The 54,823-nt window shown below is 71.7% G+C and carries 55 protein-coding genes, 3 pseudogenes and 1 riboswitch (1 of these 59 cut by a window edge); of the genes and pseudogenes, 30 read left to right on the top strand and 28 right to left on the bottom strand.

Annotated features, from left to right (window positions below; translation table 11 throughout):
- Window positions 1-45, top strand: the final stretch of a protein-coding gene (locus tag ACFV57_RS13515) for a condensation domain-containing protein (RefSeq protein ID WP_385229968.1). It extends 2,910 nt beyond the left edge of the window; 45 of the gene's 2,955 nt are visible here — the last part of the coding sequence; the start codon falls outside the window, past its left edge; it ends in the stop codon at window positions 43-45.
- A 133-nt stretch (window positions 46-178) separates the two neighbouring features.
- Here the strand turns inward: ACFV57_RS13515 and ACFV57_RS13510 are convergent, their stop codons facing one another.
- The 6 genes from ACFV57_RS13510 to ACFV57_RS13485 form a co-directional block, all read right to left on the bottom strand.
- Entirely contained in the window at window positions 179-1,015 is an 837-nt protein-coding gene (locus ACFV57_RS13510) for an urease accessory protein UreD (RefSeq protein ID WP_385229965.1), read from the bottom strand.
- Window positions 1,012-1,713, bottom strand: coding sequence for an urease accessory protein UreG (gene ureG / locus ACFV57_RS13505; protein WP_385229963.1), 702 nt, complete (start codon window positions 1,711-1,713; stop codon window positions 1,012-1,014). The genes ACFV57_RS13510 and ureG overlap by 4 nt, the downstream gene beginning before the upstream one ends.
- 113 nt (window positions 1,714-1,826) lie before the next feature.
- Entirely contained in the window at window positions 1,827-2,501 is a 675-nt protein-coding gene (locus tag ACFV57_RS13500) for an urease accessory protein UreF (RefSeq protein ID WP_385229960.1), read from the bottom strand.
- A gap of 68 nt (window positions 2,502-2,569) precedes the next feature.
- A complete protein-coding gene (locus tag ACFV57_RS13495) occupies window positions 2,570-4,291 on the bottom strand; it encodes an urease subunit alpha (RefSeq protein WP_385229957.1) in 1,722 nt (573 codons plus the stop codon).
- Window positions 4,284-4,595 (bottom strand): urease subunit beta, encoded by a 312-nt coding sequence (locus ACFV57_RS13490; RefSeq protein ID WP_385229954.1) that lies wholly within the window; start codon window positions 4,593-4,595, stop codon window positions 4,284-4,286. The genes ACFV57_RS13495 and ACFV57_RS13490 overlap by 8 nt, the downstream gene beginning before the upstream one ends.
- Window positions 4,596-4,612: 17 nt before the next feature.
- The gene (locus ACFV57_RS13485; RefSeq protein ID WP_150242020.1) at window positions 4,613-4,915 is read right to left on the bottom strand and encodes an urease subunit gamma; all 303 of its coding nucleotides are present in this window, start codon (window positions 4,913-4,915) and stop codon (window positions 4,613-4,615) included.
- 446 nt (window positions 4,916-5,361) lie between these two features.
- Between ACFV57_RS13485 and ACFV57_RS13480 the strand changes: the two genes are divergently transcribed.
- Window positions 5,362-6,381: a M28 family metallopeptidase gene (locus tag ACFV57_RS13480; RefSeq protein WP_385229950.1), complete on the top strand. Its 1,020-nt coding sequence runs from the start codon at window positions 5,362-5,364 to the stop codon at window positions 6,379-6,381.
- 66 nt (window positions 6,382-6,447) lie between these two features.
- Here ACFV57_RS13480 and ACFV57_RS13475 read toward each other — a convergent pair whose 3' ends face one another.
- Both ACFV57_RS13475 and ACFV57_RS13470 read right to left on the bottom strand, forming a co-directional pair.
- Window positions 6,448-6,801: a type II toxin-antitoxin system Phd/YefM family antitoxin gene (locus tag ACFV57_RS13475; protein WP_385229947.1), complete on the bottom strand. Its 354-nt coding sequence runs from the start codon at window positions 6,799-6,801 to the stop codon at window positions 6,448-6,450.
- 4 nt (window positions 6,802-6,805) lie between these two features.
- Window positions 6,806-6,970, bottom strand: coding sequence for a hypothetical protein (locus ACFV57_RS13470; protein ID WP_385229944.1), 165 nt, complete (start codon window positions 6,968-6,970; stop codon window positions 6,806-6,808).
- 221 nt (window positions 6,971-7,191) lie between these two features.
- Between ACFV57_RS13470 and ACFV57_RS13465 the strand changes: the two genes are divergently transcribed.
- From ACFV57_RS13465 to ACFV57_RS13445, 5 genes are all read left to right on the top strand, one after another.
- A complete protein-coding gene (locus tag ACFV57_RS13465) occupies window positions 7,192-7,827 on the top strand; it encodes an ATP-dependent Clp protease proteolytic subunit (protein WP_385229940.1) in 636 nt (211 codons plus the stop codon).
- A 7-nt stretch (window positions 7,828-7,834) separates the two neighbouring features.
- Window positions 7,835-8,140 (top strand): hypothetical protein, encoded by a 306-nt coding sequence (locus ACFV57_RS13460; RefSeq protein WP_385229937.1) that lies wholly within the window; start codon window positions 7,835-7,837, stop codon window positions 8,138-8,140.
- A gap of 571 nt (window positions 8,141-8,711) precedes the next feature.
- A riboswitch (cyclic di-AMP (ydaO/yuaA leader) is annotated at window positions 8,712-8,876 on the top strand.
- A 3-nt stretch (window positions 8,877-8,879) separates the two neighbouring features.
- Entirely contained in the window at window positions 8,880-9,353 is a 474-nt protein-coding gene (locus ACFV57_RS13455) for a C40 family peptidase (protein ID WP_385229934.1), read from the top strand.
- 251 nt (window positions 9,354-9,604) lie between these two features.
- Window positions 9,605-10,102 (top strand): DUF6328 family protein, encoded by a 498-nt coding sequence (locus ACFV57_RS13450; RefSeq protein WP_385229931.1) that lies wholly within the window; start codon window positions 9,605-9,607, stop codon window positions 10,100-10,102.
- Between the two features lie 205 nt (window positions 10,103-10,307).
- Window positions 10,308-10,919, top strand: a complete 612-nt coding sequence (locus tag ACFV57_RS13445; RefSeq protein WP_385229928.1) for a hypothetical protein — start codon at window positions 10,308-10,310, stop codon at window positions 10,917-10,919.
- A 60-nt stretch (window positions 10,920-10,979) separates the two neighbouring features.
- Here ACFV57_RS13445 and ACFV57_RS13440 read toward each other — a convergent pair whose 3' ends face one another.
- Window positions 10,980-11,408, bottom strand: a complete 429-nt coding sequence (locus tag ACFV57_RS13440; protein ID WP_385229926.1) for an ATP-binding protein — start codon at window positions 11,406-11,408, stop codon at window positions 10,980-10,982.
- 317 nt (window positions 11,409-11,725) lie between these two features.
- Between ACFV57_RS13440 and ACFV57_RS13435 the strand changes: the two genes are divergently transcribed.
- Both ACFV57_RS13435 and ACFV57_RS13430 read left to right on the top strand, forming a co-directional pair.
- Entirely contained in the window at window positions 11,726-12,628 is a 903-nt protein-coding gene (locus ACFV57_RS13435; RefSeq protein WP_385229924.1) for a helix-turn-helix domain-containing protein, read from the top strand.
- Between the two features lie 9 nt (window positions 12,629-12,637).
- Window positions 12,638-12,892 carry a DUF397 domain-containing protein gene (locus ACFV57_RS13430; protein WP_385229922.1) on the top strand — a complete coding sequence of 85 codons (255 nt, stop codon included), beginning with the start codon at window positions 12,638-12,640 and terminating at the stop codon, window positions 12,890-12,892.
- A 33-nt stretch (window positions 12,893-12,925) separates the two neighbouring features.
- Here the strand turns inward: ACFV57_RS13430 and ACFV57_RS13425 are convergent, their stop codons facing one another.
- A complete protein-coding gene (locus ACFV57_RS13425) occupies window positions 12,926-14,179 on the bottom strand; it encodes an 8-amino-7-oxononanoate synthase (RefSeq protein ID WP_385229920.1) in 1,254 nt (417 codons plus the stop codon).
- A 146-nt stretch (window positions 14,180-14,325) separates the two neighbouring features.
- Here ACFV57_RS13425 and bioB point away from each other — a divergent pair, with 146 nt between their 5' ends.
- From bioB to ACFV57_RS13400, 5 genes are all read left to right on the top strand, one after another.
- Window positions 14,326-15,585 carry a biotin synthase BioB gene (bioB, locus tag ACFV57_RS13420; protein ID WP_385229917.1) on the top strand — a complete coding sequence of 420 codons (1,260 nt, stop codon included), beginning with the start codon at window positions 14,326-14,328 and terminating at the stop codon, window positions 15,583-15,585.
- Window positions 15,578-16,888, top strand: coding sequence for an adenosylmethionine--8-amino-7-oxononanoate transaminase (locus ACFV57_RS13415; protein WP_385229914.1), 1,311 nt, complete (start codon window positions 15,578-15,580; stop codon window positions 16,886-16,888). The genes bioB and ACFV57_RS13415 overlap by 8 nt, the downstream gene beginning before the upstream one ends.
- Before the next feature lie 104 nt (window positions 16,889-16,992).
- Window positions 16,993-17,679 carry a dethiobiotin synthase gene (bioD, locus tag ACFV57_RS13410; RefSeq protein ID WP_385229911.1) on the top strand — a complete coding sequence of 229 codons (687 nt, stop codon included), beginning with the start codon at window positions 16,993-16,995 and terminating at the stop codon, window positions 17,677-17,679.
- A 93-nt stretch (window positions 17,680-17,772) separates the two neighbouring features.
- Window positions 17,773-18,423: a class I SAM-dependent methyltransferase gene (locus tag ACFV57_RS13405; protein WP_385229908.1), complete on the top strand. Its 651-nt coding sequence runs from the start codon at window positions 17,773-17,775 to the stop codon at window positions 18,421-18,423.
- Window positions 18,424-18,719: 296 nt separating this feature from the next.
- The gene (locus tag ACFV57_RS13400) at window positions 18,720-19,889 is read left to right on the top strand and encodes an acyltransferase family protein (RefSeq protein ID WP_385229905.1); all 1,170 of its coding nucleotides are present in this window, start codon (window positions 18,720-18,722) and stop codon (window positions 19,887-19,889) included.
- 47 nt (window positions 19,890-19,936) lie between these two features.
- Here ACFV57_RS13400 and ACFV57_RS13395 read toward each other — a convergent pair whose 3' ends face one another.
- Both ACFV57_RS13395 and ACFV57_RS13390 read right to left on the bottom strand, forming a co-directional pair.
- Complete coding sequence (locus ACFV57_RS13395) at window positions 19,937-20,626, bottom strand: VC0807 family protein (RefSeq protein ID WP_385229903.1); 690 nt, start codon at window positions 20,624-20,626, stop codon at window positions 19,937-19,939.
- 55 nt (window positions 20,627-20,681) lie between these two features.
- A complete protein-coding gene (locus ACFV57_RS13390) occupies window positions 20,682-21,314 on the bottom strand; it encodes a TetR/AcrR family transcriptional regulator (RefSeq protein ID WP_385229900.1) in 633 nt (210 codons plus the stop codon).
- Window positions 21,315-21,536: 222 nt separating this feature from the next.
- Between ACFV57_RS13390 and ACFV57_RS13385 the strand changes: the two genes are divergently transcribed.
- The 9 genes from ACFV57_RS13385 (at window position 21,537) to ACFV57_RS13345 (ending at window position 31,662) form a co-directional block, all read left to right on the top strand.
- Window positions 21,537-22,334: a MerR family transcriptional regulator gene (locus ACFV57_RS13385; RefSeq protein WP_385229897.1), complete on the top strand. Its 798-nt coding sequence runs from the start codon at window positions 21,537-21,539 to the stop codon at window positions 22,332-22,334.
- Entirely contained in the window at window positions 22,331-23,317 is a 987-nt protein-coding gene (locus tag ACFV57_RS13380) for a hypothetical protein (protein ID WP_385229894.1), read from the top strand. The genes ACFV57_RS13385 and ACFV57_RS13380 overlap by 4 nt, the downstream gene beginning before the upstream one ends.
- A 1-nt stretch (window position 23,318) precedes the next feature.
- The gene (locus tag ACFV57_RS13375) at window positions 23,319-24,083 is read left to right on the top strand and encodes an ABC transporter ATP-binding protein (RefSeq protein WP_385229891.1); all 765 of its coding nucleotides are present in this window, start codon (window positions 23,319-23,321) and stop codon (window positions 24,081-24,083) included.
- 6 nt (window positions 24,084-24,089) lie between these two features.
- The gene (locus ACFV57_RS13370; protein ID WP_385229888.1) at window positions 24,090-26,666 is read left to right on the top strand and encodes an ABC transporter permease; all 2,577 of its coding nucleotides are present in this window, start codon (window positions 24,090-24,092) and stop codon (window positions 26,664-26,666) included.
- A 134-nt stretch (window positions 26,667-26,800) separates the two neighbouring features.
- Entirely contained in the window at window positions 26,801-27,691 is an 891-nt protein-coding gene (locus tag ACFV57_RS13365; protein ID WP_385229885.1) for an LLM class F420-dependent oxidoreductase, read from the top strand.
- 167 nt (window positions 27,692-27,858) lie between these two features.
- Window positions 27,859-28,287: a GNAT family N-acetyltransferase gene (locus ACFV57_RS13360; RefSeq protein ID WP_385229882.1), complete on the top strand. Its 429-nt coding sequence runs from the start codon at window positions 27,859-27,861 to the stop codon at window positions 28,285-28,287.
- A gap of 192 nt (window positions 28,288-28,479) precedes the next feature.
- On the top strand, window positions 28,480-29,820 hold the full coding sequence (locus ACFV57_RS13355) for a hemolysin family protein (protein WP_385229879.1): 1,341 nt from the start codon (window positions 28,480-28,482) through the stop codon (window positions 29,818-29,820).
- Window positions 29,817-30,869, top strand: coding sequence for a hemolysin family protein (locus ACFV57_RS13350; RefSeq protein ID WP_385229876.1), 1,053 nt, complete (start codon window positions 29,817-29,819; stop codon window positions 30,867-30,869). The genes ACFV57_RS13355 and ACFV57_RS13350 overlap by 4 nt, the downstream gene beginning before the upstream one ends.
- Window positions 30,870-30,882: 13 nt before the next feature.
- The gene (locus tag ACFV57_RS13345) at window positions 30,883-31,662 is read left to right on the top strand and encodes an SGNH/GDSL hydrolase family protein (RefSeq protein ID WP_385229873.1); all 780 of its coding nucleotides are present in this window, start codon (window positions 30,883-30,885) and stop codon (window positions 31,660-31,662) included.
- A gap of 18 nt (window positions 31,663-31,680) precedes the next feature.
- On the opposite strand, the gene ACFV57_RS13340 is transcribed toward ACFV57_RS13345, so the two are convergent.
- Both ACFV57_RS13340 and ACFV57_RS13335 read right to left on the bottom strand, forming a co-directional pair.
- Complete coding sequence (locus ACFV57_RS13340; protein WP_385229870.1) at window positions 31,681-32,553, bottom strand: polysaccharide deacetylase family protein; 873 nt, start codon at window positions 32,551-32,553, stop codon at window positions 31,681-31,683.
- Window positions 32,554-32,702: 149 nt separating this feature from the next.
- Window positions 32,703-33,074, bottom strand: coding sequence for a MerR family transcriptional regulator (locus ACFV57_RS13335; protein WP_385229867.1), 372 nt, complete (start codon window positions 33,072-33,074; stop codon window positions 32,703-32,705).
- Window positions 33,075-33,192: 118 nt separating this feature from the next.
- On the opposite strand from ACFV57_RS13335, the gene ACFV57_RS13330 reads away from it, so the two are divergent.
- Complete coding sequence (locus tag ACFV57_RS13330; protein WP_385229864.1) at window positions 33,193-34,263, top strand: alkene reductase; 1,071 nt, start codon at window positions 33,193-33,195, stop codon at window positions 34,261-34,263.
- A gap of 109 nt (window positions 34,264-34,372) precedes the next feature.
- On the opposite strand, the gene ACFV57_RS13325 is transcribed toward ACFV57_RS13330, so the two are convergent.
- The 4 genes and pseudogenes from ACFV57_RS13325 to ACFV57_RS13310 form a co-directional block, all read right to left on the bottom strand.
- A complete protein-coding gene (locus ACFV57_RS13325) occupies window positions 34,373-34,834 on the bottom strand; it encodes an ATP-binding protein (RefSeq protein WP_385229861.1) in 462 nt (153 codons plus the stop codon).
- A gap of 121 nt (window positions 34,835-34,955) precedes the next feature.
- Complete coding sequence (locus ACFV57_RS13320) at window positions 34,956-35,411, bottom strand: DUF3662 domain-containing protein (protein WP_385229857.1); 456 nt, start codon at window positions 35,409-35,411, stop codon at window positions 34,956-34,958.
- Between the two features lie 270 nt (window positions 35,412-35,681).
- Window positions 35,682-38,288 (bottom strand): annotated as a pseudogene (locus ACFV57_RS13315) (PA14 domain-containing protein); the annotation flags it as partial.
- A 352-nt stretch (window positions 38,289-38,640) separates the two neighbouring features.
- Window positions 38,641-38,970, bottom strand: coding sequence for a hypothetical protein (locus ACFV57_RS13310; RefSeq protein WP_385229854.1), 330 nt, complete (start codon window positions 38,968-38,970; stop codon window positions 38,641-38,643).
- 969 nt (window positions 38,971-39,939) lie between these two features.
- Between ACFV57_RS13310 and ACFV57_RS13305 the strand changes: the two genes are divergently transcribed.
- From ACFV57_RS13305 to ACFV57_RS13295, 3 genes are all read left to right on the top strand, one after another.
- Window positions 39,940-41,394: a family 2B encapsulin nanocompartment shell protein gene (locus ACFV57_RS13305; protein ID WP_385229851.1), complete on the top strand. Its 1,455-nt coding sequence runs from the start codon at window positions 39,940-39,942 to the stop codon at window positions 41,392-41,394.
- Between the two features lie 17 nt (window positions 41,395-41,411).
- Complete coding sequence (locus tag ACFV57_RS13300) at window positions 41,412-42,473, top strand: family 2 encapsulin nanocompartment cargo protein terpene cyclase (protein ID WP_385229848.1); 1,062 nt, start codon at window positions 41,412-41,414, stop codon at window positions 42,471-42,473.
- Between the two features lie 69 nt (window positions 42,474-42,542).
- Window positions 42,543-43,382, top strand: coding sequence for a geranyl diphosphate 2-C-methyltransferase (locus ACFV57_RS13295; protein ID WP_385230031.1), 840 nt, complete (start codon window positions 42,543-42,545; stop codon window positions 43,380-43,382).
- 100 nt (window positions 43,383-43,482) lie between these two features.
- Here ACFV57_RS13295 and ACFV57_RS13290 read toward each other — a convergent pair whose 3' ends face one another.
- From ACFV57_RS13290 to ACFV57_RS13280, 3 genes are all read right to left on the bottom strand, one after another.
- Window positions 43,483-44,262 carry a phosphotransferase gene (locus ACFV57_RS13290; protein WP_385229845.1) on the bottom strand — a complete coding sequence of 260 codons (780 nt, stop codon included), beginning with the start codon at window positions 44,260-44,262 and terminating at the stop codon, window positions 43,483-43,485.
- A gap of 248 nt (window positions 44,263-44,510) precedes the next feature.
- Window positions 44,511-44,774, bottom strand: coding sequence for a hypothetical protein (locus tag ACFV57_RS13285; RefSeq protein ID WP_385229842.1), 264 nt, complete (start codon window positions 44,772-44,774; stop codon window positions 44,511-44,513).
- Complete coding sequence (locus ACFV57_RS13280; protein ID WP_385229839.1) at window positions 44,771-45,118, bottom strand: hypothetical protein; 348 nt, start codon at window positions 45,116-45,118, stop codon at window positions 44,771-44,773. The genes ACFV57_RS13285 and ACFV57_RS13280 overlap by 4 nt, the downstream gene beginning before the upstream one ends.
- Before the next feature lie 547 nt (window positions 45,119-45,665).
- Between ACFV57_RS13280 and purB the strand changes: the two genes are divergently transcribed.
- On the top strand, window positions 45,666-47,099 hold the full coding sequence (gene purB, locus ACFV57_RS13275; RefSeq protein ID WP_385229836.1) for an adenylosuccinate lyase: 1,434 nt from the start codon (window positions 45,666-45,668) through the stop codon (window positions 47,097-47,099).
- A gap of 12 nt (window positions 47,100-47,111) precedes the next feature.
- Window positions 47,112-47,207: pseudogene (locus tag ACFV57_RS13270) on the top strand (mismatch-specific DNA-glycosylase); the annotation flags it as partial.
- Here ACFV57_RS13270 and ACFV57_RS13265 read toward each other — a convergent pair.
- Together ACFV57_RS13265 and ACFV57_RS13260 are read right to left on the bottom strand one after the other, a co-directional pair.
- Window positions 47,203-48,546 (bottom strand): integrase, encoded by a 1,344-nt coding sequence (locus tag ACFV57_RS13265; protein ID WP_385229833.1) that lies wholly within the window; start codon window positions 48,544-48,546, stop codon window positions 47,203-47,205. The pseudogene ACFV57_RS13270 and the gene ACFV57_RS13265 sit on opposite strands and share 5 nt — an antisense overlap.
- 254 nt (window positions 48,547-48,800) lie before the next feature.
- Window positions 48,801-49,025, bottom strand: a complete 225-nt coding sequence (locus ACFV57_RS13260; RefSeq protein ID WP_385229830.1) for a hypothetical protein — start codon at window positions 49,023-49,025, stop codon at window positions 48,801-48,803.
- A gap of 335 nt (window positions 49,026-49,360) precedes the next feature.
- Between ACFV57_RS13260 and ACFV57_RS13255 the strand changes: the two are divergent.
- Window positions 49,361-49,573, top strand: a pseudogene (locus ACFV57_RS13255) (IS5/IS1182 family transposase); the annotation flags it as partial.
- A 172-nt stretch (window positions 49,574-49,745) separates the two neighbouring features.
- On the opposite strand, the gene ACFV57_RS13250 reads toward ACFV57_RS13255, so the two are convergent.
- The 5 genes from ACFV57_RS13250 to ACFV57_RS13230 form a co-directional block, all read right to left on the bottom strand.
- A complete protein-coding gene (locus tag ACFV57_RS13250) occupies window positions 49,746-50,786 on the bottom strand; it encodes a GNAT family N-acetyltransferase (RefSeq protein WP_385229827.1) in 1,041 nt (346 codons plus the stop codon).
- Complete coding sequence (locus tag ACFV57_RS13245) at window positions 50,783-52,081, bottom strand: hypothetical protein (RefSeq protein WP_385229824.1); 1,299 nt, start codon at window positions 52,079-52,081, stop codon at window positions 50,783-50,785. Before ACFV57_RS13245 ends, ACFV57_RS13250 begins: the two co-directional genes overlap by 4 nt.
- Before the next feature lie 167 nt (window positions 52,082-52,248).
- Complete coding sequence (locus ACFV57_RS13240) at window positions 52,249-52,998, bottom strand: hypothetical protein (protein WP_385230028.1); 750 nt, start codon at window positions 52,996-52,998, stop codon at window positions 52,249-52,251.
- Between the two features lie 74 nt (window positions 52,999-53,072).
- Window positions 53,073-54,041, bottom strand: coding sequence for an acetyl-CoA carboxylase biotin carboxylase subunit family protein (locus ACFV57_RS13235; protein ID WP_385229821.1), 969 nt, complete (start codon window positions 54,039-54,041; stop codon window positions 53,073-53,075).
- A gap of 206 nt (window positions 54,042-54,247) precedes the next feature.
- Window positions 54,248-54,670 (bottom strand): hypothetical protein, encoded by a 423-nt coding sequence (locus ACFV57_RS13230; protein ID WP_385229818.1) that lies wholly within the window; start codon window positions 54,668-54,670, stop codon window positions 54,248-54,250.
- Window positions 54,671-54,823: the final 153 nt, after the last annotated feature.

Here is a 54,823-nt window from a genome sequence, read left to right as displayed (position 1 = left end):
GGCGAGGACTGGCGGTCGGTGCTCGCCGCGATGCTGGAGGACTGACGGGCTTTTCCCGCTTTTTACAGATTCCCGTCACCACGACGGCACCGATTCCGCTCGCTGCCCGTCTTGCTGTACGCGGCGCCGCTCTCTCCCCCAGGAGCGGCGCCGCGCCGGTTCCGGGAGCGCCGGCCGCTCACTCGGGGGCCCCGCCCGCGTCCAGGAGGCGCCGCACCCGTAGTGCGTCCGCCGCGACGGCGGTGGTCAGCGCGGCAGGGCCGGCGAGTGGGCTGCGGACGCCCTGCCCCTCCCCCGGTTCCGTCCCGAGGAGCCGGACTTCGGCGGGGCGGCCGTCGAACGCCGGGTCCACGACGAGGAGCTGGCCGGTGGCGCGGTTGCCGCCGAGGACCGCGGCGGTGTCCCAGCCGGGGGTGCCGGGCCCGTACGCCGTCTCCTGGTCGAGGAGCGTGCGCCCGGCACGGTGGACCGTGAGGCGGCTGTGCAGCCGTCCGGGCCGTTCGCCGCTGCGCCCCAGCACCTGTTCCTCGCGCAGCACGAGGCGTGCGGTGGGCGCGAGATGGACCGTCGTCGTCATGCGCAGGTCACTGCCCTCGGCGGAGATGAGCGGCTCGGGCAGCCACTCCAGCCGGGCCCCCTCGCCGACGGTCAGTTCGACGTCGTACGTGGCGTGGCCTGCGGTGCGCCCCGGCAGCGCGACGGTGGCAGCGGCCGCCGTGACGCACAGGCCGGCGCCGTCCTCGGCGGTGGCCTCGATGCGCAGCCGGTCCCCGCCCAGCGGCGCGCTCATGGCGCCGACGACGCACACCCGGGCCTGTGTCCCGTGCGAACGGACGCGGCGCAGGGCGAGCGGGCCCTCGCCGTCCAGTACGGGCAGGCCGGTGGCGCCGCCGGCGGTGGCGCGCGCGGTGATGCGGGCCGTGGCACGCAGACCGTGCGCCACCGGGGCGGGGCCGAGAACCCGTACCGGCTCGGGGGCCCGGAGCCGGGCCCCCTCGGGAGGCGCGAGGGTCATGCGGGGCCCGCGGTCCAGTCGGTGAGGCGCTCGCGGACCCAGTCGGAGACCGGCCGGACGCCGTTCTCGGCCTTGAGGCAGGTGAAGACGACGGGCAGGTCGCCGCGCTGGGCCTTGGCGTCGCGGGCCATGCCCTCCAGGTCGACGCCGACGTAGGGGGCGAGGTCGGTCTTGTTGATCACGAGGAGGTCGGCGGTGGTGACGCCGGGGCCGCCCTTGCGGGGGATGTCGTCGCCGCCCGCCACGTCGATGACGAAGATCTGGGCGTCGACCAGGCCCTTGGAGAACGTCGCGGTCAGGTTGTCGCCGCCGGACTCGACCAGCACCAGGTCGAGCGGGCCGACGGCGTCCTCCAGATCCTCGACGGCTTCGAGGTTGGCGGAGATGTCGTCGCGGATGGCGGTGTGCGGGCAGGCGCCGGTCTCCACGGCCGTGATGCGCTCGGCGGGCAGCACCGCCTCGCGCAGCAGGAACTCGGCGTCCTCGCGGGTGTAGATGTCGTTGGTCACCACCGCGAGGGACAGCTCGTCGCGCAGCGCGCGGCACAGCGCGGCCACCGTGGCGGTCTTGCCGGTGCCGACCGGCCCGCCCAGGCCGATGCGCAGCGCGCGCCGGGTGCCGTCCGGGCGCTGCGGGGCGGCGGCGCTGTAGGTGTGCCGGTGCGGGAAGCGTTCGTCGAGGTCGTGGTCGAGATGCATGTCAGCTCCGTATCGGGTGCGGGTGCGGGGAGTCAGGGCGCGCGCGGGCGGAGGAGGCCGGGCGGGAATTCCGGCCGCGGCCCGCGTCCGGGGTCCGGGGCGGGGGCAGGCCGTCACGAGGCGAACAGCCGCACCGGCCACGCCGCGTGCTGCTCGGCGGTAATGTCCAGCAGCGGCGCAGACGCCGCCGGCAGCGCGCCGGTCCCCTCCTTAAGGGCCCGGCCCGCCGCGTCGGCGGCCTGCTCGGCGATCCGGTCGAGCGGCGCCGCCAGACGGGCCAGCACCGCGGTCGCGTCGAAGGGGTCCAGGCTCAGCAGCCGTACGGCGGCGGTGGCCGGGCCGCTTAGGTTCTCGTACGCGGCGGCGTAGGCGGCGTCCAGCGGCGCGAGCCCGGCCGAGCGGGCCGCCAGGCCCAGCACCACGGGCTGGTGGGCGCCGCGCGGCCGGGCCGCGGCCAGCGCGTCCAGCTCCGCCGAGGGCCAGGTGGCGCGGGCCGCGCGCATCATCTGCCGCCCCAGCCTGCGCGCCGTGTGCCGCAGCGCGGGCACCGGCGTGCGGGCGTCGGCCGCCTCGTCCAGCTCCAGTGGATCGCACCCGGCGGCCGCCGCCGCGGCCAGGGCGGCCGCGACCAGGCCCGCGGTGTGCAGCCGTCCCCGGCAGAACGCCTCCAGACTCACCGCGTCCGTGATCCGCCCGGCGGTGACGGCCGCCTCCGCGCCGCCGGAGTGGGCGTGCCCACCCGCCGGGAACCGGCCGTCCGCCAGGACGAGAAGCGCCGCCCGGCTCATCGCCGCACCCCCTCCCCGCGCCCGTCGCGCGGGTCCGTACCGTTGCGTGCCACCGTGTCGCCCCGCACTCAGAAGAGGAAGTAGCGCTGGGCCATGGGCAGTTCGGCGGCCGGCGCGGGCTCGACCACGTCGCCGTCGATGGTGACGGTAAACGTGTCGGGATCGACGTGGACGTCCGGCAGCGCGTCGTTGTTGCGCATGTCCGCCTTGGTCACGCCGCGGGTGCTGCGGATGGCCTGGAAGGACTTGTCCAGCCCGAGCCGCCCGGGGAGCCCGTCCGCGACGGCCTGTTCGGAGACGAAGTTGACGGAGTTGCTGCCGGGCGCCTTGCCGATGGCGCCGAACATCGGGCGGGGCAGCACCGGCTGCGGGGTGGGGATCGAGGCGTTGGCGTCGCCCATCTGCGCGTACGCGATCTGTCCGCCCTTGATGACGAGCAGCGGCTTGACGCCGAAGAACGCCGGGTCCCACAGCACCAGGTCGGCCAGCTTGCCCTCCTCGACCGAGCCCACCTCGTGGTCGATGCCCTGGGCGACGGCCGGGTTGACGGTGTACTTGGCGACGTAGCGGCGGGCGCGGGCGTTGTCCGCGAGCCGGTCGCCGGGCAGGGCGCCGCGCCGCTTCTTCATCACGTGCGCGGTCTGCCAGGTACGCAGCACGACCTCGCCGATGCGCCCCATGGCCTGGGCGTCGGACGACATGATCGAGATGGCGCCGAGGTCGTGCAGGATGTCCTCGGCCGCGATGGTGGAGGGCCGGATACGGGACTCGGCGAACGCGAGGTCCTCCGGCACGGCGGGGTTGAGATGGTGGCAGACCATCAGCATGTCGAGGTGCTCCTCGACGGTGTTGACGGTGTGCGGCCGCGTCGGGTTGGTCGAGGCGGGCAGCACGTTCGGCTCGGAGACCATGGCGATCATGTCGGGCGCGTGCCCGCCGCCGGCGCCCTCCACGTGGTACGCGTGGATACCGCGGCCCCCGATGGCGGCCAGGGTGTCCTGGAGGAAGCCCGCCTCGTTCAGGGTGTCGGTGTGGATGGCCAGTTGCGCGCCGCTCTCCTCGCAGACGCGCAGACAGGCGTCGAGCACGGCGGGGGTGGCCCCCCAGTCCTCGTGGATCTTGAAGCCCAGGACGCCCGCGCGCAGCTGGTCGCGCATCGACGCGGCGGACATGGTGTTGCCCTTGCCCAGCAGACCGACGTTGACGGGCAGCCCGTCCATCGACTCGAACATCCGGGCCACGTGCCAGGCGCCGGGCGTGATGGTGGTGGCCTTGCTCCCCTCGGCCGGGCCGGTGCCGCCGCCGACCAGGGTGGTCACACCGGAGGCGAGGGCCTCGTCCGCCTGCTGGGGGCAGATGAAGTGCACATGGGTGTCGATCGCCCCCGCGGTGAGGATCTTGCCGTTGCCGGCGATGACCTCGGTCTCCGGGCCGATCACCAGGTCGGGGTGTACGCCGTCCATGGTGTCGGGGTTGCCGGCCTTGCCGAGCGCGGTGATCCGGCCGTCGCGGATGCCGACGTCCGCCTTGACGACGCCCCAGTGGTCCAGCACCACCGCACCCGTGATGACGGTGTCGGGCGCGCCCTCGGCGCGGGTGGCGCGGGACTGGCCCATCGATTCGCGGATCACCTTGCCGCCGCCGAAGACCGCCTCGTCACCGGCCCGGCCGGGGCCGCCCGAGCGGTCCTCGGTGATCTCGACGAGGAGATCGGTGTCGGCGAGCCGTACGCGGTCGCCCGCGGTCGGGCCGTACAGGTCGGCGTAGGCGGCACGGGTCAGGTCAGCCATCGAGGGAGCCTCCGGTCTCGCCGCGCAGGCCCGCGACGATCCGCTTGCCCGCCACGGGGACGAGTTCGACCTCGGTGGGAATGCCGGGCTCGAAGCGCACGGCCGAGCCGGCGGGGACGTTCAGACGCTTGCCGTGCGCGGCCGCACGGTCGAAGTCGAGGCCGGGGTTGGCCTCGGCGAAGTGGTAGTGGGAGCCGACCTGGACGGGACGGTCGGCGGCGTTCAGGACGGTCAGCCGGGTGACGGGGAGTCCGGGGTTCAGCCGTACCGGCTCGTCGGCGTACAGGATCTGGCCGGGAATCATGGTCGCCGCTCCCGCGCTCAGTTGATGGGCTCGTGGACGGTGACCAGCTTGGTGCCGTCCGGGAAGGTGGCCTCCACCTGCACGTCGTGGATCATCTCGGGCACGCCCTCCATCACCTCGTCACGGGTGAGGACCTTGCGCCCGGTCGACATCAGCTCGGCGACCGTACGGCCGTCCCGCGCGCCTTCGAGGATGTGCGAGGTCAGCAGCGCGACGGCCTCCGGGTGGTTCAGCCGTACCCCGCGGGCGCGCCGCTTTTCGGCCACGTCGGCCGCCACATGAATCATCAGGCGTTCCTGCTCATGCGGGGTCAGTTGCATATGTCCACCTCACAGTCTGCGCTGGGCACGAAAGCCCAGGTCACGGGTGGCGATACACCCGCAAAAGCAGATGTATCACACAGTAATTAAAGATGGAGCAAACTGCTCTCCAGCTCCGCTCCATCAATCACCCGTCGGCCGCAGGCTAGTTCGGCGCGATTTCGGCGGCGTTAACTCGGCGGGCCGGTCGTGGAACTTCACCGGTTGGGCCGCACCACCGCACCCGAGAGCGCTCCGCACCGCTTCCGCCCGGTGTGTCCCCTGTCCGGACACCGGAGTCCGGTATCCGCTCTTGACGCGGTACGAAACGCCCGTAATCCTCATGCGCACGTCAAGCGCCAATCCCCCAACCGCACCACCGATCCCACGAGCACCACCCCACAGGCACCACCCCCACGGCGCCACCCCACGGCGCACTCCCCCCACACCAGCATCGGAGCCCCACCGTGAACCGTGCGAGTCGCACGCCGCGTACCCCCCACGCCTCCCGCTCGTCCCGCCCGCCCCGCTCCGCCCGAATACGCCGTGCGGGCCTGACCGCCGGCGCGTGCACCGCCCTGGCCGCCGCCCTCCTGGGACCCGTCGCCGGAGCGCAGGCCACCGCCCCCGCCACCGCCACGGCGTCCACCGCCGCGCCGGACATCCCCGTCGCCGCCGTCAAGGCCCACCTCGACCGGCTGCAGTCCATCGCGGACGCCAACGGCGGCAACCGCGCCCACGGCACGGCCGGGTACCGGGCCTCCGTCGACTACATCAAGGGCAAACTGGACGCGGCCGGATTCACCACCACCGTCCAGGAGTTCACCCGTAACGGCACCACGGGCTACAACCTCCTCGCCGACTGGCCCGGCGGCGGCACGGACCGGACCGTGATGACCGGCGCCCACCTCGACTCGGTCACCGAAGGCCCCGGCATCAACGACAACGGCTCGGCCTCCGCGGCCATCCTGGAGGTCGCGCTCGCGGTCGCCGAGGCCCGTCTCGAACCCTCCCACCACCTGCGGTTCGCCTGGTGGGGCTCCGAGGAGAACGGACTGGCCGGCTCCCGGCACTACGTGAAGCAGCTGTCCGCCGACGAGCGCGGGAAGATCGACGCGTATCTGAACTTCGACATGATCGGCTCGCCGAACCCGGGCTACTTCGTCTACGACGACGACGCGCGCCTGGAGAAGGTCTTCAAGGACCACTTCGCAGCGAAGCACATCGCCACCGAGATCGAGACGGAGGGCGACGGGCGCTCCGACCACGCGCCGTTCAAGGACGCCGGGGTACCGGTGGGCGGCCTGTTCTCCGGAGCGGACTACATCAAGACCGCCGAGCAGGCGAAGAAGTGGGGCGGCACCGCGGGCAAGGCGTTCGACGCCTGCTACCACGCCTCCTGCGACACCGCGAAGAACATCGACGACACGGCCCTGGGCAACAACACCGCCGCCATCGCCGACGCGGTCTGGCAGCTCGGCTCCTGACGCCGGACCGCTCCGGCCCGGCGCCCGGACACCGGGCAGCGGCGGCTCCGCGCCCCCGCTGCCCGGTCAGCGCTCCCCGGCGCCCGGCCCGCCGTGCTCACCCGTGCCGCCGCGCCCGCCGGCCCCACCGTGGTCACCCGCAGCGCCGCGGTGCTCCGCCGCGATGCCGAAGCGGCGCCACTCGCCGGGCGGGGCCGGGAAGGACCGTACCGAGGAGACCGTACTGATCACCTGCTCCTCCGCGGCGGCCTCCTCCGCCTCCCGGTACGCGTCCAGGCGCTCCAGGTCGGCGGCGGACACCAGCCCCACCAGCGGCTTGCCGTGGCGCGTGACGACCACCCGCTCGCCGCCGTAGACGACGCGGTTGATCAGGTCCGCCAACTCCGCCCGGGCCTGCGTCACCGGAATCTCATAAGCCATGGTCCTAGCTTAGGTCGGGTGCACGACATTCCGGCCAGGGCCGGGACCGGGTGCGGTCGGCCGGTTCGCGGCTGCCGGATGCGGGCGCCCGGCCGCGGACGGGCCCCAGGGCGGCCAGGTCGAGCATCAGGTGGCCGCGGCGTAGCGCGATCCGCCCCTTGGCCTTCATGCGCGGCGCGACCTGCGAGCCGCCATGCGATCCGCGCCGTAACCCACCATCAGTTACGCCCGGCGCCCCCACCCCTGACTCCCCGTGAGGCTTTCGCTCTCAGCGAGCTTCCGGCACTTCACCTTCCCTAGCCATTGCTTCGGGCCTGCGGACGTGCTCCCATCTAACTCTACGTACGTCCTGTACATTTTTTACAGATGGTTAGGGAAAGAGAGCTCCCCATGAACCGCCCCGAGGCCCGTTACGTCCTTCCGGAGTTCACCGAGCGCACCTCCAACGGGTCCCGGACCATGGACCCGTACTCCAAGCTGCTCGGCGAGCGGATCGTCTTCCTCGGCACCCCGGTCGACGACACCGCGGCCAACGACGTGATCGCACAGCTCATGCACCTGGACTACGACGCGCCCGACCGGGACATCTCGCTCTACATCAACTCACCCGGCGGCTCCTTCACGGCGATGTCCGCGATCTACGACACGATGCAGTTCGTGGGGTGCGACATCGAGACCGTCTGCCTGGGCCAGGCCGCCTCCGCCGCCGCGGTGCTCCTGGCCGCCGGCACCCCCGGCAAGCGCCTCGCCCTTCCGGGCGCCCGCATCCTCATCCACCAGCCCTCGTTCGGCGAACCGGTACAGGGACAGGCGGACGACCTCCGCATCCAGGCGGACGAACTGCTGCGCACCCGCGCACTCCTGGAGGAACTGCTCGTACGGCACACCGGCCGGTCCGCCGAGCAGATCACCCAGGACCTCGAACGCGACAAGGTCTTCGACGCCGCGGCGGCCGTGGAGTACGGGCTCGTCGACGCGCTCACCCGCAGCCGCAAGCGGCGCCCCACGGCGCCCGGCGCGAACTGAGCCCGGGATGCTGCCGCCCGAACTGCCGCCGCTGCCCGCGCTGACCCGGGCCGAGGGCGAGGTCATCGACAGCTACCTGGCGGTCCTGGATCTGCTGGGCCGGATCAACCCGGCCCGCGGCACGGACACCTACGGCGGCCTGCGTGCCGCGCAGGCCCTGGTCGGCAAGTCCCTCGCGCTGCGGGACGCGTTGACGCTGATGCACGAACGGGGCGAGAGCGAACTGCACGCGGCGACGCTGGCGCAGGCCCTGCGGGTCCTGGACGGCGAGCGCCGGGCACGGCTGATCTCCGTACCGCCGCCGCGCAGTTGACGCGGCCGGGGGCGGCGCGGGCCACCGCGAACCGTCCGTGACACGGCCCGCGCAAAACGGAAGGGCCGTGCCGTGAGTACGCGGCGGGTGCTCCGCCGTACCCATTGGGAGGGCGCCCGGACGGGGGTCGGGCGCCCTCCCCTCACGCCCCTGACGCGCGGGCCGCCCCGCCCGCCGCACGCGGCCCACGCCGGGCCGGGGCGACAGGGCCGCCCGCGAGGTGCTACGGCACCTCAAGGGCGCCTCCGTACGCCGACACGAGGCCCGATCGGGCTCGCCCGAACGGCGTATCCACGGGGTCGCGCGCTGGGCCACACGGCTTGCGCGGCGTGCGTACGTGTCGCGCGGAATGCCGGGTTCCGGGCCTGGTACGTGGGTCCTCACCCGTCGCGAACCTCCCGTGGGACGAACGCTGTCCACCCGAACAGCGCAGACGTGACCAACCTCACATACCGCCGTTTCTGCTCGGAATCCGGGCGCGAGGTGCGCAACGATCGCTTCGACGACAAGCCCCCGCCACAGCGGTGGGGCGGTCCGGGCGGACGCCCAATCCTGCCGCCGTACCGGATGTCCGGTCGATGCGCCCGGATCGGCAGGAGCGGAGGACCCGAGCACGACGGGCACGACGGCCGCCACGGCCGTACGGGCCCTTGGGGTGAAGTCGTCAGCGCGACCGGGCATCTTCGCCTGCCCGAACCCGACAGGTACTCCTTCGCAGGCGGCTGACGAAGGGTTGCGCATGACTGCGCGTACCACCGCTACCCCCCTGCTGGCGCGAGCCGGAGTGATCTCCTTCCTCGCCCTTGCCACGGTCGGCGGAACACTGGTCGTACCGGGAGCCACCGCGGACGCCGAAGCCGCGTCGACCTCGGCCGCGGCACTGCGGATAGCCGCTTCCAAGAAGGGAGCGCCCTACAAGTACGGAGCCGCCGGGCCTTACCGTTTCGACTGCTCGGGCCTGACGCTGTACTCGTTCAAACGGGCCGGTAAACGGCTGCCGCGCACCGCGGCGGCCCAGTACAACCGCACCCGGCACCTGTCCGCGTCCGCGCGCCGCGCCGGCGACCTGGTCTTCTTCCACTCGCGCCGGGGCATCTACCACGTGGGCATCTACGCGGGATCGGGCAAGATCTGGCACGCGCCCAAGCCCGGCACCGTGGTGCGCCTGGAGCGCATCTGGTCGCGCGGCGTCTCGTACGGCCGGGTCCGCTGATCCTCCGCACCGAAGGAGCGCGCGTACGGGGCCGCGTGTCGCCACGGGGCCCCGTACCGCCGCCCGCGCGCGGACCAGGAGTGATCAACGGTGCCGGTGGATACCCGCAGATGATGCCCCCTTTCACCGACGACGACCGGAACGATTTACCCAAACCGCCTGAACCGCCCGAGCGGTCCGGGACGCCCGGGCCTCCCGGAGCGTCCGAGCCACCGGCCCCGCCCCGGCCGTCCGGTTCCGCCCGGTACGCCGTGTGCGCGGACCGCAACGAGACGCCCCTGGAGCGCTACGACCGGAACTTCGGCGAACTCCTCCAGGAACTGCGCGTCCTCCAGACCGGCGTGCAGATCCTCTTCGCGTTCCTGCTGACGCTGGCCTTCACCCCGCGCTTCGTGTCCCTGGACACCACGCAACGCGGCTTCTACGTGGGTACGCTGCTGCTGGCCGTACTGGCGACGCTGCTGCTCACCGCGCCTGCGGCGGTGCACCGGGTGCTGTTCCGGCGGCGTGCGAAGGGGCTGATCGTGGAGGTCTCCGCGCGGCTGACGGCCGCCGGGATGGCGGTGCTCGCGCTGGCGCTGGCCGGTGCCGTCCTGCTGGTCGTCGACGTCGTACTGGGGCGCGGGGCCGGCGTGGTGGCGGGCTCGGTGACGCTGGTGACGTGCGGCAGCCTGTGGGCGCTGCTCCCCCGCGTACTGGGGCACCGGAACGGGCACATCAAGCCGGCGGCCCGCGAATCGTCGTCCTGAACCGTGCGACACCCCGGGACGGCGCGGGCAAACCCCGGGAGGCCGCAGGGGCACCGCCGGAGGCCGCGGGGATGGCGCGTGGTCGAAATCTTTTGTGACCTGGCCGTCCTTGCTTTGGGGGCGGCGAACCGATGGAGTCTCCTTAGCACGTGAGGAGACCCATGCACACGCACCTGCCCCAGCTCATGCACACCAGGACCGCATCGTGAACCTGCGCGGCCTGCTGCGCCGCCGCTCCCCCGCCACCCCCTGCCCGGCCTGCGGCAGCACGGACGTGCTGTGGGAGGACGAGGGGGTCTACGGCGCCGGTGAACTGTTGTGGTGGTGCGCTTCCTGCCTGCACCAGTGGCATCCGGGCGACCTCGCCTCCGGTACGCCCGCGGGCCCGCCCGTCACCGAGGGACCTTACGGCGCCGCCGCCCCTCCCGCCCCGCCCGCATCCGCACCCCCTGCTGCTCCTGCCGCCTCGCCGCCCCCACTTCCCCCTCTTGCCCCACCCGCTCCGGCCGCCGCACCCGCCCCGGCAGCCGTTCCCGCCCCGGCGGCGCCGCCTCGCCCCGCGGCACCGCCTGGCCCGGCAGCCGTACCCGGTCCGGCGACGCCCCCCGGACCGGCCACCGTCGCCGAGCGTGTGATGTACGCCGCCGGGCTGACGCCGCTCGTCCCCTGTCCGGGTGCCTACGAGCCGTGGCCGTGCCGCTGTTCCGTCTGCGGCCGGGACACCAGTCCCACGTACCGGCAGGTGCGGGACGAGGGCGTGGGCTGTGCCTGCAGCACGGGCCGCCGCCGCAAGCCGCGCTTCCTCACCAGACCCTGAGGAGGCGCACCGCCGAAAAAACGTGCCGCCGGAAGAACGTACCGCCCCGAAAGCGGGTCACTACGGCAGGAACAGCTTCCAGGGCAGCGTGATCCACACGGTCTTGCCCCCGGCTTCGGTGGGCTCGACCGTCAGCTGCCCGCCGGACTCGACGGCGAGGAACCGGACGATGACCATGCCCCGCCCGTTGTCCTGCTGCACCGCGGCCGGCAGCCGCTTCGGCCAGCGCGGATGGTCGTCGGTGACACCGATCCACAGCCGCTCGTCACGGTCGAGCCGGACGTCCACGGTGAAGGCCGGTGACCGGCCGTAGGTGTGCTGCACGGCATTGGTGGCGAGTTCGGAGACGATCAGGCGCACGGTGTCGGCCGTCTCCGTCCCGTCCGGCAGGCCCCATTCGGCGAGTACGCCGGTGACGTACCTGCGGGCCTCGGCGACCGATGCCGGTGCGCTGGGCAGAGTGAGTGAGGATTCCTGGTGATCTGCCATCGCGACGCCGTCCCTTTCCCCCGAGGCTCGACTCCGGCCCGCCGCCGAAGGAGGCCGCCATCACATTCCGGCCTCTTCGGTCTTTTCGACCGCTGCGGCAACGGCCTCGGACTGCTGCTGTGCGCCAGACTGCCACTCATGCTGCGACTGTGACGGGTCATCCGCCAAGAAGTGCATATATCTGTCGCCCGAAGCGGTGAACTCTGCTACGCGAGACCGGATTTGCGCGGCACACTGTCGCATCGGAATCAGCCACCAGGGGGCGTGCGCGCCTGGGACGCAACACGCCCCCGAGGAAAGGGAACGGAGGTCGCGGTATGCGGTACGGGCCCGCGGTGCGCCGCCGGAAGCTGGGCACGGAGTTACGGCGCCAGCGGACACTGGCCGGACTCACCAGCGGTGAAGCGGCCCGACTGGTCGGCTGGCACCAGTCCAAGGTCAGCCGCATCGAGACCGGACGCAGCGGAGCCAGGCCGGCCGATGTCGAACTGCTGCTGGACGCGTACGACGTCCGGGACGCGGAGCTGCGCACCCTGCTGGCGGTGCTGTGCGGCGGCGGCCCGCAGAACGACGGCGCGCAGGACGGCGGCACGGGCCGGCGCGGCTGGTGGCACTCGTACCGTGACCTGCTGCCGCCGGAGTACCGGGATTTCATCAGCCTGGAGTACGGGGCGTCCCGGGCGCGCACGCTGGAGACGACGGTGGTGCCGGGGCTGCTGCAGACGCCGGACTATGCGCGGGCGGTGACCCGCGCGACGCTGTCGGACCTGCCGTCGCAGCAGGTGGACGAGCTGGTGGAGGTGCGCATCGCCCGCCAGGACGTACTGCGGGCCGAGCGGCCGCTGGAGTTGTGGGCGGTGCTGGACGAGGCGGTGCTGCGCCGGGAGGTCGGTCCGCCCGGGGTCATGGCGGCGCAGCTGCGGCACATTCTGGACGTGGGGCAATTGCCGCATGTGCGTCTACAGGTGCTGCCCTTCGCGTCCGGTGTGCACATCGGCATCACCGGCCCTTTCGTTATCTTCTCCTTTCCGCTCACTTCTGACTTGGATGTGGTTGTTCTCGACCATTTGACGAGTAGCCTCTACTTGGAGCAAAGGGAAGACCTCAGGGCGTACAGCGATGCGTTCGACACGCTGCGGGGGCACGCCCTCTCGTGCGAGAAGTCAGCGCAGTTCATCGCCCGGATCGCCGATACCTCATGGGCCGGCACCGGCGTCTGAGGAGGCACCATGTCATTCCCGCCTGGGCCCGATCCCGCCCGCACCGCGCGGTACGGCGCGCGGTGGCGGCGCAGCAGCCACAGCACCGGCATGAACAACTGCGTCGAGACGGCCCGCGTCGGCCCCGGCCTGCTGGCCGTACGCGACTCGAAGAACACCGCGGGCCCGGCACTGCTGTTCACCACGACCGCCTGGCGGTCCTTCGTCAGCGGACTGGCCGACAGCCGGTTCACGAAGGCGGACGAGCGGGCCGTCACCGCGTGACGTGAGCGGGGCGGCCGGGACCCGTCCGGCGCCTCAGATGCCCGGCGCGGTCCGTACGACGGTACGGACCGCCTCGCGTGCCTGGCGGGGCGTCAGGTCGGCGCGGGCGGTGAGGCGGAGCCGGGAGACTCCGTCGGGTACGGACGGCGGCCGGAAGCAGCCGACCAGGAGGCCCGCGCCGCGGCAGTCCGCGGCCCATTGGACGGCCTGTTCCGGCGAGGGGGCCCGCACCGAGACCACGGCGGCGTCCGGCCGGACGACAGCCAGTCCCGCGTCGCCGAGCCGCTGGTGCAGTTCCGCCGCCACCTCGCGCACCCGGCTCGCGCGTTCCGGCTCGCGGCGCAGCAGGCGCAGCGCCGTCCGGGCGCCGCCGGCCGCGGCGGGGGCGAGGCCGGTGTCGAAGATGAACGTCCGCGCGGTGTTGACGAGGTGCTCGATGACCCGGGCCGGGCCCAGGACCACGCCCCCCTGGCTGCCGAGCGACTTCGACAGGGTGGCGGTGGCGACCACGTCCGCGTCCCCGGCCAGCCCGGCGGCGTGCAACGCGCCGCGCCCTCCGTCGCCGAGCACGCCCAGCCCGTGCGCGTCGTCGACGAGCAGGGCCGCGCCGTGCGCACGGCAGGCCGCGGCGGCTTCCCGCAGGGGCGCGGCGTCGCCGTCCACGGAGAAGACCGCGTCGGTGACGGCGAGCGCCGGGCCGTCGTGCCCGTCCAGCGACTTGCGCACCGCGTCGGGGTCGGCGTGCGGGACCACGACGGTCCGGCCCCTGGCGAGGCGGCAGCCGTCGATGAGCGAGGCGTGGTTGCCCGCGTCCGAGACGATCAGGGTGCCGGGGCCGCCGAGCGCGGTGACGGCGGCGAGGTTGGCGGCGTATCCGGAGGACAGCACGAGGGCGGCCTCGAAGCCGCAGAATTCGGCGAGTTCGGCCTCCAGGCCGGCGTGCAGTTCGGTGCTGCCGGAGACGAGCCGGGACCCGGTGGCGCCGGCGCCCCAGCGGTGCGCGGCCTGTGCGGCGCCGCGGGTGACCTCGGGGTGCCGGGCCAGGCCGAGGTAGTCGTTGCTCGCCAGGTCCAGCAGTGTCGACTCGACCGGCCGCGGCCGCAGCGTACGCACGAGTCCCGCCCGGCGGCGCTGTTCGCCGGCCGTATCGATCCAGCCGAAGGCGGCGGCCTGCGCGCCGGTGCCCTGCCCGGTGCCGCTGCGGGGGGCGTGGGCCCCGGACGGTACGTCGCGAGGCGGCGTCGGCACGTCGGCAAGCGGTGGCGGCGCGGGGTCGTCCTGGTGCATCGGTGTCCTTCGCGTTTGTGGGCTGTCGATAGACGTTAGCGGTCGTTCCACCGTCCTACGGTGTGGCCATGCACACACCCCGGATCGGCGCGCTTGTAAGGTTCCTCCATGGTCGCGGGCCGCGGGCGTACGCCAGGATCGTCGCCATGGATCTGCTGACAACGCTGGTGGACAAGGGACTGCGGCGCGAACTGCCGACCCGCGAAGAGGCGCTCGCCGTACTGGCGACGTCCGACGACGACCTGCTCGACGTGGTGGCCGCGGCCGGAAAGGTACGCCGCCGGTGGTTCGGGCGGCGGGTGAAGCTGAACTATCTGGTCAACCTGAAGTCCGGGCTGTGCCCCGAGGACTGCTCGTACTGCTCGCAGCGGCTCGGTTCCAAGGCCGAGATCCTCAAGTACACCTGGCTCAAGCCGGAGGAGGCGTCCGAGGCGGCCGCGGCCGGGGTGGCCGGCGGCGCCAAGCGGGTCTGCATCGTGGCCAGCGGTCGCGGGCCCACGGACCGGGACGTGGACCGGGTGTCGCAGACCATCGCCGCCATCAAGGAGCAGAACGAGGGCGTCGAGGTGTGCGCCTGCCTCGGCCTGCTCTCGGACGGCCAGGCGGCCCGGCTGCGGGCCGCGGGCGCGGACGCCTACAACCACAACCTCAACACCTCCGAGGCCACCTACGGGGACATCACCACCACCCACACCTACACCGACCGGGTCGAAACGGTCCAACAGGCGCAGGCGGCGGGCCTGTCCGCCTGCTCCGGCCTGATCGCGGGCATGGGCGAGAGCCACGCGGACCTGGTGGACGTGGTCTTCGCGCTGCGCGAGCTGGACCCCGACTCGGTGCCGGTGAACTTCCTCATCCCCTTCGAGGGCACCCCCCTGGCCAAGGAGTGGAACCTCACGCCGCAGCACGCGCTGCGCATCCTGGCGATGGTGCGGTTCGTCTGCCCGGACGTGGAGGTGCGGCTGGCCGGCGGGCGCGAGGTGCACCTGCGCTCGCTGCAGCCGCTGGCCCTGCACCTGGCCAACTCCATCTTCCTCGGCGACTACCTGACCAGTGAGGGCCAGGCGGGCAAGGACGACCTCGCGATGATCGCGGACGCGGGCTTCGAGGTGGAGGGCACGGACACCACCACCCTGCCGGAGCACCGCGCGGACGCGCTCGCGGGCGGCTGCGGCGGTCACGGCGGTGGCGGCTGCGGGCCGTGCGGGGACGGCGACGCGTCGGAACCCGCCGTACGGACGGGGGCGGGGGCGGACGCGGTGGCCGTGGGCGCGGAAGCCACCGCCCGGCCGGAGACACCGCAGGCCGGGGCCCCCGCCGCCGCGGCTCCCGCCGGTGAGGCCCGCACGGACCTGGTCTCCGTACGCCGTCGGGGCGCCGGTACGGAGCTGCCGCCGAATGCCTGAGCCCGCGCCGCTCACCGCCCCCGAACTGCTGGCGCTCGACCGGCAGCATGTCTGGCACCCGTACGGCCCGATGCCCGGCCGGGCCGCGCCGCTGGTCGTCGAGTCGGCGTCCGGCGTACGACTGCGGCTGGCCGAACCGGTGGAAGGCCGGACCGAATTGGTGGATGGAATGTCCTCCTGGTGGTCGGCGGTGCACGGTTACAACCACCCGGTGCTCAACGACGCCGCCCGCGGCCAGCTGGACCGGATGAGCCATGTGATGTTCGGCGGGCTCACGCACGAGCCCGCCGTACGGCTCGCCACCCGGCTGGCCGAGATCACCCCGGACGGCCTGGAACACGTCTTCCTCGCCGACTCCGGATCGGTGTCGGTCGAGGTCGCGGTGAAGATGTGCCTCCAGTACTGGCGCTCGGTCGGACAGCCGCGCAAACAACGGCTGATGACCTGGCGCGGCGGCTACCACGGTGACACCTGGCAGCCGATGTCGGTATGCGACCCGCAGGGCGGTATGCACGAGCTGTGGCAGGGCGCCCTGCCCCGGCAGCTCTTCGCGGACGCGCCGCCGCCAGGGTTCGACGCCCCGCCGGACCCCGCGTACGCGGCGCATCTGCGCGACCTGATCGCACGGCACGCCGACGAGCTGGCGGCGGTCGTCGTCGAGCCGGTGGTCCAGGGGGCGGGCGGCATGTCCTTCCACTCCCCCGGCTATCTGCGGGTGCTGCGCGAGGCGTGCGACGAACACGGCGTCCTGCTGGTCCTCGACGAGATCGCCACCGGCTTCGGCCGTACGGGATCGCTGTTCGCCGCCGGGCACGCGGGCGTCACACCGGACGTGATGTGCGTCGGCAAGGCGCTGACCGGCGGGTATCTCACCATGGCGGCGACCTTGTGCACATCCGCCGTGGCCGACGGGATCTCCCGCGGCGACGTGCCGGTCCTCGCGCACGGCCCGACCTTCATGGGCAACCCGCTGGCCGCCGCGGTCGCCAACGCCTCGATCGACCTGCTGCTGTCGCAGGACTGGGCCCGTGAGGTCAAGCGGATCGAGGCCGGACTGCGCGACGGCCTCGCCGGCGCCACCGCCGTCGAGGGCGTGCGGGACGTACGCGTCCTGGGCGCGATCGGCGTGGTCCAGCTCGACCACGAGGTGGACATGGCGGCCGCCACCCGGGCGGCCGCGCGGGAGGGCGTGTGGCTGCGCCCGTTCCGCGACCTCGTGTACACGATGCCGCCGTACATCACCGGGGACGAGGACGTGGCGCGGATCTGCGCGGCGATGTGCGCGGTGGCGCGCGGGAGTTGAGGGGCGGCGCGCGGGAGCCCTGGGTGCGCGCCGCCCGGCCTGCGCGCCCACGTGCCCACAGCCCTTCGAAGCGACAACCACCCTCCACGACAGGAGAACCCCTCATGCCGGTGCTGTTCGTAACCGGAACCTGCACGGAGATCGGGAAGACCGTGACCACGGCGGCGCTCGCCGCCACGGCCCTCGGTCGGGGCCGTTCCGTGGCAGTCCTCAAACCTGCCCAGACCGGTGTCGCCTTGGACGAACCAGGTGACGCCGCGGAAGTCGTACGGCTCGCGGGCCCGCGCGTCACCACCGCGGAACTGGCGCGCTATCCCGAACCGTTGGCCCCCGCCACCGCCGCGCGCCGCGCCGGGCTGCCGCCGGTGCGCCCCGAGGAGATCGCCGAGGCCGCGGCCAAACTGGCGGCCTCGCACGACCTCGTGCTGGTCGAGGGCGCGGGCGGTCTGCTCGTGCGGTTCGACGACGCGGGCTCGACCCTCGCCGACGCGGCACGCCTGGCCGGGGCGCCCGTGCTGGTGGTGGCGCAGGCAGGTCTGGGGGCACTCAACGCCGTGGCTCTCACCGCGCTGGCCCTGCGCGCGTACGGCCTCGACTCCCCCGGAGTGGTGGTGGGCAGCTGGCCGGCCGCGCCCGGTCTCGCCGCCCGCTGCAACCTCGACGACTTCCCCGAGGCGGCCGGCGCCCCGCTCCTGGGCCGTATCCCGGAAGGAGCGGGAGGCCTGCCGCCCGAGGAGTTCCGTACGCGGGCGCCGGGCTGGCTGGCGCCCGCGCTCGGCGGCACCGGCTGATCCGCCGCCCGGCGCCGCGTCCCCACGGTGGTGCCGCGGCACGGCACGGCGGACACTCGAACCGGCGAACGTCGTCCGGCGAAAGGACCAGCCATGCCACACCGCAGGCGAGTCGAGCGAGGAGTCGTGCACCACCCGGTCTTCGCCCAGTGGTACGCGTGTTTCGCGGACCACCGCACGGGACTTGCGGCCCTGCGGCACGACATGCTGGCCGGGCTCTCCGGCCGGGTGATCGAGATCGGCGCCGGTACGGGCCCGAACTTCGCCCACTACCCCCGCACCGTCGCGGAGGTGGTGGCGATCGAACCCGAACGCACGCTACGGCGCCGGGCCCAGACCGAGGCGGCGCGCTCCGGCATCCCGGTGGACGTCGTACCGGCCACGGCGGAAGCGCTGCCGGTCAAGAGCGAGGCGTTCGACGCGGCGGTGGTGTCGCTGGTGCTCTGCTCGGTACGCGACGTACAGCGCTCACTGTCGGAACTGCGACGCGTGCTGCGGCCCGGCGGCGAACTGCGCTTCTTCGAGCACGGCCGCTCCCTGCGCCACGGCCCCGCCACGGTGCAGCGGGCCCTGGACCGCACGGTGTGGCCCCTGCTGATGGGCAACTGCCACCTGTCCCGCGACCCGCTGCACGAACTGCGGACCGCGGGCTTCACCGTAGGCACCTACCGTCGCGGCCGCGTGCTCGGGCCCGGCCCCGCCCTGCCGTGGACGGTGGTGGGCGTGGCACGGCGGACGGGGTAGGGACGGCGGGGAGAAAGCCGCCGACTCCACCGAAGACCTGACGGGCCGCGAGACGCGTCGGGCGCGGACATCGAGCGCGCGGGCCGCACCGACGACCGCCGCAATTTCCGTCCGGGGCACTCACTAAGGATTTCCCTAGCGACCGGTAATCCATGGGGCAACGGTCTGCCGGCTCGCGGATAGTATCCCTGCCGGTTCCCCTCCGCCGGCTGCCCCCGGACCGCCGGATCTCCCCTGCTCCCGCGGTCTTCTCGCGTGCCCCTCCGACTTCGGAGCCTTTGGAAGGAGGCGAAGTCTTGACAACAGCTCCCCCGCGGAACCGTCTGCAGTCGCTCACCGGGTTACGGGCCCTGGCGGCGCTCGCCGTGTTCGGTGCCCACGCCGTCTATACCCCCGGACTTCTCCAGGACAAGAATCTTCTCAACTCACTCGGGCTCGCCGTCGCGTTCGCCTGCGCCGCGGTCTCCCTCTTCTTCGTGCTCAGCGGCTTCGTCATGACCTGGTCCGCCCAGCCGGGCGACACCGCGCGGGGATTCTGGCGCCGCCGCTATCTCCGGATCTTCCCCAACCATCTCGTGGTCTTCGCCCTGACCATGGTCTTCCTCACCCTCTACGGCGCCTCGGGCCAGTCCCCCATGCCCGGATACGGCCAGGCTCCGGAGGCGGGGCCGTCCCTGTCCCAGATGGCTCTTGTGCAGGTGTGGTTCCCCCGCGTCGGTTACTTCAGCGCCGAGAACGTCGTCACCTGGTCCCTGGCGTGCGAGGCGTTCTTCTACCTGTGTTTCCCCGCGCTGCTCAGGGTCATCCGCAAAATTCCCGCGGAACGCCTCTGGGCCTGTGCCATCGGCACCGTCCTCGTCGGCCTCGCCGTGCCGGCCCTCGCCCAGTTCATCCCGGGCCCCGGCGCGCTGCCGGGACTCCCCGTCTCGGAAAAGGCCCTCTGGCTCTCCTACGTCTTTCCGCCCAGCCGCATTCCCGAATTCATCCTCGGGATGCTGCTCGCCCGCATCGTCCGCGAAGGCCGCTGGATCAACCTGCGTCCCCGGCACACGGCCTGGCTCCCCTTCCTGACGATCGGCATCACCACCGTTTTGCCCCGCACTTTCATGTTCGGCAGCATCTACGCCGCCTCGTGCGCACTCCTCGTCGCCGCCGTCGCCGCACGGGACATCGATTCCGCCCCGTCCTGGCTGCGCTCACGCACGATGGTCCATCTCGGCGAACGGTCTTTCGCCTTCTACGTCGTCCACTACTTCACGATCACGCTCGCCCTCCAGTTCCTCATCGGGAATCGATCCCAATTCGGCCTGCTCGGGACCGTCGCAATCGCCTGCCTCGTCTTCCTTCCACTGTCCGCCGTGGGCGCCTACCTTCTGCACCGCTACGTCGAACACCCCCTCACACAGAAATTCTCCCGCCCCAAACGCGCCGTACGAACCCCGTCGCCGGAGGCCGTCGCCGGCTGAGCCGATGGCGGATACGTGCCCGTCGGCCCCGGTCTCCGGGGCAACCGTCACGCCGCCGCCTGCCCCGCGGTGACGGGCGTGATGTCCAGGCCGCGGCTGCGCAGCCCGTTGCGGCGCAGGTACGCCCGTCCGAAGCAGCGCTGGAAGGCCAGGATCGCCAGGACGGTTACGCCCAGCAGCACATCGTCGAGGACCGGCACCAGATCGACCGGCAGGGTCATCGCCAGGGCGACCCGTACCGTACTGTCGACCAGGCAGGCGACGCCCCAGAAGGCGCTGCAGATCCACAGCATCCGGCGGAACGCCGGGTAGCGGTCCCAGTTCGCCGCCAGCGCCCGCTGTTTGTCCTCGTCCACGACGATCCTGGTCGCCTCGTAGAGGAAGGGCCGCCGGGACAGCAGCGTGCACAGCATCCACACGCCGATCGCGGCCATGCCCCAGCCGTTGCGGACGAGCAGCATCCGTGGGCTGCCGGTGACGAACGACATCGCGACGGTGAGGCCCATCGTGCCGAGCATGAAGATCTGCAATCCGCCGATCCGGCGTTCGGCGACGATGCCGCGGACCGCACCGGCCGCCGGGATCAGGGCGCCGGCCAGCAGAGCGAGGTACTGGTTCACGCCGAGCCACCGCAGACCGTAGAAGAGGGCGAGCGGGACGATCACATGGACCAGCAGTACGCGGCTGAACACCCCGCCCGATGGGGTGGGGCGCCGCGCGCCTGGGCTTTCTGCCACAACACAACCTTTCCGAGGGTGACTTCTTCTGGTCGGGCGTTCCGCGGGAGGGAGATCAGCCGGACCGGGTGGCGAGGTCGAACGCGATGACCAGTTCGCGGGTGTACACGTCGAAGTCCAGCCCCGGCTCGCCGCGCAGCCGCTGGGCCGCGGCGTCCACGGCACCGCGGATCATCACCGCCATCGCGGGGACGTCGAAGGCACGGAACTCGCCGCCGCGCTGCCCGGCCGAGAGCAGCCCCTCCAGTCCGCGCACGCTCGGTTCCTGCGCGCCCTGTGAGGTGTAGGGCCGCCCGCCGGCATCGCGCACATGCGGACCGATCTCGGTGAGCGCCAGCATTTCCTGCGGGTGCTCGCGCAGGAACCGCAGGTTGGCTTCCAGATACGCGCGCAGCTTGCCGGCCGACGTTCCCTCGGCCGCCATCCGGGCGCCGATGAACTCCGCCCCGGCCGTGAACACTTCCCGCACGATCTGGTGGATCAGATCGTCCTTGTCGGCGAAGTGGTACGAGATCATCCGCGGGCTGCTCAGCCCGGACCGCTCGGTGATCCTGGCGAAGGTCGCCTTGGCGTAGCCGAGTTCGGCGATCGTGTCGATCGCCGCCCGCACGATCTGCGCCCGCCGCGCCTCGTTGGTGAACGTCCGCTCCGTTCGCCCTGTCCGCTCTGTCCGCTCGGTGCGCGCCATGACCATCCCGCCGTCGCCCTCGTTTTATCCAGCCGGATAAACCTTACCTCGACTGAATCAAAGAACACCAGACGCCGTGGACGGGCGGACGCCCCCTTCGACGAAGGCGGCCACACCTGCCCGGTCGGCGCCGCTGTCATGCGGCGGAACGGGAGGCGGACACCGTCGACCCGATGCCGTGTCGTTTGACCTTGTCGCTGCGACAACGTTTCTACTGTTGTCATGCGAATCGGAGAGCTCGCCGCCGTCGTCGGCGTCACCACCCGCGCCGTACGGCACTACCACCGCATCGGACTGCTGCCCGAGCCGCAGCGGCAGCCGAACGGGTACCGCGAGTACACACTGCGTGACGCCGTCGAGCTGGCCCGGGTCCGCCGGCTGACCGAGCTCGGGCTGAGCCTGGACGAGGTCAAGGACGTACTGGCGGACGACGCGGGCAAGGAACTCCTGGAGATCCTCACCGAGCTGGACGCCGATCTGGCCCGCCAGGAGGAGGCCATCCGGCAGCGTCGCGCCCGGCTGGCCCGGCTGTTCGAACAGGCCCGGCAGACCGGCCGGCTGCCGGCCGAGGCGCCCGTCTCCCCCGAGCTCGCCGCCATCTTCGACAACATGGCCCGCGCCTGGGAGCGGGCCCCCGGGCCGGAACCGGCGATGGCGGCCAAGGAGCGCCAGCTGCTCGCCCTGCTGGAGACCGGCTCGCCGGGCGGCGACCGCGGCTGGCTCGACACCATGGTGCGCAGCCTCAGCGGCGACCCGGCGGCCATGGAGCGCGCCTACGCGGTCTACGCCCAGCTGGACGAACTGGCCGGGGCCGCCGAGGACGACCCGCGGGTGGAGCGGACCGCCCGGGCCATCGTCGACAGCATCCCCCAGGAGGCGGCGCAGGCGCTGAGTATCCCGGACGAGGGGGACGTGGGAGAGGGCGGCGGGTTCGCGGACGCCTTCTTCGCGGAATTCGCCCCGGCCCAGGCCGCGGCCGTGCACCGCGCCGTCGCGTTGCTGAGGGAGCGTGCCCGATGAAGGGGCCGACGGCGCAGACGGCGCCACCCGCGCTGCCGGTGCTGAGAAGGGCCGTGCGCTGGGCGTTCAGCGCGCTCGTACCCGCGGAACTGGTGCTCGTCCTGTGTGTGCTCGGCGGGGTGCGCATACCCCCGGCCGCCCGTCTGGCGACGGAGTCGGTCATGCTCCTGCTCGCGGCCGTGTCGGCGACCCTGATCTGCCTCGACCACCGTCGCCACCGCCGCGCCGGTCTCGACCGCCGCTCCGCCTTCCTCGCCGCGATCGCCGACACCGTTCCGGCGGCCGTACGCAAACTGACCGCCCACGAGGTCTTCCTCTCCACCAGCTTCCTGCGCTGGGTGACGCGCCGCGGCCCGCACGGGGTGCGCGACGGCGATCTGCCCGTTCCGTACGCTCCCGGGCAGACGGCGACCACGTACGGCTTCCTCTTCGTCTGCGTCGTGGAGACCGTGGCGCTCGCCTTCCTGATCCCGTGGCCGGTGGTGCACGCCGTCACCCTCGTCCTCGACATCTGGGGCTGCTACTTCGTCATCGCCCTGCACGCCTCCTGCGTGGTGCGCCCGCACGTGGTCGGAGCGGACGGGTCGCTGCGCCTGCGCTACGGCGCCCTGCTGGACATCCGCATCCCGGCCGACCGGATAGCCTCCGTACGCCTGTGCCGGGAGTTCCCGGACGGCAAGCTGGCCGTCGTGGACGAGCACGGCGTTGCCGACATGGCGGTGGCCGGGCAGACGACGGTCACCGTCGAGCTCACCGGGCCGGTGCGGTACGTACGCGCCCTGGGCAGGCCCGCCGAGGCCCGCGCGTTCCGCTTCTACGCCGAGGACCCCGCGTCCGCCGTCGCCGCGCTGAGGTCTCACCACCCCGTGCCGGGCCGGACCGGCACCGCGGGGGGATACCCGGGCAGCCGAAGCTGCCCTACTGTCGGGGGCCACGCGGGAGTTGCCGCCCCGTGCGACACGGGGCCGACGTCGGGAGGCTGACGTGTCCACATCGGTCCCGGGTACGGCGAAGGGCGCTCCGGACGGCGGCCACGCGGCTGCCCGGGCGGCGGCGCTGGTCAAGACGTACGGGACGGGCGAGGCCCGGGTCGTGGCGCTGGACGGCGTCGACGTGTCGATCGGGCAGGGGCGGTTCACGGCGGTGATGGGCCCCTCGGGGTCGGGGAAGTCCACGCTGATGCACTGTCTGGCGGGCCTGGACACGGTGTCCGCCGGCCGGGTGTGGCTGGGCGAGCGGGAGATCACGGGTCTCGACGACCGGCAGCTGACCCGGCTGCGCAGGGACCGCGTCGGCTTCGTGTTCCAGTCGTTCAACCTGCTGCCGACCCTGACGGCCGAGGAGAACATCACGCTGCCCATGGACATCGCGGGCCGCAAACCGGACCGGGAGTGGCTGCGCGAGGTGATCGGCACGCTCCGGCTCGGCGACCGCCTGCGGCACCGGCCCTCCCAGCTCTCCGGCGGGCAGCAGCAGCGGGTGGCGTGCGCGCGGGCCCTGGCCGCCCGCCCCGCGCTGATTTTCGCGGACGAGCCGACCGGCAACCTGGACTCGCGTTCCGGGCTGGAGGTGCTCCAGTTCCTGCGGGAGGCGGTGGACGGACTGGGGCAGACGGTCGTGATGGTCACCCACGACCCGGACGCCGCGGCCCACGCCGATCTGGCGCTCTATCTGGCCGACGGCCGGATCGTGGACGAGACGGCGCGGCCCACCGCGGAATCCGTACCGGACCGCCCGCGGAACGGCTGACGTCCCGTGCTGCGGGCCACGCTCCGGAGCTTCTTCGCGCACAAGGGGCGGCTGGTGCTCTCCGCCCTCGCCGTGGTGCTCTCGGTGGCGTTCGTGGTGGGCAGCCTGATCTTCTCCGACACGACGGGGGCCACCTTCGACCGGCTCTTCGCCTCGACGGCTTCGGACGTCCAGGTGGCGCCGCGGCAGGACTTCGACGCCCCGGGCGGCATCGGTTCGGCCGAGACCCCGACCGTGCCGGCCGCCCTGCGGGAGCGGGTGGCCGGTGTCCAGGGGGTGGCGCGCGCCCGCCTCGACGTGAAGGTGGAGCGGATCACCGTCACCGACGCCCGCAACCGGCCGGTGGGCGCGACGCGCAACGCCGCGTCCACCGCCGCCAACTGGTCCCCTGGCGCTCCCGGCCCGATGCGGGTGACCAGCGGCCGTCCGCCGCGCGGCCCCGGCGAGGCGATGATCGACCGGGACACCGCGGACCGCGAGGGCGTACGGATCGGTGACACGCTGCACGTCATCGCCCCGCCGGGCACCGTGCCCGTACGCGTCGTCGGCATCGCCGCCTTCACCACCGCCAACCCGGGCGCATCCCTGGTCCTCCTGGAGACCAGGGCCGCCCAGCGCGGCCTGCTGGGCAGCACGGACAGGGCGACCGGGGTGTCCGTGGACGCCGTGCCCGGTGTGCCGGACCGCGTGCTCAAGAGCCGGATCGGCGCCGCGCTGGGCACCGGCGCCGCCGCGTACGACATCCGTACGCGCGACGAGCAGAAGAAGACGCAGGCCGAGGAGTTGGGGGACTTCCTCAGCATCCTCACGTACCTGATGGTGGGCTTCGCGGGCGTCGCCGTCCTGGTCGGGATCTTCCTGATCGTCAACACCTTCTCGATGCTGATCGCGCAGCGCACCCGGGAGCTGGGCCTGTTGCGGGCGCTCGGCGCGGACCGCCGCCAGGTGCGCCGGTCGGTGCTGCTGGAGGCGCTGCTGCTGGGCGTCTTCGGCGCCACGGCGGGGCTCGCCGCGGGGCTCGGGCTCGCGGTGCTGCTGGTCGTCGCGATGGGCTGGTTCGGGCTGCGGCTGAACACCGCCGACCTGGTGCTGAACTGGCCGACCGCGGTCGTCGGGTACGCCGTCGGCGTGGGCGTGACCTTCGTCGCCGCGCTGCTCCCCGCACTGCGGGCGGGCCGGGTCTCCCCGATGGCCGCCCTCGCCGACGCGGAACTCCCCGGCACCGGGCGGCCGTTGCGCGCGCGAGCGGTCGCCGGGTCCCTGGTGGGCGCGGCGGGCGCGGGCGCGCTGGCGGGCTGTGTGCTGAGCGGCCGGACGGCGGTCGCCGGGGCGCTGCTGGGGCTCGGCGTGCTGCTGACGCTGGTGGCCGGGGTGATCGCGGGACCGCTGCTGGTGCGCCCGGTGATCCGGCTGCTCGGACGCGGGCTGGAGCCGGTGTTCGGCGCGGTGGGCCGGATGAGCCGCCGCAACGCGCTGCGCAATCCCCGCCGTACGGGGGCGACGGCGACGGCCCTGATGGTCGGGCTGGCGCTGGTGGCCGGGCTGTCGGTCGCCGGGGCCTCGGCGGCCGCTTCGGTCAACCAGCAGATCGACCGGACGCTGGGCGCCGACTTCGTCGTACAGAACGCGTCGTTCGTACCGTTCTCCGGGGAGATCACCGAGCGGGTGCGGGCGACGCCGGGGGTCGGCACGCTCGTACGCCAGCGGATCGTTCCCCTGAAGCCGGCGCTGCCGGACGGCAAAGCGGTCACGACGGTGGCGGGGGCCTTCGATCCGGGCTTCGACGAGGTGGGGAAGGTGTCGTACGCGGCAGGGAACAGCGCGGCGGCCCTGGCACCCGGAAGAATCGGCCTGCAACGGAAGTTCGCCCGGGAACACGGCCTGCGGGTGGGCAGCCGGCTGGACGCGGTGCTGCCGTCGGGGCGGCCCGCCCGCTTCACGGTCGGCGCGCTGACGGAGGACTCCAGCTCCGGTCCGGGCGCCCAGGGGGGCATCTTCATGGGCATGGCCACCTTGGAGAGGTACGTGCCGCGGGGGCAGGACTCCGTGCTGTACGTGAACGCCGCGGACAGCACCGATCCGCAGCGGCTGCGGGCGGCCCTGGAGCGGACGCTCCGCCCCTTCCCGCAGGTCCGGGTCAACGACCGGGCCGACTACAAGGAGCTGGTCAGCGGCCAGATCCAGGCACTGCTGAACCTGCTGTACGGGCTGCTGGGACTGGCGATCGTCATCGCGGTGCTGGGCGTGGTCAACACGCTGGCGCTGGCCGTCGTGGAACGCACCCGCGAGATCGGGCTGCTGCGCGCCGTCGGCCTGTCCAGGAAGCAGCTGCGCCGGATGATCCGGCTGGAGTCGGTGGTGATCGCGCTGTTCGGCGCGATCCTGGGCCTGGGGCTCGGGCTGGTCTGGGGCGTCGCCACGCAGCGGGTGCTGGCACTGGAGGGCCTGACGGCGTTCGCGGTCCCGTGGACCACGGTGGCCGCCGTGGTGGTCGGCTCGGTGCTGGTCGGCCTGTTGGCGGCGCTGCTGCCCGCGCTGCGCGCGTCCCGGCTCGACATCCTGACCGCCATAGCCAATGAGTGACCCGCGGCGCCACACCTCGACATGGTTCGACGCAAGACGAACCTCCACCTACACTCACCAGCGGTCCGCGCCACACGCGACCACCACCGCTCGCGCCGGCTCAGCACCGCGCGCACGCATCCCAAGGGGGCCCCATGCCACGTCCGTTCCGTTTCGGCGTCAACATGATCAGCATCGAGTCGGGGGCGGAGTGGCGGCAGAGGTGCCGCCGGGCCGAGGACCTGGGGTACGACGTGGTGCTGGTACCGGACCACCTCGGCTGGCCCGCACCGTTCCCCGCGCTGGTCGCCGCCGCCGAGGCGACCGAGCGCCCGCGCCTGGGCACCTTCGTCCTCAACGCGGGCTTCTGGAACCCCGCCCTGCTCGCCCGCGAGACGGCCACCACCGACCTGCTCACCGACGGCAGGCTCGAACTGGGCCTGGGCACCGGATACGTACGCGCCGAGCACGACAGCGCGGGCCTGCCCTGGGGCACCCCCGGCGAGCGGGTGGACCACCTCACGCGGACGGTCGAGGAGCTGGACCGCCTGCTGGGCGACCCGGAACACACACCGAAGACGGCCCAGCGCCCCCGGCCGCCGCTGCTGATCGGCGGCAACGGCCCGCGCATGCTGCGCCTGGCCGCCCGGTACGCGGACATCGTGGCCTTCACCGGCGGCCGGGCCGCCCCCGGCAAGCCGGAGGGCACCCTCGAACTCCTCCCGCCGGACGCCCTCGAAGACACCCTGACCGTCTACCGCAAGGCCGCCGCGGACCGCGCCGCACCGGCCGAGCTGAACATCCTGGTCCAGCAGGTCCTGGTCACCGACGACCGGCGCGCCACCGCGCGCGACATCGCCGGGCACGCCATCGGCGTCGACGAGGAACAGGCCCTCCGGATACCGACGTTCCTGATCGGCACGGCCCGGCAGATGGCCGAGCAGCTCCGCGAGCACCGCGAGCGCTACGGCTTCTCGTACATCACCGTGCTGGACCCGTTCATGGAGGCGTTCGCTCCGGTCATCGAGGAACTGCAGGGCAGCTGACACGGGCACGGTCCGTACGGGACGTGCACGGTCCGCACGAGCACGGTCCGCACGAGCACGACCCGCCGTACGGCCCCGGGCGCGGCGCCGCGGTCCGTACGGCCGCGGCGTCTCGGAGTGCGGAAGCCGATGGCGGCGCGGAACCGTTCCGTGCTTGGCTGCCGGGCATGATCGATGTGCGCATACGGACAGCCGTACCGGATGACGCCGAGGCCGTGCTCGCCTTCTGGCGGGAAGCGGCGGAGGGCACCTCCATCACGGACGACGTGGACGGGGTGACCCGTCTGATCGAGCGGGACCCGCTGGCCCTGATCATCGCGGAGGCCGGCGGAGCCCTGGTGGGCTCCGTCATCGCCGGGTACGACGGCTGGCGGTGCTCGCTCTACCGGCTCGCGGTGCTGCCCGCGCGCCGCCGCCAGGGCGTGGCGACGGCGCTGCTCGAAGCCGCCGAACGGCGTTTCCTGGACGTGCACGGCAGGCGCGGGGACGCCATGGTGCTGGAGTCGAACGAACGGGCCCACCGGGCGTGGTCGGCCGCTGGATACCGGCGCGAGGACCACTGGCGGCGGTGGGTGAAACCACTGGCCCACGACTGATCCGGCCCTCCCTGCCCCCGCTGTCCGACAAATCACCACCCGTTTTGCTCATCCTTTACCATGGATGCTTCTCACGTCTCCCAACGAAAGGAGTGAGCGTCCAGCCATGGGCGAGCCTCCCAGTTGTCATCCCGTCCGCGCCCGGAGCGCGAACCTCCCGGTCCTGTTCGATCATGGGACGGAGGTGACCCGATGACCGAGCTGCTCCTCCTGGCCGTGGCCCTGCTCCTGACCCTGGCCTGCGGTGTCTTCGTCGCGGCCGAGTTCTCGCTGACGACCGTCGAGCGCAGCGATCTGGAACGTGCCGTGGAGCGCGGCGAGCGCGGCGCGGACAGTGCGCTCAAGGCCGTCCGCGGCCTGACGTTCCAGCTGTCCGGCGCACAGCTCGGCATCACCGTGACCGGCCTGGTCATCGGCATGCTCGCCAAGCCGTCGATCGCCGCCCTGCTGGCCGGGCCGCTCGACGCCCTGGGCCTGCCGCCCTCCGCGGGGAACTCCGTGGCCCTGGTTCTCGGTACGGCCGTCTCCACGGTCGTCCTGATGGTCATCGGCGAGCTGGTCCCCAAGAACTGGGCCATCTCCAGCCCGCTACCCGTCGCCCGCCGGGTCGCCACCGCGCAGCGCGGCTTCAGCGCCGCTTTCAAGCCGCTCATCGGGCACCTGAACAACACCGCGAACCGGATGATCCGCCGGATGGGCATGGAGCCCGCCGAGGAACTGGCCTCCGCGCGCGGCCCGCAGGAACTGGTCGCGCTGGCCCGGCACTCCGCCAAGGAAGGCGCCCTGGAGCCGGACACCGCCGAGCTGTTCGTCCGCACCCTCGCCCTCGCCGACCTGACCGCGGAGAACGTCATGACGCCGCGGGTGCAGGTCACCGCCCTGGATGTGCAGTCCACGGCCGAGGACGTGGCCACCGCGACGCGCGCCACCGGCCTGTCCCGCTTCCCCGTCTACCGCGGCGGCCTGGACTCCGTGGTGGGCGTCGCCCACATCAAGGACGTGCTGGCCGTCCCCGCCGGGCGGCGCCCCCGCCACCCGGTCTCCGAGCTGCTGCGCGAGCCGCTGCTCGTACCGGAGACGCTGACCGTCGACAAGCTCCTGGACCGGCTGTCCGGCAAGCAGACGATGGCCGTGGTCATCGACGAGTACGGCGGTACGGCGGGCGTCGTCACCCTGGAGGACATCGTCGAGGAGGTCGTCGGCGAGGTACGCGACGAGCACGACCCGATGGAGACGCCGGACCTGGCCCCGGCGGGCGAGGACGCGGACGGCCGGGCCCGCTACGAGGCGGACGGCGCCGCACGCACCGACCAGCTGGAGCAGATCGGCCTGAAGCTGCCAGAGGGCCCGTACGAGACCCTGGCCGGTCTGATCGCCACCGAGCTGGGCCGGATTCCGGCCGCCGGGGACGGCCTGGAGGTCGCCGGCTGGCGGATGGACGTCCTGGACGCCTCCGGTCACCGCGCGGCGCGGGTGCTGCTGCGCGCGCCGCTGCCGGACAGCGACGACGAGTCCGGGGAGGAGACCCGATGACCGCGCTCCAGCTCTTCGTCGGCCTGCTCACGCTGGTCGTCAACGCGTTCTTCGTGGGCGCCGAGTTCGCGATGATCTCGGTGCGCCGCAGCCAGATCGAGCCGCACGCCGAGGACGGCGACCGCCGCGCGGACCGGGTCCTGTGGGGCCTCCAGCACGTCTCCGGCGTGATGGCGGCCGCGCAGCTGGGCATCACCCTGTGCACCCTGGTGCTCGGAGCCGTCGCCGAGCCCGCCATCGCCCACCTCCTGGAGCCGGTCTTCGACGCGGTCGGTATGCCGGACGCCCTGGTCCACCCCGTCTCCTTCGTCCTCGCGCTGGCCGTGGCGACGTATCTGCACATGCTCTTCGGCGAGATGGTGCCGAAGAACGTGGCACTGGCCGAGCCGGTGCGCACCGCCCTGCTGCTGGGGCCGCCGCTGGTCGCGCTGACCCGCGCGCTGCGACCGGTGATCTTCGCGATCAACACGTTCGCCAACGCGCTGCTGCGGCTGCTGCGGGTGGAGGCCAAGGACGAGGTGGCCGCGACGTTCTCGGACGACCAGCTCGCGAAGATGGTCGAGGACTCGCAGGCCGCCGGGCTGCTGGACGACCGGGCGAAGAAGCGCCTGCGGGACGCCCTGGAGCTGGGCCGCCGGCCGGTCGCCGACGTGGTGGTGCCGGTGGAGCGGGTCGTCACGGCCCGGCTGGGCAGCACGCCGGAAGGCGTCGAGGAGCTGGCCGCCACGTCCGGCTTCTCACGCTTCCCGGTCGTCGACGGCACCCAGCGCATTCTGGGATATCTGCACGTCAAGGACGCCCTCGACGCCTCGCCGCGGGATCTGCCGTTCCCCCTTTCCGCGCTGCGGCCGATCGCCCGGGTACGGGCCGAGACCCCGCTCGACGACGTCCTGTCGGCGATGCGTGCCTCCCGTACGCACCTGGCGGCGGTCATCGGCAAGGACGGCCGCCTGGCGGGCCTGGTCACGATGGAGGATGTGCTGCGGGAGCTGGTGCTGCAGCAGCAGCCCCGCAAGGCCGCTCCGGCCGGGGGTGCGCACCGGCGGTAGGATTCCTCCCGCCATGAAGATCAATGCCACCTACACCAGTTTCGTCGCGGTAGGCGACAGCTTCACCGAGGGCATGTCCGACGCGCTGCCGGACGGCTCGTACCGGGGCTGGGCGGACCTGCTGGCCGCCCGGCTCGCGGCCCGTACGCCCGGCTTCCGGTACGCCAACCTCGCCGTGCGCGGCAAGCTGATCGGGCAGATCACCGACGAGCAGAGCGGCCCGGCGGCCGCGATGGGCGCGGACCTGGTCACGCTGGTGGGCGGGCTGAACGACGTACTGCGGCCCAAGTGCGACGTGGACCGGGTCTGCGGCCTCCTGGAGGAGGCCGCCGGGCGGATCGCCAAGGACTGCGGACAGCTCGTGCTGATGCGCAGCCCCGGGCGGCAGGGGCCGGTCCTGGAGCGGTTCCGGCCCCGTATGGAGCAGCTCTTCGCCCACATCGACGCGCTGGCCGCCCAGCACGACGCCATCGTGGTGGACCTCTTCTCCTCCCGTGCGCTGGCCGACCCGCGGATGTGGGCGGAGGACCGGCTCCACCTGAACGGGGAGGGGCACGAGCGGGTGGCCGAGGCCGTCTGGCAGGCGCTCGGCTTCCCCGCGGAGTCCGACTGGGACGCGCCGCTCCCCGCCTTCGTACCGCCGGGGTGGGCGGCCCGGCGCACCTCGGATGTGCGCTTCGCGCACCGGCACCTCGTGCCGTGGATCGGCCGGCGCCTCACCGGCCGGTCCAGCGGGGACGGCCGCGCGCCGAAGCGTCCCGAGCTGCTTCCCTACGAGGAGCCGCGCCCGTAGGAGGGCCCGGCCCCGCGCTCACTCCCCCTGGCGGGCGGTGGTGCGGGCGTAGTGTCCGGCGATCTCGTCGCTGGTCGTCAGCCACACGCCGGGGTGGTTGGCGATGTGTTCGAGCGCCTGGTCCAGGTACTTGTGCCGGAACGGCTGGTTGACGACGAACGGGTGCAGGACCAGGGACATCACCCGGCCGCTGTGTTCCGAGTCGGCGTACAGCTGGTCGAGCTGGTCCTTGACGATCCGCACGAAGTCCGGCCCGCTGAGGCTCTTGCCGACGAACAGGCTGATGTCGTTGACCTCGATGGAGTACGGCACGCTCAGCATGCCCGGTACGTTCAGCCGGTACGGCTGGTCGTCGTTGGCCCAGTCCAGCACGTAGTCCAGGCCGAGTTCGGCGAGCAGCCGCGGCGTCCGGAAGGTCTCGGTGAGCGCCGGGCCGAGCCAGCCGCGCGGCCGTCGGCCGGTGGCCTTCTCGATGGTGGCGACGACCTCCGTCAGGAAGGCGCGCTCCTCGTCGACGGCCATGTCCGCCTGGAAGGTGGAGTTGTCCCGGCCGTGCGCGATCCACGCCCAGCCGCGCCGCCGGCCCGCTTCGACGATCTGCGGGTAGTGGCGGGTGACCTCGGAGTTGAGCATCACGCTCGCGCGCAGCCCGTGCCGGTCGAGGCTCTCGATGAGGCGCCAGATGCCCACCCGGGGCCCGTAGTCGCGCCAGCCGTAGTTCAGCGGATCGGGGGCCAGCCCCGCGGTGCCCGGGAAGATGCTGGTCGAGGGGCGGTCGATCCGATAGTGCTCGACGTTCAGCCCCACGTAGAAGGCGACCCGCGCGCCGTCCGGCCAGTGGATCGGCTCGCGCTCGACGATCGGGCTGTAGTCGAAGAGTTCGTTGTCCATGGTCCCCCACCTCATGCCGGTGTCCGTCGGGGGTGCCGCGGCCGTACCGGGCACCCCCACCCGATGTTCACACTAGCGCGAACATCACTGAGCCCTCCCGTGACTCCCGTCACACACCCGCCGGGGCCCCCGAACCCGGCCCCTCCCCCTCACTGCGGATGGCAGGGAACGCCGCTGCGCCAGGACTCGGTGGAGGCGGCGATGATCTCGTCGAGCCGGTCCCGGGTGCCCACCAGGTCACCGATCTGCCGGTCGATGCGCTCCCGCTCCTCCGAGAGCCACGCGAGCAGCTCCGGAGTGGCCACACCGGTCGACATGCACGGCAGCATCGCGAGGATCGACTTGCTGGACAGCCCCGCGGCGTAGAGCTGCTGGAGCGCCCGGACGCGGTCGACCGCGTGGTCCGGGTAGTGCCGCTGGCCACTGGGACTGCGTTCCGAGGTGAGCAGGTTCTGCTCCTCGTAGTAGCGCAGCGCCCGTACGCTCACGCCCGCCCTGGTGGCCAACTCGCCGATCCGCATCGTGCCCCTCCTGCTGTTCCGGGTGCCGTGGCTCACATGACTTGCCTCTGACGTCAACGTCAGCTTTTAGCGTAGCGAACGCACACCCCACTCCTGCTGTGAGAGCGAAGGACACCCCGTGACCACCTTCTTCGACAGTTTTCCGCTCGGCGGCCTCCGGCTTCCCAACCGGCTGGTGATGGCCCCCATGACGCGGTCCCGCGCCTTCGCGGACGGCATACCGAACAGCTCGGCGGCGGCCTACTACGCCCAGCGGGCGACGGCCGGGCTGATCGTCAGCGAAGGCGTGCAGCCGAGTGCGCAGAGCCAGTCCAACCCCAGCACTCCCGGGCTGCACAACGACGCGCAGGTCGCGGCCTGGCGGCCGGTGACGCACGCGGTGCACGCCAGCGGCGGCCGGATCTTCGCCCAGCTCATGCACGGCGGCCGGGTCGGCCACCCGGCGGTCGCCGGTCACCATCCCGTGGCGCCGTCCGCGGTCGCCCTGCGGGCCGAGGTGTTCACCGGTCCCAAGGGTCCGCTGCCCGCCCCCGTCCCGCGCGCGTTGTCGACGGACGAGGTCAGGGACGAGGTACGGGTCTTCGCCGACGCGGCGCGGCGGGCGGTCGACGCCGGTTTCGACGGCGTCGAGCTGCACGGCGCGAACGGCTACCTGATCCAGCAGTTCCTCTCGTCGAACGCGAACCGGCGCACCGACGCCTACGGCGGGTCCGTCACCGGCCGTATCCGGTTCGCCGTCGAGGCCGCCGAGGCGGCCGCCGACGCGATCGGCGCCGACCGGGTCGGCATCCGCCTCTCGCCCGGCGGCACCGTCTGGGACATGAGCGAGGACGACGTACCGCGCCTGTACGGGGCCCTGTTCGACGCGCTCGCCCCGCTCGGCCTCGCCTACGTGCACCTCCTGGCCACCGCCGGGGAAGACCTGCTCGTCGCGCTGCGCAAGGCGTGGCCGACCGCGTTCATCCTCAATCCGGGCGGGCAGATCGGCCCGCGCGAGGGCGACCAGGAGACCGGCGAACACTGGCTCGGCCTCGGCGCGGACCTGATCAGCTACGGCCGCGCCTACATCGGCAACCCCGACCTGGTCGAACGCTTCCGCGCCGGACTGCCGCTGCGCGCCACCGGCCGCGAGACGTGGTACCAGGGCGGCGACAGCGGATATCTCGACTTCCCCAGCCACCAGTACTGACCGCGGACCGGCGGCCGGCGGGCGCGCGCACGACGGGCCCGCCGGAGGAGTCGCGTTCCCCGGCGGGCCCGGTACCACGGCCGGCGCACTGCCGCCGGAAGGCGCTTCGTCAAAGAGGCATGCTGATACGGATGGTCTTCGCCGCACCCGGGCCCAGGCGGATGTTCGTCTCGTCGGCGAAGTGGCGTACGAGGTGCCAGCCGAAGCCGCCGCACCGTTCGACGTCGGGTGTGTGCTCGTGCGGCAGGGCGGAGCTGTTGTCGCCCACGGTGATCTCCAGGTGGTCCCCGGCGCAGCTGAGGCCGAACTCGGTCACCGAGCCGGCGTGGCGAAAGGCGTTGGTGACCAGTTCGGAGACCACCAGCAGTACCTCTTCGACGGTGGCTGTCGTGGGGGGCGTGGGCAGGGCGGACAGGTATCCGCGGGTGACCTGCCGGGCCTGGGAACTGCTGCGCAGGTAGCCGGTGCGGGTCGCGGCCGGGGTGCGGGGACGCTGTCCTGCGGCCGGTGTCCGGTGCTCGTGCGCCCCCGGTCGCGGGTCGAAGGGGCGCCACATGTCTACCTGGTCCACGGAGCATTCCGCCATGACTTCATCCCACCCTCGCCGTGCCGGCCGCGCGGTGGCCGTAGGGGCTGCTGCCCCTTTTCCGGCGGTCGGCTACTGATCTGTCGCTTGCCCGGTCCGTCCGGTGTCAACCGCGTGTGCTTCCGTGCGCCCGGGGCGCACCGACCACCGGCAGTGCCTTGGTCAGGTCGTCCGTGAGCGCGGGAGCCCGGCCGGGGACCAGACGGCTGCGCACCTGGTAGCGGGCGTGCCCGGCATCGGGACGGGCCGTCAGGGCCACGGTGACCGGGCCGGCGAAGGTGTAGGACCGCTCGGCGGCGTAGCGCCGGACCTCGGCGGCCAGCTCCGGTCCGAGCTGGTCCTGATGGCCGGCCAGCTGACGGTGGCTGTCCGCGGGCAGCTCGACGGTGAAGCGGTTGGGCACCACGGTCCGCCCCTGCCCCATGATCAGGGCGTTGGCGTCGCACTCGCGGTGCAGCCGGGCCACCACGTCCATCGGCCGGTCCTGGGACTTGCGCACCGAGTCCCACGCGGCGGCCGTCCAGCGCTCCACGGCCTGTTCGAAACGTCCGATCATGTTCATCCCTGGCACCTGTCCGTCCGCAGCCCGGTCATATCCGCCCATCCGGGTGTCCGTCGGGGCTCCTGCGGTTCAACGGCCGCCCCGCCTCCCGGACACGCCCACCCGCGACGGCTCACGCGAATGCTTTCCGTGGCGTGTTTCCGTAGCGGCAGGCATCGCCTGGGGCGCAGCCGCGGCGCGCCGTACCCGCAGCGCACGGCTCAGATCGTTCGGCTCAGATCGGCTCGGTTCGGTTCGCCGGGCGGCGTCCGCAGCGCGGCGCGGTCAGCCTCCCGCCGCCGCTCCGGCCGCGATGACCTCGCGGTTGACGGCGCGGACGCGGTCGGGATCGACCTTGAGCTTGCGCCGGTCGTACGTCCAGAAGCCGTTGAGTTCGTTCTCCAGGTCGGAGACCTGCGTGTAGATCGAGCCGGACAGCTGCCCGCCCGCCTGCCGCAGGTAGAACGTGCGGGTGTTGTCCACGTACTTCCGGGTCAGCGCCTCCGTGTCGGCCACCCCGCTGTAGATCACGGTCGGGGTACCGGGCCACATGTGGCCCGGAGTGCGCAGGGTGAAGCCGCCGTGCTCGCCGTCCATCGCGGCCCGGCGGTCGTCGGGCGCGGGCGGGTCGACGTTGTTGTAGTCGTGGTGATCGATGATGTCGCCCTTGCCCGAGTCACCTTTGGAGTTGCAGCAGTTGACGCCGCTGTGCGCGTTGACGACGCGCGAGGGGTCCTCGGCCTTGACGGACTCGGCGAGGCGGCCGGTGGCCTCGCGGTCCCACTCGCCCCAGCCCTCGTTGAAGACGATGTAACCGCCGACGGCCGGGGAGTTGTGCGTCAGCTTCATCATCTGTCTGCCCTGGTCGGTGAACGCCCGCTGCCCCTGCTCGCCGGTGATGTCGCCGGAGACGAAGTCCTGCCACACCAGCAGTCCGAGCCGGTCCGCGTGGTAGTACCAGCGGGGCGACTCGACCTTGATGTGCTTGCGGACCGCGTTGAAGCCGAGCCGCTTCTGCCCCTCCAGGTCGAAGCGGAGCGCCTCGTCGCTGGGCTGGGTGTGCAGGCCGTCCGGCCAGAAGCCCTGGTCCAGCATGGCGAGGGAGAAGAAGGGCTTGCCGTTCAGGACGAGCTTGGGGTGGCCGCCGACCTTCTGTACGCCGATGGAGCGCATCCCGAAGTAGCTCCTGACGAAGTCCTTCGGCCCGCCGTCGCGCAGGGTGATGTCGAGGTTGTAGAGGTAGGGGTCGTCGGGCGACCACAGGTGCTGGTCCCGCACCTTGAGGTTCAGGTTCGCGTTGGCCGCTCCGGTGACCCTGCCGACCTCCTTGCCCTCCTTGTTCCGCGCCACGGCCGTGACCTTCGCCCGCGGGGAGGCGTTGCGGGATTCCGCCGTCACCTTCAGGGTGCTGCTGCCGATGTCGGGGGTGGTGACGATCCGGTCGACGGCCGTCCTGGCGACGGGTTCCATCCACACGGTCTGCCAGATCCCGGAGGACTGGGTGTAGAAGATGCCCCCGGGACGCGGCGTCTGCTTGCCCTTCGGCTGGTTGGCGCCGCCGGTGTCGGTGACGCCGACGATGATCTCCTGCTTGCCTCCCTTGCGCAGCGCGTCGGTGATGTCGGCGCTGAAACCGGTGTAGCCACCGGTGTGCCGGGCCACCTCCTTGCCGTTGACCCACACCCGCGCCTCGTAGTCGACGGCGCCGAAGTTGAGCCTGAGGCGCTGCGCGTTGCCGACGTGCCAGCCCCTGGGGACGGTGACGAGCCTGCGGTAGAACATGTGGTCCTCGTGCCGCTCGACCCCGGAGAGCTGCGACTCGACGGGGAACGGCACCGTGATCCTCTCGGCCAGCCGCTTGCCGAACACCGGCTGCTCGCCCTCACGGGCCCCCGCGAACTCCCACCGGCCGTTGAGGTTTTGCCACTTCGCCCGCCGCTCCTGTGGGCGGGGGTACTCGGGCAGCGGGTTGTCCGGGTCGACCTTGTCGCCCCACTTGGTGGTCAGCCGGTGGGTGGAGAGGTTCCCGGCGGAGCGGATCACCACCGGCACGCTCTTGCCTCCGCTGGTCAGCCCGCCCTTGCCGTCGTAGGCGAAGCGCACCCGCTGCCCCTTCTGGACGGGCCCGGCCAGCGTGAAGACCACCGTGCGCGGGTCGTCCCCGTCCCTGACGGCCGACTCCACGGGCATCTGTGTGCTGTCGACCTCCAGCATCAGGTGGTCCTTGAGCGCCTCGGTCACCCGGGCCTCGTCCTCGAACGTCGCCCGCAGCCTGCGCCCGTCGGCGCCGACGGTGAGGTCCACCGGGTACGGCTCGAAGCCGTCCGGCGGGGTGAAGGCCGACTCCGGGACCGGCTGCCGTTTGACGTCCGGGCTCTGCCAGCTCAGCGCCATGTTGGAGCCGCCGGTGTCCTGGAACATCTCGAACCGGAAGTCGTACTGCCGGCCGGCGGCGAGTTCGACGGGGCCGCTCTTGACCTCGACGTCCCAGTCGGGCTTCCAGTGGTCGATGACCGGCTTGCCGTCGATGAAGAACCGGAAGCCGTTGTCGCCCTTGGCGAAGAAGGTGAACTTCCCGCTCCTGGGCGCCTCGATCCTGCCGCTCCACCGCGCCGTGGTGTGCTCGGTACGGCCTGTGACGAGCTGGAAGGTGGAGGACAGGTCGGGGAAGTCGACGGCCGGTTCCAGCGTCGTTCCGCCGAGTTCGGCGAAGTCCCGGGCACCGGGCGCGGACATCCGGAAGTACTCGCCCTTGAGGCCGTGCGCGGCCTCCCGCGGGGCTCCTGCCACGTGGTCGGCGCCCTGACCCGCCGCCGTAGCGGAAGGCGCGAGGCTGCTGAGGGGCAGCGACGCGGCGAAGGCGAAGGTCAGGGCTCGGAGCAGCAGTTGTGGGGACAAGGGCCGGGAGGGTCTCTCGCGGTGTCTCCAGCGCGGGACACCTCTGGCACGCAGGCTCAGGCGATGCGAAGAAGGGAACATAGTCAAACAGTTAGTCACAGCCATCACCGTAAAACAACAGTTCTGCACGGAGATTGGCTGATGTCCGGACAGCGTTCGACCCGGTCCGAGCCGCGATCGCGGCTCGGACCGGGTCGAATCGGCACCGCCGGGCGCAGCCCCGGCATGAGGTCCGCGACGGCCGTACGGACGGGGCCCCGGGTGACACCGCGACCGCGGACACCGTCGGCGAGGTCGCGACTGTCACCGACGGCGGGCCGGCGTCCCGTCCGGCTCTCCTGCGGGACAGTCCTCAGGCGGCGGTCTGTCCGTGCGAACCGTCGCCGGGCCAATCGGGGTAGTCCCACTGGGCGGGGTCGGTGCAGTAGAGCTTGATCGGCTCGAAGTAGAGGAAGATGCAGTTCCCCACCCAGGGCCGCTCGCCGATCTTCTTGCAGTTGAGGAACTCGTTCTTGGCGCGGATGGACCCGAAGAGCCTTCCCTCAGTGGTGCAGGGCTTGTTGGGGTTGATCCACAGCGCTTCCGTCTGGTCCTGCACCTCGTAGGGTGCGGCCACAGCTCCTGCGGGCGTTCCGAGGAGAAGCGCGCCGACGGTGAGCACGACAGCTGACAGTCTCTTCACAGAATCCATTCCTCTCTTTCCGGGGATCACGTGTACGGGTGTATCCGCGTACGGAAGTGACCTGGTGGGGCAAACGGACTCGATAAAGGCTAGTTCCGCAAGATCAGCGTCGAGAGGACGCATTGAGTCAGAACATCGCACCTCGTGCTCCCATGAGGGCTGCCGCCCGCTCTACCAGGGGAAACGCGGTCAGGCGGGGGCGGATCGGAGTGGCGTTCATAGGGAGTTGACTAGGATCTCCGCGGAAAGCCTTGCCATGGTGGAGTTTCTGGGCCCAGCCGTGTGAACAGCACAAAGGGGCCGTAGGGCAGGTATCCGTTCCGGTCGGCCGTGACAATTCCGACGCGACGGTTGGGCGCGAAAGCGGTGGTGTCCGGTGAGGCGTTGACCCTACGGCCTCGGGCAGGACAACCCGCGAGAACGGCGCCACACCGGCGGCGCAGCCCACCGCGGCGAGGCCCAGGACCCAGCCCCGACCGCCTCCCGCGACACGGACGGACGGTTACGGAAAGTCTGTCGCGCGAGCCTTCTTGACCGATGGCCGCCGCGCCCCTCCGGCCTCCGCGACACCACGGCGCCATGGCGGCGGCGCCGACACGCACCGGTTGCGGCACAAGGACCCGTGACTGCGGCGCCGGCCAACCGCCGCCCTCAGTCCCGTACGAAGCACGCGCCTTCAGTCGGTGGGGAGTTGGCAGGCAATCGCCTTCGCCGCAGCTCCGCGCACCCGTCCCTCCGCCGCTGACCTGTACGACGCCGGGCAGTCGGTCCCCGTCCTCCAGGGGGCGCGTGCCAACCTCTCCGCGCCCCTTTGTCCAACCATCAGATGTTTACGCTCTCCGGACGCAAAGGCGCCCCCTTTCGCGCCGTACCGGCGGCGCACTTCCACCTGTTTCGCTTATTGCCGCACACGGCCCCCCTGCCCACCAACGGCCGTCCGCACCACTCCTGTTCACCTCCGGAGGAAATGTGCCCGTACCGGACCGCGTCCCCGACCGTGTCCCCGGTTCCGCCGCCGAAGACAGCGCGCCCGGCCCGCCCACGGACAGCGTGCTCACCAGCCTCGGCACCCAGGCCGCGCGCCAACTGGCGACCACCACCAAAACCGAACCCCAGATGCAGGCCATCACCTCCCGATGGCTGCTGAGAACGCTGCCGTGGGTGGACGTCAAAGGTGGCACCTATCGGGTCAACCGGCGCCTGCAACTCCGCACCGGCCGGGGCCGCGTCCAGTTCGAGCACAACGGCGCGGACGACATCAGGGTGATCCCGCGGACCCTCACCGAGCTGCCCGCCCTGCGCGGCTACACCGATGCCGAGGTGCTCAAGGACCTCGCCGGCCGCTTCCGGGTCCGGGAGGTCCGGGCCGGTCAGGTCCTCTTCGAGGCGGGGCAGCCCGCCTCCGAGGCGTACCTCGTCGTACACGGGCGGTTCGCCCGCTACGCGCCCGGCAAGTACGGCGAGGAGCAGGTCGTCGGTGTCGTCACGGACGGCGACCAGATGGGGGACGAGGCGCTCGGCCGCCCCGACCCGCGGTGGCCGACGTCGGTCCGGGCCGAGACCGCCGGCGTCCTGCTGGCGCTGCCCTGGGACGTGATCCGGGAGTTCACCGACCGCGCGCCGTCCCTGGCCGCGCACCTGACCGCGTACGCGGAGCGGCAGCGGCGGCCGATGAACCGCCGAGGTGAAGCGGACGTACCGGTGCAGGCGGGACACGTCGGCGAAGCGACCCTGTCCGGCGGTTACGTCGACTACGACCTCACCCCGCGCGAGTACGAACTCTCGCTGACCCAGAGCGTGCTGCGCGTGCACTCCCGCGTCGCCGACCTCTACAACGAGCCGATGGACCAGACGCAGCAGCAACTCCGGCTCACGGTCGAGGAGATCCGCGAGCGCCAGGAGTGGGAGCTGCTGAACAACCGGGAGTTCGGGCTGCTGCACAACGTCGACTTCGGGCAGCGCATCAGTACCCACACCGGCCCGCCCACCCCCGACGACATGGACGAGCTGCTGTCCATGCGCCGTAAGACCCGGTTGTTCCTGGCCCACCCGAAGGCGATCGCCGCCTTCTTCCGGCAGTGCAACAAACGCGGCCTGGTACCGGGCTCGGCGGACGTCAACGGGCATCAGGTCCCCGCCTGGCGCGGGGTCCCGATCTTCCCCTGCGGCAAGATCCCCGTCAGCGGGACGCACACCACCAGCATCATCGCGCTGCGGACCGGCGAGAGCGATCAGGGCGTCGTCGGCCTGTACCGGACCGGCCTCCCCGAGGAGCACCAGCCCGGCCTGAACGTCCGGTTCATGGGCATCGACCAGGCCGCCGTCATCAACTACCTGGTCACCGCCTACTACTCGCTGGCCATCCTCGTGCCGGACGCGGCCGGTGTCCTGGAAAACGTCCAGCTCGGCCGGACCACCGACTGACCAGTGGAGTACGGACCATGAGCACACCCAGTACCACCACCGCCGCCACGTTCCGGATGCCCGGACCGCCGAGCCTCGCCCGCAACCGGCCGACCCGGCGCGGCGGCGCCGTCCCCGGACTGAGGTACCGGCCGGCCGCCCCCGCCGACCCGGAGAAGGCCGCGGAGATCGACCGCAGGCTGGAGGACTGGGCCCGCGGGCTGGACCTGTTCCCCACGCAGTGGTCCGGCGACTTCACGGGCTTCCAGTTCGGCCGGGCCGTCGTCCTGCAGCACCCCGCAGCGGCCGACCTCGAACGCCTCACCGCCGCGGGCAAGCTGCTGCTGGCCGAGAACATCGTCGACACCTGCTACTGCGAGGAGGACGAGGGCAAGGGCGGCGCGCGCCGCGGCCTGGGCGGCCGGCTGATCATCGCCCAGTCGGCCCTGGACCCGTTCCACGGCACCCCGGACACGGAGCAGGAGTGGCGCCAGGGCGTGCAGGCCGACGGTCCCCTGCGCTCGTACTACTGGGCCCTGAAGGACTACGCGGCCCTGGCGACACCCAGCCAGGCCGGCCGGTTCGTCCACGACATGGCCCGGCTGCATCTCGGCTACGTCGCCGAGGCGTCCTGGGCGGAGAGCCGGCACGTGCCGCGCGTCTGGGAGTACCTGGTCATGCGGCAGTTCAACAACTTCCGTCCCTGCCTGTCGATCGTCGACGCCGTGGACGGCTACGAACTGCCCGAGGCCGTGTACGCCCGTCCGGAGATCCAGCGGATCACCGCCCTGGCCTGCAACGCCACGACCATCGTCAACGACCTCTACTCCTTCACCAAGGAGTTGGCGAGCGACCCGGACCACCTGAACCTGCCCCAGGTGGTGGCCGCCAACGACCAGCGCGGCCTGAAGGCCGCCTATCTGAAGAGCGTCGACATCCACAACCAGATCATGGAGGCGTACGAGACGGAGGCGGCCGAACTGGCCGGGACCTCCCCCCTCGTGGAGCGCTACACCCGGAGCCTGTCCGACTGGGTGGCCGGCAACCACGAATGGCACGCCACCAACACCGACCGCTACCACCTGCCCAACTACTGGTAGACCGATCCAGCGCCCCACAGCAAGGAGCCACCGTTGACCACTGCGCACGTCCCCGCCGCACGCCCGCTCATGCCGACCCAGTCCACGTACCAGGCCCGCGTCGCGGACTACTGGAACACCGAGGAGAACCCGGTCAATCTGGAACTCGGCAAGATCGACGACCTCTACCACCACCACTACGGCATCGGGGACGCCGACCGGTCCGTGCTGGACGAGCCGGACCCCGTACGCCGCCGCGAACGCGTCACCGGCGAACTGCACCGCCTCGAACACGCCCAGGCCGAACTTCTCGCCTCCCACCTCGGCGCGCTGACGCCCGGCGACCGCGTCTTCGACGCCGGGTGCGGGCGCGGCGGCGGCAGCGTGGTCGCGCACCTGCGGCACGGCTGCCACACCGACGGGGCCACCATCTCCGCCAAGCAGGCCGACTTCGCCAACGAGCAGGCCCGCAAGCGCGGCATCGACGACAAGGTGCGCTACCACCACCGCAACATGCTCGACACCGGATTCGCCACCGGCGCGTACGCGGCGTCCTGGAACAACGAGTCGACCATGTACGTCGAACTGGACCTGCTGTTCGCCGAGCACGCGCGGCTGCTGCGGCGCGGCGGGCGCTATGTGACGATCACCGGCTGCTACAACGACGCCTACGGGCGCGCCTCCCGCGAGGTGTCCCTCATCAACGCCCACTACATCTGCGACATCCACCCGCGGTCGGCGTACTTCCGCGCGATGGCCCGCCACCGGCTGGTCCCCGTGCACGTCGAGGATCTCACCGCGGCCACGCTCCCGTACTGGGAACTGCGCAGCCAGGCCGACCACCTGGTCACGGGCATTGAGGAAACCTTTCTGACCGCATACCGCAACGGCAGCTTCCAGTACCTGCTGATCGCCGCCGACCGGATCTGAGAAGGCTCCCGAACCCCCGCCGGGCGGACCACGGTCCGCCCGGCGGGGGCGTCGCGTTCTCCGGTCGCGTTCTGCCGTCGCGTCCTCAGGCCCTTCGCCGTCAGGCGGCGAGGGCGGCATAGCGCGCGTTGCTGTGCCTGGCGTCCCGCACTCCGACCCGCCGTTCCCACAGGCGGCACGTACCCGCAACGAGCGCCCGCACTGCCCGCGGGTCCGCTGCCGCCCAGCTCGGAAGCCGCGCCGCCCACTCCAGCGCCTCGCCCGCCGGGCAGTCGGCCTCCATCAGCCGCACCGTCGTGTACGCCACGTCCACCCACGCGGGGCCGGCCGCGGGCATCGCCCAGTCCACCAGCCACGCCCGGTCGTCCCCGACGAGGATGTTGTGGGGATTGGTGTCGGTGTGCAGCAAGGTGTCACCGCGCAGCAGCGCCAGCTGCTCGGGCAGCAGTACGTCGACGAACCGGTCGGCGAACGACGGGACACCGGCGTCTTCGGGGACGCGGACATCCTGGGCCGAGCGCAGCACGTCGTCCACCAGAACCAGGTCCGACGAGCCGGTCGAGAGTTCCGAGTGCCGCCCGTCGACGTATTCGAAGCCGAGCAGCGCCCACCCGTCGGCCACGACCTGCCACAGCAGGCGCGGCCCCACGCGGCGCGTCGCCGCGTTCACCGCGGCCTCCATCGCTTGCGCGGCCCGCCCCCTCGCGTCACCGGCCGGCACACCCTTCACGAACACCTGCCCGGAGGCGGACGTGAGCACGGCCGCCGCCCGGCACGTCAGACCCTCCGCGACATCCCGCGCCTCAGCCACCGGACCTGTTCGCGCCTCCACGGCCGCCCGCACCTCGCGCGGCAACTCCCACCACCCGGTACGCGCCACCCGCCCCCCTCACGACGAGAAGAGGGGCCGCAGGCGCGACCCCTCACCAAGCTCAACGAGCAACCTACTGCTGTGTGGCGCCGCATTTGCGGCAACGCTGCGCGCCACTCCACTGCACCCACTCGTGATCACATTCGCCCATGGCGAACCCCTTTCCTCGCCTCGAAGGTGCCCTCGATCGAGGGAGACCGGGACGGCACACGCGGCGCGCGCAAAAGCGTCAAGGCGAGGGGCTCTCTGCGGTGCGCTCAGCGAGGCAGGCGCTGCACGCCGGCGATGATGATCAGCCGCGTTGTGCGCTGCTCCTGGTACCAGACCATCAAGGGCCCCTCGCCGATGCTCTGGAGCGGCGCGCTGCCGGCTTCCTCCGGCAGTGGATCGTGCGGATATTTCACGGCCGCCGCGTCCGCCAGACGCTGAGCGATCACCTCGACCTCCGACCGCTGTTCCGGACTGAGCCCTCCGAGGGTCGACTCCTCGTCGGAGAAGAAGTCCCAGCCCCACTCGCTCATGCGGAGGCCGCCTCGCGCGCGGCCACCTCCAGCAGCTCCTCGATCTCTTTGCCCGCCGTCCGGGCCTCCTCCAGCGACGCCGCCGAGCCCACCGCACGCTCCAGCTCGCGGAGCCGCGCCGACCGGGACGGAATACGATGCAGTGCCACGAAAACCCCCCACCGGTACAGGAACGTCTGCATGGGCACCGTACTGTCCTCCAGCAGCGCCGTCTCCCACGCCGCGTGAAAGTCGCGCTCGAACCGTACTGCTTCTGTCGGATCCAGCCGCTCGACGGCCGCCCGCAGCGCCTGTTCCGATCGTGCGGGCATCGGGAACAGGGCTTCCTCGTCGTGCTCCTTCATCTCAACCTCCGCGTCATGTACAAGACAGCGCGCAGCAGCCCAGGATGCCAGCCGGCGAACCAGACGCCGCGCCACGAAACACCATCACGACGGCGGGGAACCGGAACCCGTTCACCCGATCCCGCCACGCCCCGGCCGCCGATGCCCTACGGGCCGGACGGCGACGCCGAGCTTGTGGTGGAGGTACTACAGGCCACGCTCCGTGATCCGGATCTGGGGCCGGGCCGGGCCGGGCCGGGCCGGAACTACCTCACCGGGTGCCGTTGCGGGCGCCCATCCCGAGAGCCCGGATCAGCTTCATGAGCCGCTGCCGGCTTGCCGGGATCGCGGAGTCGCGGCTGGGGCCTCATCCGCCAGGGCTACGCTCCAGACGTACATCGGCACAGACAGTCACGCAGCTCCGCTCCCTCGCGGCGTGCAGCCGGTCCGTCTCACCTTCGTCTCGCGTCCGCGGGGCCAAGGCGTCGGTGACCGTGCGCTGACCTGGCCCGTAGGTGCCTCGCCTGGGCGTCATGGATATCACGGACGGCAGGTAAGCTCTGGTCACGTGACTGCCAAGCCCCGCATTCCGAATGTCCTGGCCGGCCGCTACGCCTCCGCGGAGCTCGCCGTCCTGTGGTCCCCCGAGTACAAGGTCAAGCTGGAGCGCAAGCTGTGGCTCGCGGTGCTCCGCGCGCAGAAGGACCTCGGGGTGGAGGTGCCGGAGCAGGCGCTCGCCGACTACGAGCGGGTGCTCGACACCGTCGACCTGGCGTCGATCGCCGAGCGGGAGAAGGTCACCCGGCACGACGTGAAGGCCCGCATCGAGGAGTTCAACGCGCTCGCCGGGCACGAGCAGGTCCACAAGGGCATGACCTCCCGGGACCTGACCGAGAACGTCGAGCAGCTGCAGGTCCGGCTGTCGCTGGAGCTGATGCGCGACCGTACCGTCGCCGTCCTGGCGCGGCTGGGCCGGCTCGCCGGTGAGCACGCCGAGCTGGTCATGGCGGGTCGCTCGCACAACGTCGCGGCGCAGGCGACCACGCTGGGCAAGCGCTTCGCGACCGCCGCCGACGAGCTGCTGGTGGCGTACGGACGGCTGACCGACCTGCTGGACCGCTATCCGCTGCGCGGCATCAAGGGCCCGGTCGGCACGGCGCAGGACATGCTGGACCTGCTGGGCGGCGACGCCGCGAAGCTGGCCGGGCTGGAGCAGCGGATCGCCGTGCACCTCGGCTTCGGCCAGGCCTTCACCTCCGTCGGCCAGGTCTATCCGCGGTCGCTGGACTACGACGTGGTCACCGCGCTGGTGCAGCTGGCCGCGGCGCCGTCCTCGATCGCCAAGACCATCCGGCTGATGGCCGGCCACGAGCTGGTGACCGAGGGCTTCAAGCCCGGCCAGGTCGGCTCGTCGGCGATGCCGCACAAGATGAACACCCGCTCCTGCGAGCGCGTCAACGGCCTGATGGTCATCCTGCGGGGTTACGCCTCGATGGCCGGCGAGCTGTCGGGCGACCAGTGGAACGAGGGCGACGTGTCCTGCTCGGTGGTGCGCCGGGTCGCGCTGCCGGACTCCTTCTTCGCCCTGGACGGGCTGCTGGAGACGTTCTTGACCGTGCTGGACGAGTTCGGTGCCTTCCCCGCCGTCGTCGCGCGCGAACTGGACCGCTATCTGCCGTTCCTCGCCACGACCAAGGTGCTCATGGGCGCCGTACGGGCCGGGGTGGGCCGCGAGGTGGCGCACGAGGCGATCAAGGAGCACGCGGTCGCCGCGGCGCTCGCCATGCGCGAGCAGGGCGCGGAGCGCAACGAGCTGCTGGACAAGCTGGCGGCGGACGAGCGGATTCCGCTCGACCGGACGCAGTTGGACGCGCTGATGGCCGACAAGCTGTCCTTCACGGGCGCCGCCGCCGACCAGGTGGCCGCGGTCGTGGCCCGCGTCGAGGAGATCACCAAGCAGTACCCCGAAGCCGCGGCGTACACGCCGGGCTCGATTCTCTGAAGCTCCGCCGCGATGGTATTCACTCCCGAGGAACTGCGGGCCGCGCGCGACCGCCTCGTCCCCGACGTGGCGGCGCCCGGCCTGCGGGTGCTGTTCTGTGGCATCAATCGACCACTGGAGAAGTACACCCGTTGACCTGCACAGGAACGCGATTCACAAGATCAACTGGGAGAGGATTGGGAGCAGGCGGCAGCCACACGTTCCCCTCCTCTCCCATGAACTTCTCCCACCGCTCCTGCAGCGTTTCCGCGACTCGCAACTCCATCCCCGGTGTCACGTTCGCATACACGCCTTCTACTCCCCCGAGCTCGTGTCCCATCCGCGCCTCGACGGCCACCCGCGGGTGGCCGTCCTCGTCGAGCCACTCCTTGTGACCGTGCCTCAGAAGATAGATCCGCTTCTTCGCCATCTCCGGCACCGCAGGTATCTCCGCCCGCGCATACCGCCCCTCGCGCGCTGGGCTACCGTCCCTGATCGGATACCAGTACGCATCCTCGAAGTTCGTTCCAAGCAACGGCCCCCCACTGTGCGACCGGAACATCCACTGCGAGTCGTGTGAGGCCAGCAGCGCCTTGTGCATCTCATGCAGGAACGGCGGCACCACCAACGTCCGCCATGAGTCGTACTTCGGGTCCACCAGCGTCCGTTCTCCCTCAACCCACTGGTGCTGAAACTGCGCCCGCAGCGCCGGCATTCTTATGTACCGCTCCAGGTTCGGTTCACGCTTTCCGTCGTCGGAGTCGAGTGGATCCGAGGCCGGCCAGTTCGGTGAGGTGAAGCACCGCTGCAGTCCCCACATCTCCTTCGGCCGCATACCAGTGAACGCCGCGGTCCAGATGTACGTCCAACCGTCGTAACCCCAGACGCTGTAGGCGTTGACCGCGAGGCGGTGGAGCGTAGCCATCTCCTGGGGGCGTTTCTTCTCACGCACCTTCTTCTTGTACTTTCCACGGCCGCGCTTCTCCCGTACAATTGGCGAGGTCATGCGAAGTCCATGGCGAGTCACCGAGTCATCCATCATAACACCGAAAACCATGAGGATTAAGTCCACGTACCCGGCTGATATCTCGCCGCGCTCGGCGGTTGCGCGAAGGGCCTTCTTCCAGGCTTCGTATTCGAATGTCGTGATGTCGCCGACGGCTCGACTTCCCCAATAGGGCTCGATCCGTTTATTGATGATGGCCTTGTAACTCCGTGTTGATGACGGCCGCAGATCCTGGGCGTGAAACCAGTCCCAGCAGTAGGTCGACATGAGAATTTTACTGTCTCTCTGTTTGATCGCAATACCATGACGCACTTCGTACTCACGATCGAGCCCGTAGTTCCATGCCTCTTCTTCGTCCTCGAAGCCGGACGCTGACTCGTACTTCTTGCGGCCGTTGGGCAGGTACTCGCCCGCCCACCACTTGACTCGGCACTTGCCGCCGCGCCACTCGATGTATGGCATTGCTCCTCCTTGGGTTTCTCGTGCCAGCCCCGCGGGCTTCTCATTTGCTCTGCCGCGCTCCGGGTGGACTGCTACTCGCGCCTGCTTGTGGGGCAGTTACGACCACAAGCAGGCGCCTCCTCAACGCCTGATTCGCATCCCCGGGCCGCAGGGCCCTTACGTGGGAACGGCAACCGACTGCCTATCCGCCGTGACGGCAACACAGGAGCGCCGATGCGAGTAGAGCGCTCACCGCGCCCCTTGCATCGACATGCTCACCCCCTCTCGACATGGGAACGCAGGCGGAGCATGGTCCGGCGGGCGGCCTCGGCGCTGTCCGAGTGGGCACGTGCGGGCACGACGACCGCCGCGGCGTGGTCGGAGATGTCGGGCAGCGGACGGCGCAGATGCGGATTCTGACGGATGATGTCGACCAGCGCCCCACCAGCCTGCTCCTCTCTGTGCGCTGTGATCGTACCGCTGAATTCCCGTACGCCCATTCGCTTTCGCGCGGGAGCTGACGGGCAGCCGAGCGCCATCTTCCCCGCTGTCGGGCAGGTCTGTCGGGTCGAGTTTTAGAATGTGGACCGCCCTGTTCACTGGGCCGCGCAGCGCTGCGGACAGCGTGGACGGGTTCGCCGCAATCCGGCGGGCCACTGTCACGGGATCCATTGCCGCGAGTAACCGCTGTCCGTGGGCCGGTAGGATCCGCCGCCAGCCCCGTTCACAAACCATCCGTCCACGACGAGGGAGAACGGCGTGGGGCGGGGTACGGCTTCAGCGTCAGGAAAGCAAAGGGTGTTGCAGAAGGCTGTGGACTGGGCATCTTTGTCGTATGGCGGGGGTGTTGAGGGCCGAGCTGGTGTGGGTGGAGACGTTTACCGGACTGCGGGTCGATCGGTTCGGCCGGCTGCTGAAAGCGGTCCGGGAACGCGGTGGCGAGGGCTGCGGATGGGGCTGTCCGCGGCGGCTGCCGCTGACCGAGCGGGTGCTGCTGGTGGCCGTGTACTACCGCACGAATCTAGCCATGCGGCAGCTCGCAAAGATCACCAACAGAGTCACGGCATTGGCTCTAGGGGCGTTGTTCCGGCGGCCCGGGCCCGCCAACGCGGTGTTGGTTCAGGACGACGTCGAACTGCTTCTCAGATTTGCATCATGAGCCGGTGACCTGTAAGAACTCGCCCCCTGCCCCTCATGACGGTCCGCTTGACGACGGCCCATCACCCGACGCCCGGGCTCATGGCGGTCAACGTGGACGTCCAGATCGGGCCGTATTGCTGCTTGTACGAAATTTGGTTTGGATTGTCGCGGGTTCGGCCGAGGTCGACCGACTCGTAGCCGTCGTAATGCAGCTCGTCCAGCAGGCGCCGCAGCAGACTGTGCCCCGGGGCCAGGTCGGCGTGCTCGGGGTTCATGGCAGGCAGCACGGAATACACGCGGCGGCCGCGGGCGAGGCACAGCTGCGCGGCGACCAGCTGCCCGTCCAGGGACAGGGAGGCCACGAAGGCGGCGTCCGCGCCGCAGCGCAGTACGAGGTCCAGGTCGAGCGGGGCGTCGCTGGCCCACCGGCGTCGGTGCAGTCGTGCCAGGTCCAGGTATGCGGAGCGGAGCTGTTCTCTGGTGCGGGTGCGGGTGAAGTGCACCCGGTCCTGGGCCATCAGGTCCACCCAGGTGCGAGCGCGGCGTGCGTGGTCCTTTCGGGCGCTTCGAGGCAACGCTTCGTAGTCCACCGGCAGTGTGAGGCGGGCGCAGCGGGCCAGAGCACGGTCATGTTGCTGCCACTGGGCGGCGGCCAGCTGCTGGCCCAGGGCGCTGTCCACGGGGACGTCAGGGATCACCACGTGCGCGCCGTCGTGGGCCAGGGCCTCCAAGCGCCGTCGCAGGGCCGCAGCCGCTGCCGGGCGCGCCGACTGCGGGCCCACGGCTTGCACGTATTCGCTCCATGGGGAGCCGAGCGGGCGAATCCGGCTGAGGCCCTGGTCGTCGGTGCGGCGTACGAGCGCCAGTCCGGCCACCGGCCGGGTCCAGTCATCGGTGACGACCAGCATGAGGAGTTGGTCCGTGGGGGGCATGTGCGCGGCCATGGATGTGAGCCAGGCGGGCGACTGGTAGGGCGTGGCGTCGGGGTCGTGGCGGTAGAGCCCGGGCCACAGGACCGCCAGGGCGGTGTGGGCCCGGGGCCCTTCGAGCGTACGGACGTGCAGACGCGTGGCGACGGATACCGGGGTCAGCAGCGGCGGTGGGGGCGGACTCGTGGTCATCGGGTACCTCCCTGGTAGAGGCCGGCAGCTTCGACCGCCCGGACGGCTCGGTACCCCTCGGCGAGAGCGCGCTGGGTCGGGGCGACCAGCAGCACCTCACCGGGGGAGGTGCGGCGGTCGACTGTGCGTACGACGGGCGCACCGGCCTCCAGCGGACCCACGATCCGGGCCACGCTGGGCAGTGCGGTCAGGGTGTCCAGCGACGGACCGTCAATCCGCCCGGCTGCCGGGGCGATCAGGCGTACGAGCGCGATGTGCCGCTGATCGTCGGGGCGTCGCAGGACGGCCCGGCCCGCGGTCCCTGGCCGGGCGGCATCGCCGATCGCGGCGTGCACGGCGGAGCGCAGCAGGTCATGTCCGGTGGCCTCGCGCACGGCCGTATCGGCCGGGGTGCTGGTGGCCCAGGCCCGGGCGGCCAGCAGCACGGGGCCGCGGCCGGGCACAAAGGCGATGCGGCTGCGGGCGGGTCCGGTCCGTACTCCCAGGCAGTCCAGGACGCGCCGTGTATAGGCCGACAGGACCCGGTGGAACGGCGAACTGGTGGCCATCAGCTCGACGCGGTCGGTCAGCTGAGGGCCCGTTTGGATCTCGGACCAGATGTCGGTGACGGTGTGGTCGGTGGCACTGCCGCACGGCCTCGGGGAGCTGACGCTGTGCACGATGTACTGCGGGCCCGGCTGGTGGGCCTGGAGCACCAGGTGCTCTTCGCCGGTGTGCCGGCGTGCGGCGCGGCGCAGCACGTGCCAGGCCGCTCGGATCTCCGCGGGGCTCCGGCACACCCGGGCCGCGCCGTGCACGGCGGTGTCGGCAGGCGCCAGGACGTAGGCGGGTGTCTGCACGAAGGCCGCCCAGCGCTGGGCTGCGGCCAGGGTCGTGGCGCGGATGCCCTGTGGGGCGGCCAGGCCTGTCTGGGGCAGTGCGTCCATCTGTGCGCCGCGGCAATGCCGCCTCTGGGCACTGGCCGGATCGCAGCCGGGCAGCCCCAGGCCGCGGGCCAGGTGGTCGGCGAGGGGCAGTCCGAGGGGGTGCGCGGCCAAGACGGCCTTGACGTCGTGGCGTGCCCGCAGCTTCTTGAGGGTGCGCCGCAGCCCGGGGCCCGCATGCGTCACCGCGCGGGGGAAGGCATCGGAGACGGCTGTGTCGGCGTGCAGGAGAGGGAGCGAGTGCGGGGGGTGGACGACGGGCACACACGCCCACCCGTGCCGGGTGAATTCCGCGGCGTACGCGTCGCCCCCCTCCGGGCCGTAGGGCGCGACGATGGCGGCCACACCATAAGGTGCCGGGCGCTCGGGCACGGGTGGGGAATCGGCGTGGACGAGGGACACAGGTGATCAGCTCCGGAAGTCGGGGCCCGCTAGGTGAGGGCTGATGCAGGCGTGGCGGCCGGCCGCCGGGCGGCCTGGAGGCTGCCCGGCGGTGCCGTACGGTCACGGCCCGGGATGACGGCGACGGGTGCAGCGGCTCAGCGCGGCGGCCCGTGGCCCTTGCTGGGGCCGCGCTTGGCCGGTCCGCGCCGCCGGGCCCGGCGGTCGGCCGCGGCGGTATCAGCGGCGCGCTGCAAGGCGCGAAATGTCTGGGATCCCTGCGCCTTCTTCAGGTGGGGCAGGTTGTTCGCCGGGATGCCCAAAGTCTCCGGCCCGTAGGCGCCGCGCAGGTCGGACGGGGCCTGTGAGGTGTACCCGGCCTGGTCCAGCGACTCCTCGTCGGGGAAGACGTCCACATGGGGGCTGCCCGGGGGAATCCGGGCATCCTGGGTGCCGCCGTAGGAGTAGCGCCAGTAGAAGTTGGGCGGCGGGTCGGGCCGTACGGTCTCCTCGAAGAGCGCGATTTCCTTGGTGTAGGCGTAGAAGACGACATCCGGCGTCCGGCGCACGATCCGAATCCAGGCATGCAGGTACGCAGCCGAGAAGAAATCGCCACTGTCGTGGATGCGGACATGGGCGGGGCCCGGGCCGGAGTAGTACCGCCGGTGCTGCAGCTCTGTGGTGAGCTGGGCCTCCCACGCGTCCGGCTCGTCGAGCACGTAGCGGAGGTTGGCCTGGTGTGCCCGCACGACACCGGGGAACTGGAAGGTTCCGTGTCGGGCATAGCAAAGGTCGTGACAAATTCCAGCCGACGGGCAGGTGTTGTAGGTCCGCCCGTCGGGCAGCCGCCCTGCCCACGCGGGCAAGGTCCACTTGTATATCCGCCGAGTGGCACAGCTCGACCGCATCTCCCTGAGCAGGAACCGCGGACGTGCCGGGACGACCGCCTCCTGCGCCGGGCTCGGCTGCTGCGCCGCCCTCTTCACCGGTCCTCCCCTGTGACGGCCGAGAGCGGGGTGCTGCGGCGCCCGATGCGTGCGGCGGTCCCCTCCGCTGGACCGCCAGCGGCGTCCGCGCCGACTGCTCCCGTGGCCAGACGGGCCAGCACCGGAAGGAAATCCGCCGAGGGACGCGCGGCGATCTCGGTGACCGTCGGCCCGTGCGGCGTCAGCCGCATCTCCACGCGCATGATGCCGTACTCGACTCCGAGCGCTTGGAGCGCCCTGACTGCGGTGGCCCTCACATCGGGAACCGGTACCGTGGCGTCGCCCCCTGCGGCAGGGCCGTTGCGGGTGACGGCGACCAGACGCACGCCGTCCGGGCGGACCACGCACTCGACTGCGACCGCCGGTCCGGCGATCCACTCCTCGATCAGCACGCCCGTCACGGCATCGGCCCTCGGCAGTGACGCCTCCTGGGCGGCGCGGAAGGCATCGTGCACCTGCGTAGCGGTACGCGCGGACCGAAGACGCAGTGCCTGCGAGGGCCCGCGGGGCTTGAGCACGACCGGGTAGCCCAGCAGCCTGGCGTACTCGACGGCGGTCGGCGCGTCCGGCACGGGATAGGACCGGGCCTGCGGCACGTCACGGGCGGCCAGCTGGCTTCGCATCACCGCCTTGTCCCGGCAGGCGGCGGCTGCCGGTGCCCCCAAGCCGGGCAGGCCGCGGCATGCGGCCAGGTGCGCGGCCAGAGGCGCGTGCTCCTCCAGGTAGGTCATCACTCCGGTCACAAAGTGGCGGGCGGCGACTGCGTCGACGGCCGCCGCCACGGCCGGGCCGTCACGCAGGTCGGCGTCGACCGTGTCCAGCACGTAGGGGCAGGCCCAGGCTGCGGGCCCCGATTCCAGTAGTACGAGGGGGTGGAGAGCGGCGAGCCGCCGCAGCCCTTCGCGCCAGGACGACGAGGCGCCGGCGCCCACGACCAGCAGGACCGGCGGATCGGGCATGGGCATTGAGTCCTCCCTGAACAGTTGGTGGGACCGGCAGTTGAACGCCGACGGGGCGGCGCCCAGCGTCGGCAGATGAGCACAGCCGAAGGCGAGAAAGAGGAAGAGGGGCGCCGCTGGGGGAACGGCGCCCCGTCGGCCGGGCAGCAGGGGGGACGGCCGCCCGGCCGGCCCTGACCAGGCCAGGGGACTAGCCGGTCAGGGAGCTGGAGCTACATGGAGTGGTAGAGGGTGGCGTACCGGCGGGCGATCCAGCCGCTGCTGCCCTTGTGCGATCCCCCGGTGACGTGGACGTACAGCCACGTGTCGCCCTTGGCGGTACACCGGGCGATGAACGGCACCAACCACCCGTTCAGCTGGCCCTTTGCCGCGTAGCCCGTCCCGGGTCCCGTCCGTAGATTCACGTGGTCCGAGTTCACGGTGCCGAACACGTTCTCGGCGCGGCCGCCGTTGTCGATGGGGACGGTGGAGCGGGAGCAGGTGCCCGCCGCAGCGGCGGGGGTGGCCGTGGTGGCTACGACGCCTCCCGCGAGCAGGGCCCCGGCGACCGCCACCGCCGCCGTGCGGCGGATAGCTGCCAGGCGACGAACTGGCCGGACGTATTCCGGGGGCTGCATGGTGCAGATGTCTTGCATGGGGACTCTCCCTGAAATGACAGGGCTGCCCAGTAATGTCCGTTCGGGGATCGAGACGGTGTTTCCGCCGACCACCGGCACGTCTATTCTGACGTTGGGCGTGATCGCAACACGCCCAACACACAGCCGTTCTCTCGATTGCGTGATTGCCGA

This window comes from Streptomyces sp. NPDC059788 (assembly GCF_042732265.1).
Taxonomy (GTDB): domain Bacteria; phylum Actinomycetota; class Actinomycetes; order Streptomycetales; family Streptomycetaceae; genus Streptomyces.
This window is presented reverse-complemented; position numbering and strand designations above follow the sequence as displayed.

Excerpts from the sequence above, each read along its gene's own strand:
- ACFV57_RS13510 (WP_385229965.1), bottom strand. The coding sequence starts at position 1,015 with ATGACCCTCGCGCCTCCCGAGGGGGCCCGGCTCCGGGCCCCCGAGCCG.
- ureG (WP_385229963.1), bottom strand. The coding sequence starts at position 1,713 with ATGCATCTCGACCACGACCTCGACGAACGCTTCCCGCACCGGCACACC.
- ACFV57_RS13500 (WP_385229960.1), bottom strand. The coding sequence starts at position 2,501 with ATGAGCCGGGCGGCGCTTCTCGTCCTGGCGGACGGCCGGTTCCCGGCG.
- ACFV57_RS13495 (WP_385229957.1), bottom strand. The coding sequence starts at position 4,291 with ATGGCTGACCTGACCCGTGCCGCCTACGCCGACCTGTACGGCCCGACC.
- ACFV57_RS13490 (WP_385229954.1), bottom strand. The coding sequence starts at position 4,595 with ATGATTCCCGGCCAGATCCTGTACGCCGACGAGCCGGTACGGCTGAAC.
- ACFV57_RS13485 (WP_150242020.1), bottom strand. The coding sequence starts at position 4,915 with ATGCAACTGACCCCGCATGAGCAGGAACGCCTGATGATTCATGTGGCG.
- ACFV57_RS13475 (WP_385229947.1), bottom strand. The coding sequence starts at position 6,801 with ATGGCTTATGAGATTCCGGTGACGCAGGCCCGGGCGGAGTTGGCGGAC.
- ACFV57_RS13470 (WP_385229944.1), bottom strand. The coding sequence starts at position 6,970 with ATGAAGGCCAAGGGGCGGATCGCGCTACGCCGCGGCCACCTGATGCTC.
- ACFV57_RS13465 (WP_385229940.1), top strand. The coding sequence starts at position 7,192 with ATGAACCGCCCCGAGGCCCGTTACGTCCTTCCGGAGTTCACCGAGCGC.
- ACFV57_RS13460 (WP_385229937.1), top strand. The coding sequence starts at position 7,835 with ATGCTGCCGCCCGAACTGCCGCCGCTGCCCGCGCTGACCCGGGCCGAG.
- ACFV57_RS13455 (WP_385229934.1), top strand. The coding sequence starts at position 8,880 with ATGACTGCGCGTACCACCGCTACCCCCCTGCTGGCGCGAGCCGGAGTG.
- ACFV57_RS13440 (WP_385229926.1), bottom strand. The coding sequence starts at position 11,408 with ATGGCAGATCACCAGGAATCCTCACTCACTCTGCCCAGCGCACCGGCA.
- ACFV57_RS13435 (WP_385229924.1), top strand. The coding sequence starts at position 11,726 with ATGCGGTACGGGCCCGCGGTGCGCCGCCGGAAGCTGGGCACGGAGTTA.
- ACFV57_RS13430 (WP_385229922.1), top strand. The coding sequence starts at position 12,638 with ATGTCATTCCCGCCTGGGCCCGATCCCGCCCGCACCGCGCGGTACGGC.
- ACFV57_RS13425 (WP_385229920.1), bottom strand. The coding sequence starts at position 14,179 with ATGCACCAGGACGACCCCGCGCCGCCACCGCTTGCCGACGTGCCGACG.
- bioB (WP_385229917.1), top strand. The coding sequence starts at position 14,326 with ATGGATCTGCTGACAACGCTGGTGGACAAGGGACTGCGGCGCGAACTG.
- ACFV57_RS13415 (WP_385229914.1), top strand. The coding sequence starts at position 15,578 with ATGCCTGAGCCCGCGCCGCTCACCGCCCCCGAACTGCTGGCGCTCGAC.
- bioD (WP_385229911.1), top strand. The coding sequence starts at position 16,993 with ATGCCGGTGCTGTTCGTAACCGGAACCTGCACGGAGATCGGGAAGACC.
- ACFV57_RS13405 (WP_385229908.1), top strand. The coding sequence starts at position 17,773 with ATGCCACACCGCAGGCGAGTCGAGCGAGGAGTCGTGCACCACCCGGTC.
- ACFV57_RS13390 (WP_385229900.1), bottom strand. The coding sequence starts at position 21,314 with ATGGCGCGCACCGAGCGGACAGAGCGGACAGGGCGAACGGAGCGGACG.
- ACFV57_RS13385 (WP_385229897.1), top strand. The coding sequence starts at position 21,537 with ATGCGAATCGGAGAGCTCGCCGCCGTCGTCGGCGTCACCACCCGCGCC.
- ACFV57_RS13380 (WP_385229894.1), top strand. The coding sequence starts at position 22,331 with ATGAAGGGGCCGACGGCGCAGACGGCGCCACCCGCGCTGCCGGTGCTG.
- ACFV57_RS13365 (WP_385229885.1), top strand. The coding sequence starts at position 26,801 with ATGCCACGTCCGTTCCGTTTCGGCGTCAACATGATCAGCATCGAGTCG.
- ACFV57_RS13360 (WP_385229882.1), top strand. The coding sequence starts at position 27,859 with ATGATCGATGTGCGCATACGGACAGCCGTACCGGATGACGCCGAGGCC.
- ACFV57_RS13355 (WP_385229879.1), top strand. The coding sequence starts at position 28,480 with ATGACCGAGCTGCTCCTCCTGGCCGTGGCCCTGCTCCTGACCCTGGCC.
- ACFV57_RS13350 (WP_385229876.1), top strand. The coding sequence starts at position 29,817 with ATGACCGCGCTCCAGCTCTTCGTCGGCCTGCTCACGCTGGTCGTCAAC.
- ACFV57_RS13345 (WP_385229873.1), top strand. The coding sequence starts at position 30,883 with ATGAAGATCAATGCCACCTACACCAGTTTCGTCGCGGTAGGCGACAGC.
- ACFV57_RS13340 (WP_385229870.1), bottom strand. The coding sequence starts at position 32,553 with ATGGACAACGAACTCTTCGACTACAGCCCGATCGTCGAGCGCGAGCCG.
- ACFV57_RS13335 (WP_385229867.1), bottom strand. The coding sequence starts at position 33,074 with ATGCGGATCGGCGAGTTGGCCACCAGGGCGGGCGTGAGCGTACGGGCG.
- ACFV57_RS13320 (WP_385229857.1), bottom strand. The coding sequence starts at position 35,411 with ATGAACATGATCGGACGTTTCGAACAGGCCGTGGAGCGCTGGACGGCC.
- ACFV57_RS13300 (WP_385229848.1), top strand. The coding sequence starts at position 41,412 with ATGAGCACACCCAGTACCACCACCGCCGCCACGTTCCGGATGCCCGGA.
- ACFV57_RS13295 (WP_385230031.1), top strand. The coding sequence starts at position 42,543 with ATGCCGACCCAGTCCACGTACCAGGCCCGCGTCGCGGACTACTGGAAC.
- ACFV57_RS13285 (WP_385229842.1), bottom strand. The coding sequence starts at position 44,774 with ATGAGCGAGTGGGGCTGGGACTTCTTCTCCGACGAGGAGTCGACCCTC.
- ACFV57_RS13280 (WP_385229839.1), bottom strand. The coding sequence starts at position 45,118 with ATGAAGGAGCACGACGAGGAAGCCCTGTTCCCGATGCCCGCACGATCG.
- ACFV57_RS13265 (WP_385229833.1), bottom strand. The coding sequence starts at position 48,546 with ATGCCATACATCGAGTGGCGCGGCGGCAAGTGCCGAGTCAAGTGGTGG.
- ACFV57_RS13260 (WP_385229830.1), bottom strand. The coding sequence starts at position 49,025 with ATGGGCGTACGGGAATTCAGCGGTACGATCACAGCGCACAGAGAGGAG.
- ACFV57_RS13250 (WP_385229827.1), bottom strand. The coding sequence starts at position 50,786 with ATGACCACGAGTCCGCCCCCACCGCCGCTGCTGACCCCGGTATCCGTC.
- ACFV57_RS13240 (WP_385230028.1), bottom strand. The coding sequence starts at position 52,998 with ATGCGGTCGAGCTGTGCCACTCGGCGGATATACAAGTGGACCTTGCCC.
- ACFV57_RS13235 (WP_385229821.1), bottom strand. The coding sequence starts at position 54,041 with ATGCCCATGCCCGATCCGCCGGTCCTGCTGGTCGTGGGCGCCGGCGCC.
- ACFV57_RS13230 (WP_385229818.1), bottom strand. The coding sequence starts at position 54,670 with ATGCAAGACATCTGCACCATGCAGCCCCCGGAATACGTCCGGCCAGTT.